Source organism: Halorubrum sp. 48-1-W, assembly GCF_003287355.1.
Lineage (GTDB): Archaea > Halobacteriota > Halobacteria > Halobacteriales > Haloferacaceae > Halorubrum.
Map to the genome: position 1 here is coordinate 1 of NZ_QMIM01000039.1, position 40,606 is coordinate 40,606.

Genomic DNA, 40,606 nt, shown 5'->3' on the forward strand with positions numbered 1-40,606 from the left:
GCGCGCCCGCGGTCGCGGCCCCCGCGTCAGCCGTAGCCGTGTGGACCCTCGCCCGGCGCGTCGGCGACGTCGCGGGCTCGCTCGTCGCGCTCGCCTGCCTGCTCGGCGTCGTGGTGGCGCTCGTCGTCGGGGCGGTGGGGCTCCGGGAGGCCGCGCCGGCGAACGTGGCCGCGCTCGGGTTCGTCTCCGGCGTGCTCGCGTTCCTCGTCGGCCCGGTCGGGGACGCGGTCTCCGGGTCGCTGGCGCTCGTCGCCGCCGGGGCGGTCCTGCTCGCCGCGGGACTCGGCGCGGAGCGCGGTCGGCGGGCGGTGCTCGCGCGGATCGGGTGAGCGGCCGACGGCGGAGACGGGAGCGACCTCACACTACGCCGGCGACCGCGTCGACGCCCGTCTCCCACAGCGAGACGCCGAGGAGGACGCTCATGGCGAAGTCGAACGCGAAGAACAGGAACACCACTGCCCCGGCGAAGTGCGCCTTCCGGAGGTCGAACGCGTGCGAGAAGCGGTGGAAGAAGTACGCGTTCGCGACGCTCACGGGGATGATGGCGAGCATCTCGCCGGTCCAGATGGCGGTCGGATACGCGGGGTACTGGGTCGCCAGCGAGATGGTGATAAGCTGCGTCTTGTCGCCGAACTCGCCGAAGGCCATCATCGCGAAGATGGGGAGGAAGCCGCCGAACCGGTTCGGCACCCGCCAGCCGACGAGGGGGACCCGCACGTCGAGTTCGCCGCCGTCGGTCATCGGGTCGGTGCTCGCCTCCGGGTCCGCGGCGTCGGGAGCGGGAGCGCTCCGGAACAGTAGGTACGCGAAGACCACGAACAACACCGCCGTCAGGGCGTCGAGGTAGATCCCCGGCAGGGTCGTGGTGATCGCCCGACCGAACCGGATCTCGAGGACGGTCCAGCCGGCGAAGGCCGCCGCGGCCGCGCTCACGACGACGGCGGGGCGGTACCGCGTCGAGAGCCCGGCGATGAGCAGTTGGACCTTCTCGCCGGGGAGGACCGCGAGCTGTGCGCCGGCGGCGATGAGGACGACGGTCAGCCACGTTGTCTCGGTCATACGTTGCTCGGGGGAGCCGGACCGACCCGTTCCGCCCGGCGAACGCGATCGGCGAACCGACGCCGGGACGGGATGGACGCTCGGTCGACGGTCGAGATTAGATACAGCTAAACAAAAGATTTGGTTCCGCGGATCCCCTCACAACCAGAGCAGTTGGGCGTGTCGGGTTCCGTCGAACTCGAGGACGGCGTCCTCGTCGACGAGGCCGGCCTCGACCGCGACGCCGACCGCCTCCCGGCCGACCAGGTTGCCCACCTGCGCGCGGTGGAGCGCGGCGACGACCGCCTCGGCGTCGGCCTCGACGGCGTCGTCGCCGCCGTAGAACTCCTCGCTCACCGTGAGGCTGGCGTGACCGTTGTCGTAGCTCTCGCCGAGGCAATCGGCGTCACAGACCGAGACGAGCGTTCCCTCGGGCGTCTCTCGCTCGCGGAGCAACATCTAAAAGCCCTCTGGACCCTCCCCCTGAAGCTCGCGTTCCGGTTCGGGGTCACTGCGACCGCCGGGACCGTCCCCGTTGCCGCCACGGCCGCCGGGACCGTCCCGTCCGCCGGGACCGCCCCGTCCTCCCGGGCCGGGTGCGCGGCCGGTCCGTTCCTCGAGCAACTCCTCTTCGGCCTCGCGACGGATCTCCTCGGCGCGGTCGGCGACCTCCTCGGCCTGCTCGTGTTCGCCCGCTTCCTCCAGCGCGCGAGCCTTCTCCTCCAACACGCCGGCGTCGCGGTAGCCGAGGCGGATCGCGTTGTCGAAGCAGTTGACCGCGTCCTCGTGGAGGCCGCGCTCGACGAGCATGAACCCGCGGTTGTACCACGCCTGGGCGAACCGCGGGTCGATCTCGACGGCGCGTTCGGCGTGTTCGAGCGCCTCCTCGCTGCGGCCGAACTCCCAGAGCGCGTACGCGAGGTTCGTCTCGGCGGTCGCGGCGTGCTCGGAGTCGTCGTCGATGCGCAACGCCTCCTCGTAGGCGCCGATCGCCTCGTCGAACTCCTCGAGCTCCGCGTGGGCCGCGCCCTTGTTCACCCACGCCTCCTGTGCCTCCAGCGAGTCCTCCTCGGCGAACCGGGCGGCGCGCTCGAACGTCTCGGTCGCCTCCTCGAACCGGTTGATCGCCATGTAGGAGAGCCCGACGTCTATCAGCCGATCGACGTCGACGGCGTCGCTCTCGACGTTCCGGCGGTCGAGCACGTCGGTGAGCACCCGGGAGTCGACCGGGTCGACCGTGGTCGGGTCGGCGTCGAGCTCCTCGGGGTCGAGGGTGAACTCCTCGTAGTCGGCGTCGACGCCCTGGCCCGCGGAGAACTCGTGGCGGTCCGCGTCGCGCTCGTCGGTCATATACCGGGATCTGTCGGTCACGGCGGGTAAGCGTTACGTCGGCGGGACGGACGAAGCACGTGGAAAGGTACCACGAGGCAGACTAAAACGGCCGTTTTGCCCATCCGGAGCGTTATGTTATCCACCCGAATCGATCCACCCGCTAATGTCAACCGACAAGCTCTCCACGGCCATCACGCCGCGACGACAGGTCGCGGCCGTCGTGTTGGCCGCCGCGGTGCTCGGGGTGGTGGTCGCGCCGAGCGTGTACGCGGCGACCAACGAGACGACCGACACGGTGGCGGTGGTCGAGATCGACGGGCCCGTGAACACGGCCCTCGCCGACGACGTCGAAAGCGAACTCGCATCGATACGCGGCAACGACTCCGTCGGGGCCGTCGTCCTGAAGATCGACACGCCCGGCGGCGCGCCCGTCGCGTCCGAACGCATGTACAAGGCGGTCCAGCGCACGAGCCAGCAGATGCCGGTGATCGCGAGCGTCCAGTCGATGAGCGCCTCCGGCGGCTACTACGCGATGGCCCCCGCCGACGACATCTACGTGCTACCGACCTCGCAGGTCGGGAGTATCGGGCTGAACGCCCCCAGCCCAGGGACGAGTCCACCCGTCTCGGGACCGAGCGGCCCGGACAAGGCCGGTGGGAACGAGATACAGGGGTGGGCCGAACAGCAGACGCTCGCCGACACGTTCGTCGACGCGATGATGGCCGAACGCGGCGACGAGTTCGAGATGCCCCGCGAGGAGGTCGCACAGGCGGACGTCTACCTCGGCACCGAGGCCGTTCGGAACGGCTTCGCCGACGAGATCGGCTCGCTCAACGAGGCGGTCCACGAGGCCGCGACCCGTGCCGATCTCGGTGACTATCGGGTCGACACCCGCGAGACCGGCCCGGAGCGTGGGTTCCCGATCCTGCTCCGGACCGACGCGCAGGTCGTCGCGGTGTACGCCAACGACCCGGGCTACGGCGACGTCGAGCCGATGCCCTCCACGTACGTCCACGTCGATGCGGTCCCGCACGTCGACACGGTAGAGCGGTTCTCCGGGAGCGATCTCGAGGCCGGTGAATCGACCGCCGACGGGAGCGGAACCGGTCCCGCAGGCAACGACACGGCAACGGGGGACACCGCGGGCTCCCTGAACGGGGGTGTCTCGGCGTGAACCGGATCGCCGTCCTCGCAGCCGCGTTCCTCGTGACGTTCGCGACGATCGCCGGCAGCGCGGCGATCGCCGGCTACGCGACCGCCGACAGCACAGCCCCCGCACCGGAGATCGAGAACGAGCACTACCAGTCGGCGGATCTAATACACGAGGACGACCCGGGCGAGGCGAACGTGACGATGGAAAGCGACGCGGACCAGCAGACGGTCGTCATCGACCCCGGCGTGGAGCCGACCGGCGGCCTCCCGGCCGGCCCGCTGGGACTCATCGGGTTCGGCGGCCCCGACGTCACGGACCGCGACGTTCGGCCGCTGGCGAACGCCCTCATCGAGAACGGTCACGACGTCAGGGTCTACACGCCCGACCCGAACGGGCAGCAACGTCCGACCCGAACGGGCGAGGACGGCCCCACCCAGCTCGGCGAGGACCTCGCCGAGGCCGACGCGTTCGTCACGTTCCGGACCGACTACGACGAGGACCAGCTCTCGGAGATAGAGACGTTCGCGGAGGAGGACGGCCGGGTCCTGCTGGCGACCGAGCCCGACGCCACGTTCGAGGAGCCCGGGGCGGCGGCGCTCGATGCCACCCTCGGGACCACCACCGAGCCGGGGTACGTGTACAACATGGACGAGAACGACCTGAACTACCAGCGGGTGTACGCGGAGCCGACCGGCGACTCCGCGCTGACCGAAGGGGTCGACCGCGCGATGTTCTCGACGGCGACCCCCGTCGGGACGGTCGCCGAGGACGGCGACGAGTTCCGCCCGATCGACGGCAGCGAGCTGTCGACGACGCGGTCGGCGACCGACGCGCCCCTCCTGGTCCGTGACGGTGGCGTCGTCGCGGTGGGCGACGGCGACTTCCTCTCGCCGGAGAACGCCCAGCGCGCCGACAACGACGTCCTGATCGGCAACCTGGCGGACTTCCTCGTGGAGAACGACCGCGACCCGGAGACGCAGCCGCCCGAGACGCCACCCGAGGAGCCCACCGAGCCGACCCAGCCGCCGACGGAGCCGAACGAACCGCCGACGGAGCCGACGGAGCCGGACGAACCGACAAACGAGACGGCCTGACGAACGGGACGACCTGACGGACGGGACGGCCCTCGGGAGTCGCGGCCGTGTCGCTCTCCTGATCGGCGGCGACTCGGAGACCCTGACCCGAGGGTGACCCGACGACGACGGCCGGCGAAACGTATGACTGCTCGGCGACCGAACCGTACGGGTATCCATGTCGTCGTCTCCGTCCTCGGTTCGAGCGTTCTTCGCCGTCGAGTTACCCGACGACCTCGCGGAGCCGATCGCCGACGTCCAGTCGTCCCTCGAGGGGGCGGCGGGGATCCGGCCCACCGACCCGACGCAAGCGCACCTCACCCTGAAGTTCCTCGGCGACGTCGCCGCCCCGGACCTCGACGACGTACGCACTGCGGGCGAGCGCGCGGTCGACCGCGCCGGCGTCGCCCCCTTCGACTGCGCGCTCGAGGGGCTCGGCGTCTTCCCGTCGCTCGAGTACGTCTCGGTCGTCTGGGTCGGGGTCGACGACGGGACGGCCGAGCTGACGCGGCTCCACGAGGCGCTGGAGGCGGAGACGACCGCGCTCGGGTTCGACCCCGAGGACCACGCGTTCACCCCGCACGTCACCGTCGCGCGGATGGACGACGGGCGGGGGAAAGAGCTGGTTCGGCGGGTCGTGAGCGAGGAACGCCCCGAACTCGGGAGGTTCACCGTCGAGGAGGTCGCCCTGATCGAGTCGACGCTGACCGACGAGGGGCCGATCTACGAGCCGATCGGGCGGTTCGCGCTGGACGACGGCTGATCCGCTGGCGGCGGGTCAGGCGTGATCGTCACGGTCGTCCGTCGCCGGGGGCCCGGCCTCGGCCGTCGCGTCGCCGCCGGGTGCGCTGTCGGGCCCGACGGGCGGATACTCGATCCGGACCCGCGTGACCCGCGTCGGGGTCGCGCCGGTGACGACGAGCGTGACGTCGCCGACCACGACGCGGTCGCCCTCCTCGGGAAGCCGGCCGACGCGTTCCGTGATCAGCCCGGCGACGGTCTGGAACCCGGCGTCGGTCGGGAGGTCGAGCCGGAGCACCTCGTTGAGGTACGCGACGGTGGTCCAGCCGCGCGCGACCGTGACGCCCGGCTCGATGACGTCGACGTGGTCGGTCTCGCGGCGTCCGACGAGTTCGCCGACCACCTCCTCGACGACGTCCTCCAGGGTCGCGAGCCCGACGACTGCGCCGAACTCGTCGACGACGATGACCATGCGCGCCCCCGTCTCGCGCATCTCGGCGAACAGCTCGTCGACCGGCTTCGTCTCGGGGACGAACGTCGGCTGTACGAGGACGCTCGCGAGGTCCTCGCCCGTCTCGTCGGCGCGGATCGCGTCGCGAACGTCCACTATCCCCACCACGTCGTCGCGGTTCTCGCCGTAGACGGGCAGCCGCGTGAGGTGTTCCACTGCGGCCGTCGAGACGACCTCGCGCGGCGTCGTCGTGTCAGGGACCGCGACCATGTCCGTGCGGGGGATCATCACCGCGGTGACGCGGGTGGCTCCGAGGTCGAGGACGCCGCGGATCATCGCGCCCTCGTCGGCGTCGAGCGCGCCCGTCTCCTCGCCGGAGAGCACGAGCGTCTGGATCTCCTCGCGGCTCAGGTACGACTCGATGGCGGTGTCGCCGCCGACGACCCGGGTGACGACCCCGCTCGCAGTCTCGAAGACGTAGAGGACCGGCCTGAGGAGCCGCTGGACCGCGACGACCGGCCGGGCGACCCGGAGCGCGTGTCGCTCCGCGTTCGCGACCGCGTACGACTTCGGCGCGATCTCGCCGAAGACGATGACGAAAAAGGAGGTGAAGACGGTCGACCCCGTCGCAGCCTGGCCCGCCGGGAGGTACTGGACGAGCACCGCGGTCGCGACGGAGGCGGCCGCGATGTTCGCGACGTTGTTGCTCACGAGCGCGGTGACGAGGAACCGGTGCGGGTTCTCCCGGAGCGACGAGAGCGCCGCGCTCCCGGGGACCGCGTCGGCGACGAGCGCGTCGACGCGGTGTTTCGCGACCGAGAACACGGCGAGTTCCGAACTCGAGAAGAAGGCGCTGATCCCGGTCAGTGCGAGGATCGCTCCAATCCCGAGAAACGAGAGCGTGAGGTCCATACGCCCACATGCGCGTCGACCCGAAAGGGTGTATCGGCGAAAGAGTGTATCGGCGAAAGGGTGTATCGGCGTCGCCCCGATCGTCGGCACGGGTCGGTACTCCACCGACCGAACGAGGCCACGACCGCCGGTTCGCGACGATACGCATGAACGAGCAGTTTCCACCCGAAACGGAGGGGGTTGGTGACCACGATCTCGGATCGGAAACAGCAGCTAGGCGGTGTTTTTGGACCGGAAAAACGGAGCGATGAAGAAAGCGTTAACACCGCGCCGGGGGTCGATACGGACATGAAGGTACTCGTCACGGACCCGATCGCCGACTCGGGCCTCCGACGGCTCCGGGAGGCCGGCCACGAGGTGGAGACGGACTACGACGTCGAGGGCGAGGCGCTTTTGGACGCCGTCCGCGACGCCAACGCCCTGATCGTGCGGTCCGGGACCGCGGTCACGGAGGCCGTCTTCGAGGCTGCGAGCGAGCTCGTCATCGTCGGTCGCGCCGGCATCGGCGTCGACAACATCGACATCGACGCCGCGACCGACCACGGCGTCATCGTCGCCAACGCGCCCGAGGGGAACGTCCGGGCGGCCGCCGAACACACGGTCGCGATGACGTTCGCGGTCGCGCGTTCGATCCCGCAGGCACACGGGCGGCTGAAGGGCGGCGAGTGGGCGAAAGGCGAGTTCCTCGGCACGGAGCTCAACAACAAGACCCTCGGGATCGTCGGGCTCGGGCGCGTCGGCCAGGAGGTCGCGAAGCGGCTCGACTCGCTCGGGATGGACATCGTCGTCTACGACCCGTACATCTCCGAGGAGCGCGCGGCGCAGTTCGGCGCCGACCTCGTCGACGACCTCCACGAAACGCTCTCCCGCGCGGACGTGGCGACGGTCCACACCCCCCTCCTCCCCGAGACCGAGGGCATGATCGGCGAGGACGAGCTCGCCCAGCTGGAGGGCGGCTACCTGATCAACTGCGCCCGTGGCGGCATCGTCGACGAGGACGCGCTCGCGGCCGCCGTCGACGACGGCGTTATCGCGGGGGCCGCGCTCGACTCGTTCGCCGAGGAGCCGCTGCCCGACGACTCGCCGCTCCTCGACGTCGAGGACGTCGTCGTCACCCCGCATCTGGGCGCGTCGACGGAGGCCGCCCAGGAGAACGTCGCCGTCGACACCGCCGAGGCCGTGATCGCGGCGTTCGACGGCGAGCCGGTGCTCACCGCGCTCAACGCGCCGTCGGTCGACGAGACCGCGTTCCCGCGGATCGAGCCGTACATCGCCGTCGCCGAGACCGCCGGCAAGGTCGCTGCCCAGCTGCTCGACGGCCGGATCACGGGCGTCGAGGTGACCTACGAGGGCGACATCGCCGCCGAGGACGTCGAACTCGTCACGGCGTCGGCGCTGAAGGGCGTCTTCGAGCCGCTCGAGTGGCAGGTGAACGCGGTCAACGCCCCGCGGCTCGCCGAGGAGCGCGGCATCGAAGTCACGGAGTCGAAGACCCGCCAGACCGAGGACTTCCAGAGCGTCGTGCGGGTCGCCGTTCACAACGGCGACGACTCCATCGCCGTCGAGGGGACCCTGTTCGCGGGCGAGGACCCGCGGATCGTCCGTATCGACGGCTTCCGGGTCGACGCCGTCCCCTACGGCCACATGCTCGTCGCACGCAACACCGACGAGCCGGGCGTCATCGGGCTCATCGGCACCGCCCTCGGCGACCACGACGTCAACATCGCGGGGATGTTCAACGCGCGTGAGACCCAGGGCGGCCAGGCACTGACCGTGTACAACCTCGATCAGCCGCTCCCCGAGGGGGCGATCGAGACCCTCCTCGCCGACGACCGGATCGTCGAGGTGACCGAGATCACCCTCGACGGCGCCGACGAACGGCACGCGGAGTAGCGACGAACGGCACGCGGAGTAGCGACGAACGGCCACGTCGACTCGCGTGCGGACAGTTCTCACGGCACGTCGCGAAAACTTTAGACGGGGGAACGGCCTACCTCGGGGCAATGAGTCGCGGCCCCGAACTGATAATCACGGAGAAGGACAACGCCGCCCGGCGGATCGCCGAGATCCTGAGCGGCGGCTCCGCGACGGCGGAGCGGAAGAACGACGTCAACGTGTACAAGTGGGGCGGCAAGCGGTGTATCGGGCTGTCGGGCCACGTCGTCGGCGTGGACTTCCCGCCGGAGTACAGCGACTGGCGCGACGTCGAGCCCGTCGAGTTGATCGACGCGCCGGTCCGGAAGACCCCGACCCAGGAGGGGATCGTGAGCGCGCTCCGGACGCTCGCGCGGAACGCCTCGCGGGTCACCGTCGCCACCGACTACGACCGCGAGGGGGAGCTGATCGGCAAGGAGGCCTACGAGCTGGTTCGCGAGGTGAACGAGGACGCGCCGATCGACCGCGTCAGGTTCTCCTCGATCACTGAAAACGAGGTGAAGGCGGCGTTCGCGGACCCCGACGACCTCGACTTCGATCTGGCGGCCGCCGGCGAGGCCCGCCAGGTGATCGACCTGACGTGGGGGGCGGCGCTCACGCGCTTCCTCTCGCTTTCGGCCCGCCAGCTCGGCAACGACTTCATCTCGGTCGGCCGGGTCCAGGGGCCGACGCTCAAGCTGATCGTCGACCGCGAGCGCGAGATCCGCGCGTTCGACCCGGAGGCGTACTGGGAGCTGTTCGGCGACCTCTCGAAGGCCGGCGGCGACCCCTTCGAGGCGCAGTACTTCTTCGAGAACGACGCCGGCAACGAGGCCGAACGCGTCTGGGACGGGGGCGTCGCCGACACGCTCACCGAGGCGCTCGCGGCCGCGGACGACGTGGTCGTCGACGACGTCCGCCGGCGGACGCGGACGGACGAGCCGCCGACCCCGTTCAACACGACCGCGTACATCCGGGCGGCGGGGTCGCTCGGCTACTCCGCCCAGCGGGCGATGTCGATCGCCGAGGAGCTGTACACCGCCGGCTACGTCACCTACCCGCGGACCGACAACACGGTGTATCCCGACGACCTCGACCCCCGCGAACTGCTCGAGGAGCTGTCGGGCGACGCGGCGTTCGGCGACGACGCAGCGAGCCTCCTCGAACGCGAGGACGGCGACATCGAGCCGACCGAGGGCGACGAGGAGACCACCGACCACCCGCCGATCCACCCGACCGGGGACCTCCCCGGCGCGTCCGACCTCTCCGACGACGAGCGGGAGGTATACGAGCTGATCGTCCGGCGCTTCCTCGCGACCTGCGCGCCGGCCGCCGAGTGGGAGCGGCTGCGCGTCGTCGCGCTCGCGAACGGCGAGGCGACGGCGATCGCGGACGAGGCCGACCCGTTCGCTGCGCTCCGGACCCCCGAGGACGCGGAGGGAACCCCGGAGCTGGCCGCCGACGGCGGGCTCCGGCTGAAGGCGAACGGCAAGCGGCTGCTCGAGGCCGGCTACCACGAGGTGTACCCCTACCGCTCCAGCGACGAGCGGATCGTCCCGGACGTCGAGGTCGGCGAGACCCTGGCGCTCTCTGGTCGGCGGACGGATGCCAAGGAGACCCAGCCGCCCCGCCGGTACGGGCAGTCGCGGCTGATAGAGGAGATGGAGAAACGCGGCGTGGGGACGAAGGCGACCAGACACCGGACCCTCGAGAAGCTGTACGACCGCGGCTACGTCGAGGGCGACCCGCCGCGGCCGACCCGGCTGGCCGAGTCGGTCGTCGAGGCTGCGGAGGGGTTCGCGGAACACGTCGTGAGCGAGGAGATGACCGCCCAGCTCGAACGCGACATGCAGGCGATCTCCGCGGGCGAGAAGGGGTACGACGAGGTGACTGCCGCCTCCCGAGAGCTGCTCGACCGCGTCTTCGAGGACCTCACCGAGTCGCGCGAGGCGATCGGCGACCAGCTCCAGGAGTCGCTGAAGGCGGACAAGACGCTCGGCCCGTGTCCGGAGTGCGGCTCGGACCTCCTCGTCAGGCAGTCGCGGGCGGGCTCGTACTTCGTCGGCTGTGACGGCTACCCCGACTGCGAGTACACCCTCCCGCTACCCTCGACCGGGAAGCCGCTCATCCTCGAGGAGCGCTGTGAGGACCACGACCTCCACCACGTGAAGATGCTCGCGGGACGGAAGACGTTCGTCCACGGCTGCCCCCGCTGCAAGGCGGACGAGGCCGACGAGGCCGAAGACGAGGTGATCGGCGCGTGTCCCGACTGCGGGACGGAACACGGCGGGGAGCTCGCGATAAAGCGGCTCCGCTCCGGCTCCCGACTGGTCGGCTGTACGCGATACCCCGACTGCGACTACTCGCTGCCGTTACCCCGCCGCGGCGAGATCGAGGTGACGGCGGAGACCTGCGAGGAACACGACCTCCCGCACCTCCGGGTCCACTCCGGCGACGAGCCGTGGGAACTCGGCTGTCCGATCTGTAACTACCGGGAGTTCCGCGCGCGCGAGGAGGGGTCGGAGCTCCAGACCGTCGAAGGGATCGGCGAGAAGACCGCCGAGAAGCTCGAGGGGGCCGGGATAACCGGCGTCGACGAACTCAAATCGGCCGACCCCGACGACCTCGCCGGAAGCGTCGACGGCGTTGGGCCCGACACCGTCCGCGACTGGCAGGCGAAGGCGGACTGATCGGGGCGGTCGAAGCCGACGGCGGCGGATCCGGCGAGAACGACCGGAAACCGGCGTGTCGAACCGGCTGTCCCGGCGAACACGTATATGCGTCCGAGGACGTACACGTTGACGAACCGATGTCCCACGAGAACGACGGCGGCCGGTCGAACGTCGAGGGGACGACGGACGGCGACCCCGTCGCGATCGTCCGGTCGTTCGTCGAAGCGATCCCGGCTGCGGCGTTCGCCTGCGACACGGACACGCTCGCGATACGCGCCGCCAACGACGCCGCCGCCAGCCTCCTCGGTCGGGAGCGTTCGGCGCTCACCCTCGTCGGGCTTCCGGACCTCGTCGAATCCGGGACGACCACGGCGGGCGACCGCCTTCGCGAGACGTTCGCGGGGTTCGATACGGGACGGGCCGACGGGGAGCCCGTCGTCGCGGAGGTCGACGTCGTCGCGACCGAGGGGACACGGCGACTCGAACTCCGGGCGCACACGACGGCGCTCGCCGGACGGGAGTGGCTTATCACGGTCGCGACCGACGTCACGGCTCGGGTACGCGCCGAACGGGAAGGGACGGCGCGGTCCCGGACCCTCGATGCCGTCGCGTCGGCGGTCCCGATGGCGCTGTTCCGGTGTGACGCCGGGGGAACGATCCGCCGATGGAACGGGCAGGCGATCGAGGACGGCGGATACGACGCTGCGGGCCTCTCCGGGCTCGACCTCGTCGACCTGTTCGACGGTACCGATCGGTCGGTCGTCGCCGAAAGCCTGACACGCGTGTACGAGTCGGGAACCGTCGCCGAGTGCGAGCCGACGCTCGTGACGCGCTCCGGCGAGGAGGTTCCCTACCGGTTGACGATCGGGCCGGTGACGGACGGCGAGACGGTCGTCGGCGCGGTCGTGCTCGGGGAGGACCTGACGAACGAGGCCGTCCGCGAGGAACGGCTCGCGGTGTTGACCCGCGTGCTCAGACACAACTTCCGGAACGAACTCAACGTCGTGAGCGGGTTCTCGGAGGTAGCCCGGAGCGCGGTCGATGACCCCGAGGTGGCGGCACAGCTCGACCGCGTGGTCGAGACGGCGGACCGGCTGCTCCGCCTCGGCGAGACCGCCCGGGCGGTCGAGCGGTTCCTCGCCGAGCGACCGGAGCCCGAGCCGCTCCCGCTGGCGTGGGTAGTGTCGTCCGCACTCGAATCGCTTCCCGTACGGCTCCGCGAGTCCGCCGACGTCGACGTCGACGTCCCGCCCGGGGTCACCGTCTCCGGGGTCGACCGGCTGCCGGACGCGGTCGCCGAGCTCCTCGACAACGCGATCCGCCACGACGACGCCGACCGGCCGAGCGTTCGCGTCTCGGCAGTGGAGCTCCCGAGCGAGTCGTGGGTCTCGCTCGTCGTCGTCGACGACGGCCCGGGGATACCCCCCGCCGAACGCGCCGTGCTCACCGGCGAGGAGACGCCGTTGAAACACACGAGCGGTCTCGGGCTGTGGTACGTCCACTGGGTCGTCACGGCCGGCGGCGGCCACCTGGACATCACGGAGAACACTGACGGCGGGAGCCGGATCGAGCTCAACCTCCGGATTCCGGAGGAGAGGTGACGCCGGCGTGGCTCCGGCGACACCGGCGACGCGCCACGGCCGACAGCGGACTCACTCCCCGAGGACGACCTCGTCGCCGACCGCGATCCCGTCGGCCGCCCCCGCGGGCAGCTCGAGGACGGTATCCGCCTCCCCGCGGGCGAGCCCGACGAACGGCGCGAGCCGCTCCACCCTCGTCACCTCCCGGTCGACGAGCCAGACCGCGTCTATCGCGAACGGGACGAAGAGCATGTGGAGCCACCGCGTCCCCACGTCCTCGAAGGGGAAGACGAGCGCGTAGTCGTCGGGGATCGACCGGCGGAACATCAGCCCACGCGCCTGCGTGAACCACGAGCGCGCGACGTCGACGTCGCTCGCGAGGGTCCGTTCGTCGGTCGAGGCCGGATCTCGCTCGGGCCGGTGGACGAGTCGCACGTGGACCCCGTCGGCGTCGGTCGACAAATAGCCCGGTGGGTCGGGGCGTGGCCTACTACGACGACTCGATCAAGAGCGGGTCGTCGTCCGGGACCGCCATGTCGAAGAGCGCGTCGTTCTCGTAGACCGCGGCGCGCTCGTGGCGGCTGAGGACGTAGCCGTCGCGCTCGGCGGCGACCTCTGTCTTCACCTCGCCGTGGGCGTCGACGACCTCGGCGACGACCTCGCCCGCCTCGACGAACTCGCCCTCCGTCGCCCGGTAGCGGACGATCCCCGCGACGTCCGTGTGCGGGCCGTCGAACCGGCGGAGCTGGCCGTCGGTGTCGAACTCGAACTCCGGGTGCCGGTCGGCGGGTTCCTCGACCATCTCGAGCGCGTGGAGGACGTTCCACACGCCGTCGACGGCCGCCTCGGCGACGTCGCGTTCGACGACGAGCCGGCCGCCGAGCTCCGGGGTGAACGCGGGAATGCCGTCGGCGACGGCTGACCCGGTGAGCGAGTGCTGGAGGTCGCGTGTCTCGGTCTCGCCCGGCGGATACTGGTTGACGACCGGCATGCCGAACGCCTCGGTCAGCTCGACGAGCCGGTCGCGGAGGACCGCCGCGTCGGACACGCTCCGGTCCTCGCCGTAGGGCACCCGCGGCTGGATCGTGTACGGGTGCGTCGCCACCCACGCGGTGTGTAACGCGAGGATCGCGTCGGCGGTCTCGCGTATGTCCTCGTAGATCCGCTCGCAGACCACCTGCTGGACGCGCGGCGGTGACTCCGAGCCGTCGTCGTCGCGGCCGAAGTAGCGGTTCGGGTCGTCCCCGTGGTAGTAGGCAGCCCGCGAGTTGGTCCGGAACCCCGCGGGGTTCATCACCGGGAGACAGACGACCGCGCCCGCGAGCTCGGCGACGTCGACCCGATCGGCGACGTCGTGGGTCACGGCCATCCCGGTCGGTTCGTCGCCGTGGATCGTCCCCGTCACCCACACGACCGGACCGGGTTCCGCGCCGTTGAGGACCGTCACCGGGAGGTCCTCGGACCCGCCGACGGGGAGCTCCGTGACCGTCCGGTAGCCGGTCGCCGCCTCGCCCGGGTCGGCGTCGGCCGTGCCAACCTTCATCGGTTCCTCCCGCCGGTTCGTACGCGTCCGTCGTCTCGCGAACGTCGGTCGCCTCGCGGACATCCGTCGTCTCGGCGTGTCATCACGCGAGATCCGAGTGGCCCCGACGACATCAGTCTACGTGCTCCGGCGACCGGGAAGGAACGTGACGCGTCGGGTGTCGGGACCCCGTCATCGGGTCCACTCGCCCTCGTACAGGGTCGCTCCCTCGTGTGAGACCACCGTCCGGACGCGATCGCCGGACCGCGAGATCCGGCTCGTCGCCACGATCACGAACGACCCGAGGTCGTTTTCGACCGTCAGCCGTAGTTCGTTTCGCGCCGATATCGACGCCGGATCCGACTCGTCGACGGTCGCCTCGTGTCTCGACTCGGAGACGAACGTTCCGTGCGGGAGGTCGACGCGCTTCTCGCCCGACTTGACCGCCCGGACCCGCCCCGCGACGTGCGCCCGCGAGGTCTCCCACTCGGCCGAGCCGACCGCGCGCTCCGCGTGGGCAGGGATCCGGTCCTCGTCCGGTTTCGCCATCGGGACGGCGTCCACGAAGGAGGGGTCGGCCTCCTCGTGACGACGGCCGGGAACGGCGAGAATCGACGGACTCGTCGGACCCGAACGGATGATGAGGGTGTCCTGACCCCCCGCACCGTCCGGGCGGGGGAGGGCGGCAACCTCGGGGAAGAGCGCGCTCCCGACCGCGAGTCGGATCCGGTGGCCCGCCTCGAAGAGGTGGGAGGCGGGCTCAAACGGGACCGAGAGCGTCGTCACCTCGTCCGTTGGCAGGGGTTCCCGAGCGCCGAGTCCGGCCCGGAAGCGTCCGCGGAGGGCCCCCGAAGCGACCGTTCGACCCCGACCGCGGGGGTCGACGTCGACCAGTCGGGCGACGATCGTAGGGTCCGGGACGGGCGAGTCGACGCGGAGCGTGACCTCGCCGGTTCCCGTGACCTCCACCGGCCGGTCGAGCGGACCGGTGTCGAACGTCAGAGTGCGAGCGTCGTCGTCGTTCGTGATCGGCGGAGCGATCGCGGCACCGTACGGGTCGACCGACGCGAGCCCGACCGTCGGGTCGGGCTCGCAGGTGAACGCGACCGGCTCGGTGAACGCGTCTAGGTCGCCGACCGCGGGACCGACGAGCCCCGCCGGGGAGAGCGCGAGTTCGACCCGATTCGCGTCCGGATCGTCGAGCGTCGGCCACGTGTCCAGCCCGCGCCAGCATCCCGCACCCGTCCCGCCGCCGTCGCGCTCGGTCCAGATCCGGTATTCGGGCCGATCGAGCACGCCGGTCTTCCCGTCGCACAGGAACCGGTCGAACCAATCGGCGACCCGTCGGCGGAAGTCGATCGCCGACTCGCGACCGCGGTGCGGCATTCGGTGTCGCCACGGACCGAGGAGGACTCGCGTTGGCGCGTCTATCCGGTCGACGTACCGGAGCGTGTCCTCGGTGTAGGGGTCACGCCAGCCGTCGACGGCGAGGACGGGGACGTCGATCCGCTCGACGGGGATCGTCTTGTCCGCCCAGTACTCGCCGTCGGGACCGGCCTCCAGGAACTGGAACAGCCACGGCTCCCGGTCGTCCAGCCGGTCGAGTCGCTCCAGCCACGCGTCGAGGGACGCGGGATCGCCGAACGGGTCGGAGGGGGGTTTCGCGTCGAGCGCCTGCATCAGGGTGAGCCAGTCCATCCCGATCGTGAGGAACTCGAAGAGCCCCCCGTAGGTGTACGCGTTCCTGACTCCCTCGAAGGGGGTGTGGATCGGGACGATGGCGTCGAGCGCGTCCGGGCGCTGTGCGGCGGCGTCGAGCGCGGTTATCCCGCCGTAGGACTTCCCGAACATCCCGACCCGACCCGTCGTCCACGGGCGGTCGGCCAGCCATTCGACGATGGCGGCCGGCTCCCGGCCCTCGCGGCGCGTGAACGGCTCGTCGATGAGTCCCGTCGACCCGCCCGTCCCGACCATGTCGGCGACGACCACCTCGTAGCCGCGGGCGGCGAGATACCGGTTGAGCGGGTCGTACGCGCCGTAGGTGATGCTGTCCTGTTGTGGATACGGGACGTACGTGAGGAGCGCCGGCGAGGGTCCCGACTCGTCGACGGGTTCGTAGCGGGTTGCCGCGACGGTCTCGTCGCCGACCGGGATCCGCAGGCCCTCGTGGCGGGCGGTCCGCCCGGTCACGCCAACTCGTCCGCCCAGGGCCACGGGCGCTCCTCGCCCCACGGCCACGAGTCCGTCGCCTTCATGCCGACGTCGTGGCCCTCCTCTATCGTCTCCGCTTTCACCGCCTCCGGATCGCGCCCCTCGATCTCGCGGTCCGCCTCGGCCAGCTTCGCGACGCCGGCCGCACACAACACCGTCAGCTCGCGGAGGTCCCGGATGTCGAGCTTGTCGAGGGTGTCGCCGTGGGTGTGTCCCCACCCCCGGCCGCTCCCGTCGGCGGTCGACCGGCCCTGCCCGCCAGCGACGCCGCGCTGGACGAACGGCCAGTGGTCGCTGTGCGGCCGGAGCCCGTCCTCCACGACGATCGGCACGTCGAACTCGTCTTCGACCTCCTCGAACGCCTCGCCGAGCCCCGACGCCCCGTGCGGGTAGATCTCGAGGTTCCGCGAGTAACCCGCGCCGTCCACGTTGAGCACGCACTTCACGTCGTCGAGGTCGTGGGTGTGCGACCAGTAGTAGGAGCCGTACAGCCCGGTCTCCTCGGCCCCGAAGACGACGAGCCGCACGCGCGTCTCGAGCTCGTCCTCGATCGACGCGAGCACGCGGCCGACGCCGACGGCCAGCGCCGAGCCGAACCCGTTGTCGTTCGCGCCGACGCCGACGTCGTGGGCGTCGACGTGGGCGGTGTACAGCACCTCCTCGTCGGTGTCGGGGCCGACGACCGCCTCGACGTTCGCGGAGGTCGCCGGCTCGTTTCGCGCCTCCACCGAGAGCGTCGCCTCGATGCCGCCGTCGCCCGCCACCTCGTCGCAGTGTCGCGTCAGCCGGCTCCCGAGCTCCTTGCTCAGTCCGACCGCCGGGATCGGCCCCGGCCCGTTCGTGTGGTTGATGGAGCCAGTCGGCGGGAGCGCTCCCTCGATGTGGTTGTAAAACAGGAAGCCCTCCGCACCCGACTCGGACGCGTAGTCGTACTTCTCGCTGCGGTGAACCCACCGGCCGTAGTCGTCGGGCGTGATACTCGACGCCATCGCGATACACCCCGAGAGGTCGACGTCCTCGAAGTCCTCGGGGAGGCCGTACCCCATGTCGACGATCTCGCCTGTCACCTCGCCCGAGGGCGTCCCCGGGAGCTCGACGAGCTCGTGGCTGCCGTCGAAGACGTGGCTCCGTCCCCGATGGTCGAGGCGCAGGGACGCCTCCCCGCGCCACCAGCCGGGGATCGGGAACTCCGTGACTGCGACCTCGGAGAGCCCGGCGTCCTCGAAGGCGTCGGCCACGAGCGACGCGCCCACGGCCTCGCCCTCGTGGCCGGGCATCCGGTCGCCGAGGTCCGAGAGATCGGCGAGAAGCTCCCAGGCGGTCGAATCAGTGTACGCGTCACCGACGGTCTCGGACGGTAGGGTCGTCATACGCTCGGATACAGGCGCTTCCAGTATATGATTACCCGGGGACGACGGGGGGATTGCCGGGAGATCGCGGTCGGCGTCCGACCCGCACGCCGGATCGACCCCGGGAAGCACCCGGATCGACCCCGGGAAGCACCCGGATCGACCCGGGAAGTTATATCGATCGCGCCGAAGCGGGCGTATGGAACCCTTCCTCGCTGCGATCCTGATCGGACTCCCGATCGCGTGGCTCGCCGCGTTCGCGGTGTACGCCTACCTCGACGCGCCGAAACACGGGATGAACCCGCGCAAGTGGGCAGCACTCTCGTTTTTCCTCCCGCTTTTCGGGTTCTTCGCGTACCTCTTCGAGCGCGAGGAGCGCGACTACGACCCCGAGGAGGACCCCTACGCACAGGGGGCGACCTTCGCGATCCACGAGTCCAGACGCGGCGAGGAACTGCTCGACCCCGGCGGAACGGGAGTCCACGGCGATGACGGGAGCGGGACGAAAGACGGGAGTACGACTGCGAAAGAAGGCGAGAGAGCTGACGGAAGCGACTCGGACGACGAGTGGAACGACCCGCCGGGCGTCGACCTCTGAGGTCGGGGAGGGGGTGACCGACCGACGCGAGGGCGTACCGACCTGACCACACGGCGAGGGCGTGCCGACCTGACCACACGGCGAGGGCGTGCCGGCCGGCGTCTCAAAGCAGGTCCAGAAGTGCCGTCCGGCGGCGGTCGAGGTCGAACGCTGCGTCTGGGGCGTCGAGCCGGTCGAGAAAGGCGAAGACGTCGGCCCCCTCGCGTTCGGCGTGCGCGACGAGCGCCTCTATCGACGCGCGAGAGAGCGCGAACGACTCCAGATGCCCACAGAGAAGCGCCAACGCGATCCCGGCGTCGCCGCCGGGAAACGCCGGATCGACCGCGGAGAGGTCGGGCGGGTCCGCCGGGACCGCCTCGATCCCGGCGTCGACGGCGGGGACGACCCGCAGACACCGCGTACAGATCGCCGCCCCGTCGGCGGGGGCGTGCTCGCGGAGGTCCGAGGGGACGGCGAAGGCGACGACGGACGAGGAACAGTGTGGACAGGCCATCTGTGTCGAAACGAGAGAGAAACTGGATACGTGAACCGGCGCGGCGCGTGCCTCAGTCGGCCGCTTCGGGCTCCTCTACCGCGACAGCCTCGGCCGCCGCCTCGGCTTCAGCCTCCGCTTTCGCCTCCTCCTCTTCCTTCTTCGCTTTGATCTTCTTCAGCCGGAAGATCTCCTCGCGCTCCTGTTCCTCGAGCTTCTGTTCGATGTACTCCTGGTTCTCGTAGAGCTGGGGGAGGAGGGTGAACTCGAGTGCGTTGACGCGACGCTTCGTCGTCTCGATCTCCTCCAGCATCTTCTTCATCGCGGTCTCGACCTCGGCCGCGAGGATGACCGACTCGAGGAGCTCCTCGTAGGCGTCGGCCGCCTCGTCGATCCGCGCGGAGGAGCCGAGCAGGCCGTACCCGCGCTCGTCGAGGCTCTTTCTCACCTTCGAGGACTCGATCTGTGGGACGACGACGCCCATGATGTTCTTCGACTGGGTGGTGATCTCGGGGTGCTCTTTCAGCGCCGCGGCCGCGCCGCGGACCGCGACGTCGCCCTCCATCGCGCGGGCCATGTCGATCTTGCGCTGGGCGGTCTCGTAGTCCTCGGCCACCTCCGACCGGACGTCCTGGGCCTGATCGAGGATGTCCATGAACTCCATGATGAGGCCGTCACGCTTCTGTTCGAGCGTGTCGTGGCCCCGCTCGGAGAGCTCGATCCGGTCTTCGATCGCCATCAGGTTCTTCCGGGTCGGTTTGACGTCCTTTGCCATCTTGTGGGAAGGTAGTGAATCGAGCCTGTTAACCTTTTACTGATCGCTCAGGAACGCCGGGTCGGGAGCTGGCGACACGCGATGTACGACGCGATCCACGGCGGGCGACACGCGATGTACGACGCGATCCACGGCGGGCGACACGCGATCCACGGCGGGCGACACGCTCACCCGTCGACGGGTTCGGGTATCCCGGTCGCCGCCGTCACTCGACCGGGGTATCCACCGTCAGTCCGCCGGGCTCGCCATCGCCGATCCGGCGGCGTCGAGCACGTCGCGGCTCGACAGCAGGATGATGCCGAACCCGACCTTCGCGACCAGGTCGAGCACCATGAACCCGGCCGTCTCGATGTTCAACGAGACGATCGTGAGGCCCTCGGTCCCGAGTATCCACCAGACCGGGTAAACCAGCCAGACGACGACGATCAGCGTCCGCAGGGTGCTGAACGTCGAGGCCGCCTGACCGGACAGCTGGCTCGCCTTCTCGTCGAGCGAGCCGTACAGCATGTACAACAGGACGAGCAGGAAGCCGGTCGAGACGCCCCACCAGACCAGGCGCTGGCCGCCGGCCGAGAGCACGGCGGCGCTGGTCGACAGCGTCGCGACCGCGCCGGTGCCGATCATGAGCACGTCGAGCCCGACCAGCGAGGCGATCTGGTTACGGTTCGCCCCGACGAGAAGGCCCAGGTCGACGAGCAGAAGCGGCGTCGTGAAGAGCCAGTCCGTGTAGCGTGCCCAGTAGATCGGCACCTCCTCGCCGCCGAGCGTTATCGTCGTCAGTCCGAAGCCGAGCGCCATCGCGAGGTAGTTGACGAACGCGATGGCGGTGATGAATATCGTGACGATATAGAACTCCTGACGGCGCCTGTTCGTCTCGCCCCATCCCCTGGCGATGAAGTACAGCATCCCCAGGAACATTCCGAGGGTGCCGATCCAGAGCCACACACCTTCGGTACCAGGTTGTGCTGTCATACGACGACCGATCGTACGGGTTACAGCTGTCTAAACGACATACGTAACTGGTTAGGGAGTCCCAAAAGCCCGTCCGACGCTACCGTTCGAACAGCGCCGTCGTGAGCTTTCGCTCCGCCGCCCTGAGGTGTTGGTGAAACGTCGACCGGGAGACGCCCATCGACTCAGCGAGGTCGTCGCCGCTCGTCCCGTGTGGCCACTCGAAGTAGCCGGCGGTGTGGGCACGGAGCAACGCAGCGTGCTGGCGGTCCGTCAGTCGAGACTTGAGGTCGGAAACGAACGCGTGATGGGTCTCGCGTCGTCGCTCGCAGCGTTGATAGCCGACCAGGTCCACGTGCTCGAAGCGCTCCATCGCGGCGTCCGCGAGCGACCGGGCGAGCGCCTCCCGCCCGACCGCGAGCGTCACCCGGGTGACGCTCCCGTCGACCGCCCAGTCGCACAGCTCGCCGCTGTACTCCCGCAACAGGTCGTGGAGTGGGTCCTCGTCGATCGACAGCTCGATCACGGGAACGTCCTGCTCGACGCCGACGAGCCCGTGAACGGTCACCGGGGTCCCCTCGACCGCCGTCCGTACCGTCTCTGCGTCCACCTCCGTGGCGTCGTCGAGTTCGAACAGCATCGACGGCACCGTACGGTCCCCGACCGTTCCAACGTACCGGAGCCGACACGAGAGGACGTCGGCGAGATCCACCAACGGGTGGTCGGCCATGGCCAGCCGGAACTCGACGACCTCGTCGTCGTGGAGGGTCCGGTGGCTCTCGATTGCGTTGATGCCGGTCGCGACGGTCCGCCCCAGCGCCGTCAGGACGTCCCGCTCGTGGCTATGGAACTCCGTCGTGCGGACGTACACCGCGATGGCCCCGTAGGTCGCGTCCCCGAAGTGAAGGGGGACGCCCGCGACGGCGGCCGTACCCTCCGGCGCGCTCGATCCGACCGGCTCGATGTGGACGTACCGGCCCTCGATCGCGTCGGCGATCACCGTTTCGACGCCCTCGACAGCGGTTCCGTCGAGGGGAAACCGACGCCCCACGACGTCGGGATCGGTCGTCCCCTCGGCGACCTGGGGGACGATCGCGTCCGCCACGGGGTCGTGCCTGCCGACCCACGCGCCGGCGTACGTGTCCGCGAGGCGGGCGGCGACATCGCGTTCGAGCTCCGTCAGCGAGGACGCGCGGGTGACGGCCTCGGAGACGTCGGTGACGACGCCGTCGATCCGCTCGAGCAAGTGTTCCTGGGCGACGCGTTCCCGATCGATCCGCGTAGCGCGGGTCGCGGCCGCCCGCTCCGCGCGCTTACGGCGTGTGATGTCCTGCTGGAAGCCGACGTAGTGGACGACCTCGCCGTCGTCGTCCCGGAGGGGGGCGATCGTCACCTCGTTCCAGAACAGCTCGCCGCTCCGCCGGTAGTTGCGCAGCTCGACGGTCGTGGCCTCCCCGTTCTCGATGGCGGTACGCATTCGGTGGACCGGCTCGTCGCAGGTCGCCTCGCCCTGGAGGAACCGACAGTTCCGCCCGACCGCGTACGAGGGCGAATACTCGGTGATACGCTCGAAGGCAGCGTTCGCGTAGATCAGCGGCATGTCCGATCGGGTCGCGTCCGCGATGGTGATCCCCACCGGTGCCTCGTCCATCGTACGGGTCTTCAACGCCTCGTCGACGACGGCGGTACTCGCCGACGGCGCCGGGTTCCCCTCCCGTGAGCTCCGTTCGATCGCGGGCTCCGGATCGACGCTCGACGCCGGATCGACGTCCGACGCTCCCGATCGTGTCATGAGAGTATACCGTTCCGGAGCTACAAAACGTGTGGGGCGGAACTACCGGGGTGACGGCGTCGCTCTCGGGCGTTCGACGTCGTGAAAAGCGGGGCCGAAAGCGTCAGTCCGCGGCTTCGACGACTTCGCGCTCGGAGTCGTCCTCTCGGTAGTACTCCTCGATGAACTCCTCGTCGACGCGGTTGAGCTCCTCCTTCGGTAGCATCGAGAGGAGGTCCCAGCCGATATCGAGCGTCTCCTCGAGGCCGCGGTCCGTCTCGAAGCCCTGGTCGATGAACTCCGTCTCGAAGGCGTCCGCGAAGTCGAGGTACTTGTTGTCGCGCTCGGAGAGCGCCTCGCGGCCGACGATGTTCACGAGGTCGCGAAGGTCCTCGCCCTCCGCGTACGCCGCGTACATCTGGTCGGAGACGCCGCCGTGATCCCCGCGGGTCAGTCCCTCGCCGATCCCGTCGTCCATCAGCCGCGAGAGGCTGGGGAGGACGTTTACCGGCGGCTCGAGCCCCTGACTGTTCAGGTCGGGGTCGACGTAGATCTGTCCCTCGGTGATGTACCCGGTCAGGTCCGGGATCGGGTGGGTGTCGTCGTCGCCGGGCATCGTGAGGATCGGGATCTGCGTGACGGAGCCCTCACGGCCCTGTATCCGACCCGCGCGCTCGTACAGTTGCGCCAGGTCGGTGTACATGTACCCGGGGTAGCCACGCCGGCCCGGAACCTCCTCGCGGGCCGCGCCGATCTCGCGGAGCGCCTCGCAGTAGTTCGTCATGTCCGTGAGGATGACGAGCACGTGGTAGTCCTTCTCGAAGGCGAGGTACTCGGCCGTCGTCAGGACCATCCGCGGGGTGACCGTCCGCTCGACGGCTGGGTCGTCCGCGAGGTTCATGAAGACGACGGAGCGCTCCAACGCGCCGGTGCGCTCGAAGTCCTCCATGAACTCGTTGGCCTCCTCCTGGGTGATCCCCATCGCGCCGAAGATGACGGCGAACTCCGAGCCCTCCTCGTCGTCGCCCTCCTCCTCCTCCTCGGGCACGCTCGCCTGCCGGGCGATCTGCATCGCCAGTTCGCTGTGCGGCTGGCCCGAACTCGAGAAGATCGGGAGCTTCTGGCCTCGAACGAGGGTGTTCATGCCGTCGATTGCGGAGACACCCGTCTCGATGAACTCCTCGGGGTACTCCCGGGAGTACGGGTTGATCGCCGCGCCGACGATGTCCTGTCGCTCCTCCGGGACGATCTCCGGACCGTCGTCGATCGGGCGGCCGGAGCCGTCGAGCACCCGCCCGAGGAGGTCCTCGGTGACGGGCATCTTCATCGTCTCGCCCAGGAAGCGGACGGACGCGTTCTGGTCGATACCGGAGGTGCCCTCGAAGACCTGGATGGCGACGACGCCCTCCGAGGACTCGAGCACCTGACCGCGCAGCGTCTCCCCCTGTGCCGTCTCGATCTCGACGATCTCGTCGTAGCCGATCGCCTCGTCGACCTCGGCGTACACGAGGGGGCCGCTGATCTCGGTGATGGTTTGATACTCTTTCATGGTTCAGTAGAGGCTCCGAAGCTCCTCGGTGATGTCCGCTTTCAGCTCCTCGACGTACTCTTCGTAGTCCTCCTGGACGCCGATCCGGTTGATCCGCGGGACGGACTCGACGTCGATGATCTCCTCGACCGGGACGCCCGCCTCCAGCGCGTCGAACGCCTCGTCGTTGAACGTCTCGATCGTCGTCAACATGAGGTACGTCTTCTCCGGCGGACAGTAGGTGTCCACCGGGTGGAAGGCGTTCTGCTGGAGGTACGCCTCGCGCAGGTAGCGCGCGACCTCGAGGGTGAGCTGCTGGTCGTCCGGCAACGCGTCCTTGCCGACCAGCTGGACGATCTCCTGGAGCTCCGTCTCCTCGTCGAGCACGTCGACGGCCCACTGGCGCTTCTCGGGCCAGTCCTCCTCGACGTTCTCCTGGAACCAGGGGTCGAGCTGGTTCTTGTACAGCGAGTACGATTCGTTCCAGTTGATCGACGGGAAGTGCCGCCGTTCGGCCAAGTCCGCGTCGAGCGCCCAGAACGTCTTCACGATGCGCAGCGTGTTCTGGGTGACCGGCTCCGAGAAGTCGCCGCCCGGCGGGCTCACCGCGCCGATCGCCGAGACGGACCCCTCCGTCCCGTTGACGTTCTCGAAGTAGCCGGCGCGCTCGTAGAACTGCGCCAGGCGGGCAGCGAGGTACGCGGGGTACCCCTCCTCGCCGGGCATCTCCTCCAGCCGGGAGGAGATCTCGCGCATCGCCTCCGCCCACCGCGAGGTGGAGTCGGCCATGAGCGCCACGTCGTACCCCATGTCGCGGTAGAACTCGGCGATCGTGATCCCCGTGTAGATACAGGACTCACGCGCCGCGACCGGCATGTTCGACGTGTTCGCGATGAGCGAGGTCCGGGCCATGAGCGGGTTGCCGTTGGCCGGGTCCTCAAGCTCGGGGAAGTCCTCGATGACCTCGGTCATCTCGTTGCCGCGCTCGCCGCAACCGACGTAGACGATGATGTCGGCGTCGGCGTACTTCGCGAGCTGGTGCTGGGTGACCGTCTTCCCCGAGCCGAACGGCCCCGGGATGGCGGCCGTCCCGCCCTTCGCGATGGGGAACAGCCCGTCGAGGATGCGCTGGCCGGACACCAGCGGCGTCCGGGGCGTCTTCTTGTTCGCGGAGGGACGGGGCTCGCGAACCGGCCACTCCTGGTGCATCGACACCGCCGTCCCGTTCGAGAGTTCGGCCACCGTCTCGGTGACGTCGAAGGAGCCGGCCTCGATGGCCGTGACCGCCGCGGTCTCGTCCTCCTCGAGGGCGTCCGGCGGCACCATGACCTTGTGGTCGATGGTGACCGTCTCCTCGACGACCCCGACCACGTCACCGCGGCCGACCTCGTCGCCGACCTCGACGGTGGGATCGAACTCCCACTCCTTCTCGAGGTCGATGCCGGGCGCGTCGACCCCGCGGTCGAGGTAGGGACTCCCCATCTTGCCCTCCAGTACGTCCAGGGGCCGCTGGACGCCGTCGTAGATGGCGTCCAGCATTCCCGGACCCAGGTCGACCGACAGCGGCTCACCCGTGGTCTCGACGGGTTCACCTGGGGCGACCCCGGAGGTCTCCTCGTACACCTGAACCGTCGTGATGTTGCCCTCGATCTCGATCACTTCCCCCATGAGGCCTTCGTCGCCGACGTAGACGACGTCGTTCATGCGGGCGTCGAGATCGCGAGCGCTCACGACCGGACCGCTCACGTTCTGGATGACACCGTCGCCGGTGGTCTCCGTGGATTCTGCTTTGCTCATGTTAGTCGTCCTCCTCCATCAGGTCGATACCGATGGCTCGTTTGATCTGGTCGCGGAGCCCGCCGCTGCCGGCGCCGCCTGCGCCGAGCGTCACGAGCACTGGCTCGATGCTCCCCTCGACCCGCTCGCGGGTCCCCCGCGAGAGGTGATCGAGGTCCGCGTCGTACATCACGATGATTCCCGTCCGGTCGTCGTCGAGCGTTCGTTCGACGGCGTCGTCGAGCCGCTCGTCCTTCTCGTCGTCCGGTACGTTCTCGAACTTGCGGACGCCGGCGAGCCGGAACCCTGTCGTGAACTCCGGACTGCCGACGACGGCGATCTCCTGGCTCATGTTATCACCAGCTCCGATTCGATCTCGTCGGCCGACAGGCCGGCCTCCTTCCCGCGGGCGATAGCGCGGATGTTCTCCACCTCGCGCTCCTTCGCGAGGATGTAGGAGATCACCGGCGTCACGGACACCGGGTGGACCGTGCCGAGCCGGTCGCCGTACGCCAACAGCGCGGCGTCGGTCGCGTGCTCGAACGCGATCAGGCTGTCCGCCTCCTCGAGTTCGCGCAACGCCGGGCCGAGCTGGTCGGCGTACGCGCTCTCCCCGATGTACTCGACGAGCTCGTCGACGTTCCGTGCGAGCCGGGCGAGCGTGTCACGGGTGAACAGCTCGCCGCCCTCGATGAAGTACTCCGCGGGGTCGATCTCCGCGCCCGAACGGGCGAGCCGGAGCGCGTTCGTCGCGTTCCGGAAGTCGACCTCCGCTTTGAGGAACGCCTCGTACTGCCGGACCGGCTCGCTGCCGGGCAGGTTCTCGAGGAGACGCTCGTAGAAGACGCGATCGATCGCGTTCTCGAGGGGGACGAGGGTGTCCGACTCCTCGTACGCCGTGTACGCCTCGCGGAGCGGGTCGCCGTAGATCGTGTCCTCGAGGACCTCGACGACGGCGTCGATCGAGTCGGCCTCGAGCAGTCGCCGGATACGACGGTCGTCGAACTCGCCGGCCCGGATGAGGTCGACCTCGATCTCGTCCTGGCTCGCGTCGGTGTAGACGCCGCGGATCATGGTTTTCACGTTCCACGCGTCGAACTTCCGGAGGTACCGGGCGATCAGGTCGTACAGCGCGCCCTCGCTCCAGTCCAAGATCCCCTCGAACTGCTTCGCGAGGTTCGCGTTCAGCGCGTACTCGATGAGGTCGACGCCGCCGTGACGGCTCCCTAAGGCGTTGATCTCGGCCTCGTAGCTCGACTCCTCCATGAAGCGGGCGATCTCGGCGGGCGTCATCCGGACCAGCTTGCGATACTCCTCGTCCCCGTAGAGCTGGCCGCGGCGGGCGCGAACCCGCGCGACGACGAACTCCGGGTTCGAGCTGCCGGCGGCACTCATTGGTCGAACAGTAGCTCCGAGACGTGTTTCAACTCGTCGTCCCAGACCGTCTCCAGGACCGAGTCGAACGTGTTGTTCACGCGAACGCGGGAGGTGTCGCTCTCGGCGACGACGCCGCCGAGACACTCGACCTCGCCGTCGACCTCTGCGTTTCGCCCCTCGACGAGCTCCTCGAGGAGGTCGACGTCCTCCGCGCGGGTGTAGACGGCGACGTCCGCGTCGTCGTCGAACTCCGCGAGGCTGGCGTCGAGGGCGGCCTCGGTCAGCTCTCGTCGGCGGTCGCCCTCGAGGCCGGCTATCGTCTCCTCGACGCCGTCGTACACGTCCTGGAGGACGTCACGACGCGCGCCGAGTCGCTCCTGTTTGGCCTCGAGCTTGGCCGACGAGAGCGTCTGCTCGCGCTCCTGGTCGATCTGTCGGTCGACCTCGGCGAGCCGTTCCTCGCGGATGCGCTCGGCGTCGGCCTCCGCCTCGGCGAGTATCTCCTCGGCCTCCGCCTCGGCTTCCTCGCGGATCTCCTCCGCACGCGCGCGGGCTTCGTCTCGAACGTCCTCAACGACGGTTTCCAAACTCATTGTGTGAAAGGGGGGTACAGCTTAGACGATGAAGACGACGACGAGCGCGAGGATGACGATCGTCTCGGGAAGGACCGTCAGGATGAGCCCGTTAACGAAGAGGTCGTCGTCCTCGGCCATCGCGCCGACGGCAGCCGAACCGATACCTCGCTCCGCGTATCCCGCACCGAGAGCAGCGAGCCCGACGGCGAGCGCGGCCGCGGCGCTGGGGTCAGTGAGCGTTCCTCCGGTGGACAGTACGGCGTTCCCGAGTGCGTTGGTAGCTTCAAGCATTGGTAGTAGTTGCGGTTGCTCGTCTCCGAACAGTAGCTAGTTGCCGCCACAGTGGACATAAAGCTTCCCAAAACGACCGACGAGAACCACCGCGAGGGGACTCAGCAATGCGGTAGAGCACGCTCTCGGGGACGGGGCAGCCGGGACGGAAGGATCCTCCGAAGGGGCCGGGGTGGCGGTTACTCCTCGGTGTACTTTCGGTCGTATCCGAACGGCGAGTACGCGTTACCGCCGCCCTCGTAGAACTTCCCGAAGAACTCGACGTACTCGAGACGCACCGCCTGGATTCCGGCGGACGTGACCCCGAGCAGGAGGACGACGACGTGCCCGACGAACGCCACGACGACGCCGGCGAGCAGGGCGACGATCCCGACGAGACTCGGCTCGAACGCCGTCGTCAGCCCCGCGAAGACGAGTTCGTACTCGCCGCCGTTCGCGACGGAGTTCTCCTGAATGTACGCGAGGTACTCGGGCGTGAAGATGAAGTGGAAGCTCCCCGCCCCTTCGTCGCCGATGTACGCGCCGAACGCGAGCAGGTTCACGGCGAGCGCCATCCCACCCTTCGCGAGCAGGACCGCCATGATCCGGGCGTACGAAATGACGTTGACGATCGGCGAGAGCACCTCGGCGAGCTCGGCGGGTTCCCCGATCGCGAGCAGGACGGCCCCGAGCCCGGCGGCCACGAGGCCGGCGATCCCGACGGCGACCGGGAACCCGGCGAACGAGACGGCACCGAGCGTCAGTATCGAGACCGACTCGAACAGGAAGTCCGGCTTCGGGCCGGGAACGTGCTGGCTGAAGATCCAGATCCACGCGCCGTTGAGCAGCAACAGCCACGAGCCGCCCTCGTACATCGCGTGCTTCAGGTCGTGCTGCTCGTAGTTGCTCACGAACGAGAGCACGTACCCGATGTTCAGGTGAAGCAACCCGAACAGCACGCTGACGACGAGGAACGCCAGCGCCCAGTTGAGGTCGGCCGGGGAGAGTCCCTTCCCGGCGACCGGCCAGTGGATGCCGAGTAGCTGGTAGGCGTGGTAGCCGAACACGTCGATCCCGAAGTAGATCCCGAACAGGATCGTGAAGCCGCCGGCCCACAGTGCGACCGCACCCAGCTCCCGGAAGGCGCCCTCGTAGTTCGAATACATGAAGTAGCCGATAGCGGCGTACAGCACGCCGTACCCGACGTCCCCGATCATGAACCCGAACATCGCCGGGAACGTGAGGAAGACGAGAAGCGTCGGGTCGAACTCGGAGTACTTCGGCCGGCCGAAGCCCTGGACGAGTAGCTCGAACGGTCCGGCCGCCCCCCCGTTGTCCTGGACGACCGGTGGCTCGTCGCTCCCGTGGGTCGCGTGGCCGCCGTCGGTGGCCGCCTCGCGATCGGCGTCGTCCCCGACGTCCGGGGCGGTCGTCCCCCCGCCAGCCGTGTTGTCCGAGGAGCCGCCGTCCGCGACCGCCTCGGTGTGGTGGTCGCCGTCCGGCGTGAAGGAGGCGCGTTCGAGCTCCTCGACCTCGGCGTGGTCGCCGACGGCGTCGGCGACGACCGCCTCGAAGTCCGCGACCGTCGCGGTCGGGATCCACCCCTCCGCGATGAACGCGTTCTCGGTGGTCGCAAAGGAGATCGGCGCCTGCTTCTTCTGTGCCTCGATGGTGAGCTGCTCTTCGGCGCGCAGGAGGAACCCCGCAGCCTCGGCTTTCACCTCCTCGAGCTCGGCGTCGACCGCGTCGAGGTCCTCCTCGAGGTCCACCCGCTCACCCTCGAGCTCGGCGACGTAGTCGGCCGGGCTCGCGTCCGCGTCGGGCACCTCGAGGAACGCGACGTCGACGCCGACGAGCGCGTCCTGGAGAACCCCCGACTCCGCACCCTCGGCGGGCACGGCGAACGCGGCCACGACGTTCCCGCCCGAGAAGACCTCGAAGGCGCCGATCCCGTCGGCCGACGCGAGCGCCGCCTCGACGGCGTCGGGTTTCGCCTCGCCGACGACGACCTCGAGCGAGTCGTACCCGCCGAGGAGGTCGAGCTCGATACCGAGCTCGGCGAACGGCTCCATCCGGTCGATCTCCTCCTGGCGGTCGCGTATCTCCGCTCTGAGCTCGTCGCGCCGGTCGTTGAGTTCGTTGACGCGCTCGCGGGTCCGATCGAGCTCGGCTGTGAGGGCGTCGTCGGGGAGTTTTCCCGGTCCGTCGGCGTCGTCCTCGTCGACGTCGAGGATGCTCTCGAGCGAGCGGACCGTGACGAGCTGTTCGTTGACGTCCTCGGCACCCTCAAGCGACGTGCCGGGTTCGAACCCCTCGTAGCGGTCGTCGTAGTCGGTGACGTGAAGCGAGTGGTGGTCGTAGGCCGCCTCGATCACCTCGTCGATGACGCGCTTCGAGCCCGTCACCGACACCCTGCTCATTCGCTCCGGTCTAAGCGCCATTCATTCCCCCGTCGTCTGCCCGTTCACCGCCTCCTCGAACCGTTCGACCGCGTAGTCGACGGCGTCATCGATCCGCTCGCGGGCGGTCGATTCGAGCGCTTCGCGGTCCTCGCGTCCCTCGGCGAGGATCTCCTCGCGGCGTTCCTCGAGCTCCTCGCGGGCGGACTCCAGCCGGGCGTCGGCCTCGGCCGCCGCCTCCTCCTCGGCCTCGGCGCGGATCTCGTCCGCGCGCGATCTGGCCTCGGCGAGGCGCTCGTCGGCGTCCGATTCCGCCTCCGCGATGATCTCGTCCGCCTCCGTTTCAGCCTCCTTGATCCGGTCGAGCACCTCTGGTCTCGCCATTCTACTGATCGCGTAGACGTCCACGAGCGACGTATAAGGTGTTTGCGGAACCGCTCGACGAACCGGCGGAGAACGGCGAACGCGGTGGAACGGGTGATCCCCCGTCTCGCGGCCTACATTTAAGTACCAGTCGCCGGACCCTGACGGTATGGCAACGGTGTATGCGGTCGCGTCGGCGAAGGGTGGCGTCGGGAAGACCACCACGACCGCGGCGATAGCGACGGTCCTCGCGGAAACGGGTGCCGACGTCGTCGCCATCGACGCCGACGTGGGCATGGCGAACCTCGCCGACGCGCTGGGGATGGTCCCCGGCGAGACGACGATCCACGACGTGCTCGCCGGGCGCGCGGACCCGGACGAGGCCGTCCACGACGGTCCCGCCGGGCTGCGGGTCGTCCCGGGGGACCCGGACCTCGACGCGTACGCTGCCGCCGATCCCACCGAACTCGCCGGGGTCGTCGAGGCGTTCGCGGACGCCGAGTACGTGTTCCTCGATTCGGGCGCGGGGCTCTCACACGACTCGACGCTTCCCGTCGGGCTGGCCGACGAGACGCTCCTCGTCTCCACGCCCGACCGGAGCGCGCTCGGCGACACGGAGAAGACCCGACAGCTCGCGGAGCGGATCGGCGGCACCGTCGCGGGCGCGGCGATCACCCGCGTCGGCGGCGCCGAGGACGAATCCGACGGTCCGGGCGAGGTCGACGGGACGGCGGAGCCGGACGACCCGGCCGTCGACATCGTCGACGAGATACTCGCGACGACGGTGCTCGCGCGGATCCCCGAGGACCCGACGGTGGCTCGGGCGACCACAGCCGGAGAGCCCCTGACGACCTTCGATCCGGAGGCTCCGGCGAGCCGGGCGTACCGCGAACTGGCCCGGACCCTGACGGGGTTCGACGTCCCGGAACCGAACGCGACGGGGACGCGATCGGACCCGGACGCGGAGACGGAAGGCGATGCGGAACCCGACGCGGAGACGGAAGGCGATGCGGAACCCGACGCGGAAGTCGATGCGGAACCGGACGCGGAGACCGAAGGAGACGCCGGAGATTCCGAGGCCACTGAAGGTGCGGAAGATATCGAAGACGCCGAAGACGTCGAGGACGCCGAAGATGCCGAATGCGCCGGCGACGAGGGGGCCGAACTGATCGAGGAGGCGGAGCCGGGCCCCGACGCCGACGGGAACGTCGAGCCGGACGTGGACGACGCGGGGGATGCTGGCGGCGACGACGTGGAGACTGCCGACGACGGGACGGGTACCGACGGCCCGAAGGACGCCGACGGCGACGAGGACCTCGCGGGGAGCATTCCGTTCCGCGACGACGACACCGGAACGACGGATGCCGACGACACCGGAACGACGGATGCCGACGACACCGGAACGATGGACACCGCGCTCACTGGCGCGAGCGACGATGACCGGGAGGGAAGCGACGGAGAGGACGACGAGGACGAGGGAGACGGAGGGGACGGCGAGGACGACGACGGCAAAAAGGGCGGGTTCTTCAGCCGGCTGTTCGGCCGCTGACGGCCGGTCGACCGCGCCGCGGTCGCCTACGCTTCCGAGGGGGCTTCCGCGCGGTCGCGGATCAGCTCGCGGAGCGCCTCGGGGTCGCTGACGTCCTCGATCTCCTCACAGGAGACGAGCGCGGTACCGTCGACGGACTCCCGGTCCTCGGACTCCTCGGTGAAGTACACCGACCGGGTGTGGGCGACCTCGCCGATGGAGGACATGATCCGCGCGCGCTTCTTCGCAGCCGGGGTGAACGCCGAGTGGCCGGTGAGCAACCGCATCACGGGGTCGTCGTCGTCCTCGGAGACGGCCTTGAACGGCGCGCGGGCGGTGGGATGGACGGTGAATCCCGCGGTCGTGAGCACGTGAACGACGTGCTCGTCGTCCGGGTCCGCGTCGGGCGCGGACGGGGTCGGGTCCGCGTCGCGGACGCCGTCGGCCCCCTCCAGGACGTCCACGGGGCTGGAGAACGGCTCGTCGAACAGCTCTTCGAGCTGGATCGCGACCTCGATGGAGGCGTTCATCCCGTCCTCGTACTTCGAGACGGTCCGCCGGGAGACGCCGAGTTCCGTCGCGAGCCGGCCGAGCGACCAGCCGCGTTCCTCGCGTTCGTCCGCCAGGAGGTCGCCGTCGAGACTGACGTAGAGCCCGCCGGGGGCCGCGTAGATGAGCGGGGGCATCCCCTCGATGAACAGCTCGTAGGCGGTGTCCGGGTTGATCACCGGCACGCCGTGTCTGAAGTAGACGACGCCCGGCTTCAGCTCCTCGTCGCGGGTCCGGATCCCGATCACCATCGGCGTGGCGTCGAGGTACTCGCCGAGCCGCCGCATCTCCGCGCCGGTCGCCGCATCGAGCGCGTCGACGTTGCCGAGGATCTTCAAAAGCAGGAGGTCCTCGCCGCGCCGGATGGCCACGTCGAAGCTCTTGGGCCGGACCGCACACCGGTCGCTGACGAGGAACCCCGCGTCCTCCAGCATCGCGGTGACGTTCTCGATCAGCGCAGTCCGGGACATACTCGAGATAAGCGGCTCGGAACATATATACGTTGTGTCGACCGGGTTCGTCGATACCCGCGCCACCTTGCGTTTTTCCGACATCCGGCGGACGGTACGATTATATAGGAGTTCTCGCCGGTTTGACCGGGGGACGATCGACGGTCGAAACCGGCTTGTTCGCCGACGCGAAACTCCGGCCATGCCGATCGTCGCCGTCGACGACACCGACTCACGGGACCGCGGCATGTGTACGACCTACGTCGGCGTCCGGCTCGGCGAGCGGCTCGAGGCAGCGGGCGGGCGGGTGTCGCGTCGGCTACTCGTGCGGCTCAATCCCGCGGTGAAACACAAGACGCGGGGGAACGCCGCGGTCGCGCTCCACGTCGCGGGCGTCGACGCCGACGCGACGTTCCGGCTCGCGGCCGAGACCGTCCGGGAGTTCGCCGCCGCCGACGACCCGCGGACCTCCCCGGGCGTCGTGGTGGCCGACATCGACGTTGGCGGTCGAGACATCGACGAAGGAGACGGCGACCCGTTCGTCGACGCCTCGGAACGGCTCCCCGACGACGTGGGGGCGTTCGCCCGCCGAGCGCTCCGCGAACGGCTGGGGCTCGCGGAGGCCGAAGCGATCGCGGACCGCCACGGCTTCCGCCACGCCAGCTTCGGCGTCGGCGGCGCGGACGGCGAGGGGACGCCGGGTCGCGGGCGGATCGGCGCGCTCGCCGCGATCGGCGCCCCCGCCGTCCACGACGAGTGGACGTTCGAGCGGATCTCCTACCGCGAGCTGGACCGGTGTGGAACCCCCCGCGAGGTCGACGCCGAGAGCGTCTTCGCGGCCGCGAACGCGGGATATCCGACCGTCTGGGACACGGTCGACCGCGGGACCGGCGAGGTCGTCTGCGTCCCGAACGCGCCGGGGCCGATCCTCCACGGGATCCGCGGCGACGACGCTGCCGCCTGTCGGCGGGTCGCGGAGGCGATCGGGAGCGAACCCGTCGAGCGCGCTGCGACGTTCCTGACGAACCAGGGGACCGACGCCCACCTCGCGGACGGGACCCTCGGCGACCTCCGCGACGGCGCTGGCTATCGCGTGACGGGCGTCGTCGCGGACGAGCCGGAGACGAAGCGGGGCGGACACGTCCACGTCCCGGTAGCCGACACAGCAGACCACGACGTGACGGACGCCGACCCGGACGTGACGGACGCCGACCCGGACGTGACGGACGCCGACCCGGCCCTCAGGGCCGTCGCGTTCGCGCCGACCGGCCGGTTCCGTGATCGCGTGCGCGCGCTCCGCCCGGGCGACCGCGTGACGCTGTGTGGCGAACACGAGGTCCGCGAGGGGGAACCGGCGCCGAAAGGGACCCTGAAACTCGAGAAGTTCGCGGTCCGCGACCTCGTGCGAACCGAGCCGACGACGCCGACCTGTCCCGAGTGCGGGCGAACGATGTCGTCGGCGGGACAGGGCCAGGGGTATCGCTGTCGCGACTGCGGGACGTCTGCGCCCGGAAAGGTCGAGGTGACGGTCGACCGGGACCTCGAACTCGGGTGGTACGAGGTCCCGCCGAGCGCGCGCAGACACGTCGCGAAGCCACTCGTCCGCGGCGGGTTCGACGCGCCGACCCACCCGGAGCGGTAGGGACCGGCGAGTGGGTGGTCGTCCTCGCGTTCTCGGGACGCCAACGGCCGCGATCGGCGCGTTCCGGACGTGGCTCGGGCGCCGGGGGTTCCCGAAACGGTCAGGTCGGGTCGATCCGGCGCGCACCTCGCGATCCGGCACCCCCCGATCCGCGCCGATCGGTCGCGGCCACGCGGGGGGTCGCGTACCCCACGCGGGGGTGCGCTTAAGTCGTCTCGGCACGCGCGCTCGGACGATGGCAGGGATCGTCTTCTACGCGACGGAGAACCACGACGCAGTCGTCGAGTTCTATCGCGAACGGCTGGGGATGGACGTGTGGCTCGAACAGCCCGACTGTACGATACTCCGTCACGGCAACCTCCTCGTCGGGTTCTGTGACCGGGACCGAACCGACGACTGCGGGATCGTGACGGTCGTCCACCCCGACCGCGAGGGCGTCGACGACGCCCACGACCGCCTCGACGACGCGGTCCGCGAGGAGCCACACGAGAGCGAAAAGTACGGCATCTACCAGTTCTTCGCCACGGACCCCGACGGCCGGACCGTCGAGTGCCAGGCGTTCCTCGACGACGACGTTGAGATGCCGTAAACGACCCCACCCTACTTCGCTCACCGCATACGCGGTTCACTCGTTGAGGGTGTGACCAGAACGTGTCACGTTCTGGTTGCCTGCCGGACGTAGTCCGGCAATGTCGTCAGAAGCGGCGCTTCTGACTGCTAACCAGAAATCGGAGATTTCTGGTGATGGGGTTTTAATGTGGACTCCCGGCGATCAACTGAAAACAGCGATCAATCACGAGGCGACTGCGACGGTCAGTCGTCGAGGTCGTGTTCCTCGCGCCAGACTCCAGCCCGCTCTTCTGCCGCATCGCGCTCGTCGAAGAGGACCCGATCGTACGCGCGGGCGTCGACGGCCTGTTCCATCACGTCGAGGCGCACGACGAACCGGCCGTCGCCGCGCTCGCGGAGCCGGACCGTGGCGTACCCGTCCGACCGTTCCCACTCCGTGATCGTCGCGTCCTCCCGCCTCAGGGACCAGGTCATACGGAAACGGGGAACGCCGCGGGCTAAAACGACGCGATCCGACCCGGGCCGGACGGCTCAGGCGTCGACGACGCCTTCGGGGCCGTCCGAGTACGAACAGGCGGGACAGACCGCGTAGCCGAGGGCGTCGTACGGTACCGACGTCGACCGAACCGTTTCGCCACAGTCGGGACAGCGGAACGTCGAGGGAGCGGGATCGGTCTCGCCGTCGAAGTCGAACGGCGTGGAGTGATCGGTCGCCATGTCTCGTGTGAGGGGAGATATCCCTATAGTTACGACCCGCTTGATGGGACGGTAGTCACACCCTGATTTATAAGCTCGCGCCGGACGGAGGGTGTGTATGACCGACGACGCCTACAGGGCCCGCCGCGGCCGGGCGCGAGAGCAACTCCGGGCGATCGGGGCCGACGCGCTGGTCTGTTTCCCGAGCCGGAACCTCCGGTATCTCACCGGGTTCCAGGCCGAACCGAGCGAGCGTCACTTCCTGCTCGTCGTCCCCGCCGAGGGGGAGCCGAGCCTGCTCGTTCCGGCGCTGTACGGGACCCAGCTTCGCGAGGAGACGAGCGTTGCCGACGTGCGGACCTGGGCGGACGGCGACGACCCACGAGCCGCGACCCGGGACCTCCTCGAGGCACACGGCCTCCGCGACGGACGCCTCCTCGTCGACGACGCGATGTGGGCGCGGTTCACCCAGGACCTCCGGGCGGTCGCGCCGGGCGCGGAGTGGGGACTCGCCAGCGAGGCGCTCGCGGACCTCCGGGTCCGCAAGGACGGGACGGAGCTGGCCGCGTTGCGGGCGGCGGCCGCGGCCGCGGACGCGACCGTGGACGACCTCCGAGAGCTCGGCTCCGACGCGGTCGGCATGACCGAACGCGAGCTGGCAGGGTGGATCGCCGACCGGCTGACAGCGCACGGCGGCGAGGGGACGGCCTTCGAGACGATCGTGGGCGCGGGCCCGAACGGCGCGAAACCGCACCACGGCCACGGTGACCGGGAGGTCCGCGCCGGCGACCCGGTCGTCCTCGACTTCGGGACGCGCGTCGACGGCTATCCCTCCGACCAGACGCGGACGCTCGTGTTCGCGGGCGATCCGCCCGAGGAGTACGAGAAGGTCCACGCGGTCGTCCGGGAGGCGGGGGCGGCCGCGGTCGACGCGGTCGAGCCGGGCGTCACCGCTGCCGCCGTCGACCGGGCCGCCCGCTCGGTCATCGAGGCGGCGGGATACGGCGACGCGTTCGTCCATCGGACCGGCCACGGGGTCGGGCTCGACGTCCACGAGGAGCCGTACGTCGTGGCGGGCAACGACCGCGAACTGGAGTCCGGGATGGTCTTCTCCGTGGAGCCCGGCGTCTACCTCGACGGGCGGTTCGGCTGTCGGATCGAGGACCTGGTGATCGTCACGACCGAGGGTGTAGAGCGGTTGAACACGACGGATCGGGGCTGGCGGTGATGCGGTGACGGGAACGGAACGTGGAACCCGGGCGACGAAAACGGAACCCGGGCGACGAAAACGGAACCCGGGCGACGAAAACGGAAGGTGGAACCCGGCACGCCGTGGTCACCGAAACCGCGACGCGTCGAGCGGGAATCGTGTGCGTGACCCCACAGGTCGGTAGAGAGGCTAAGAGATAACGACACCACCAAATAATTCCGGTATCGCTGTCACCATTCCGGACGACGGCCCGGACCGAAACCGTTACCACCGGCCGACCGGAATCGCGAGCCATGAGCGAAAGCGACGAGGAGACCGACGAAACGGAAGGGGACGCCGAACCCGCCGTCGAACTCGGCGACGGCCCCGACGTCGCGGGCGAGCCGATCGCTCGCGTCGCCTCCCGGCTCACGTGGCCCGCGACGCGAAGCGACGTGCGCGCCCAGGAGGGCGACGCGACCGTCCGAACCCCCGACGGCCCGACGAGCCTGGACGCCGTCCTCGAGGAGTCCGGAGTCCCGCTCTTCGAGAGCCGTGCCGAGTTCCAGCAGGCGGTCGAGGACGTGGTCGGGAGCGGCCCGGTCGCCACAGAGTAGGCGGGTTCGAGTAGCCACCCGACCGAGCCGGCCGGACGACTCGACACACACCCTTTTGTTCGCTCCGGTCCGACGGTGACCCATGACGCTCCCGTTCGATCCGGACGACCTGGACGGCGACGACTTCGGCGAGGAACGCACGACCCTCGAGATGGACCACGAGACGGCGATCGAGCACGTCCGCGAGGTCTGTACCGACGCCGGCTTCGGCTTCCCCGTCGAGTTCTCCCCCTCGGAGATGCTGAACGAGAAGGTCGACGCCGACCGCGACCCCTACTACGTCCTCGGCGCGTGTAACCCCGCGGTGGCCGACCGCGCGCTCGACGCCACCGACGGCCGGATCGGCTCGCTGTTCCCGTGTAACATGGTGATAGAGCAGGTCGAACCGGGGAAACAGGCCGTTCACCACGTCTCGATCATGCGGATCGCGCGACTGCTCGGCCTCCCGAGCGACGACGCGGAGATGGACGCGATAATCGAGGACACCGGCGAGATGGTCGGCGAGGTCTTCGAGCGGCTCGAGGACTGAGGACCTGCGGCGGCGATACCGACAGCTCAGTGTCCGCTCGGTTCCGGGGTACCTCCGTTCGTCCTCGAGTCACCCCATATCCGGGCGTTAGCGTCCGTTTTCGACGCGCTCTCGGAGTCGATCCACGTCGGATTCCAGCGCTGCGATCCGCTCTTCGAGCGCCGACCGACGACGGAGGAGGAGAACCAGGGCCACGACGCCGAGCGCGACGGGAGCAGTGAGCAACAACAGCACCAACGCGACGATCACGAGTTCCGGACCGCCCGGGACGCCGAACTGCGCGGGGAGGGCAGCGAGCATGTCGGACGCTCATCACGATAGGACAAAAACCCTCGGGGCGGACCGTCGGATCGGCGGGGTCGCGCGCCCCCACAGCGAACGTCCTCGCCGCGTCCGCTCGGTCTCCCGTCCCGCTCGAGCGCTCAGTCGTCCCGACCGGCGAAGTCCGCGAGGTTCGCCTGGAGCCCGGCTGTCATCGTCGACTTCCGCCGGAGGCGACCGAGCGAGATGGGCAGGTGCGCCGTGACGCCCCGGACCGCCTCGCCGAACGTCTCCGCCGTCCCGTGTTCGCCCTCGAAGGCGTTCCGGACGGCCTCGCGCACCTGCCAGACGCCGACGGGCCCCCAGTAGTCGTCGGAGACGTGCCGGCAGACGAGGACCTTCGCCTGCCGGCCGCGGTCGTGGAGGTGTTCGAGGACGCCGAGGCGGGCAGCGTAGTACGCGCCCGCGGTCTCCTCGACGTACCCCGTCCGTCCCTCGCGTCCCTCGCTCGCGGCTGCGAGGTAGACGCCGGCGTCGGGGTCGGGGTTCCAGATCGAGCCGGGCGCCTTCAGCTCGACCAGCTCGTACTCCCAGTGTCCGGGGACGAGAACGACCCAGAACGCGTTCCCGAGGTACTCGTTTCGGTGGACCTCGATGGAGTCGATCGTCGGATCGTCCCGGATCGACCCGCGGAGGTACGCGCCGATCGTGTCGTCGACGGCGGTGATCGACCAGCGGGTCGGCACGAGCCGACGGTCCTCTCCACGCCCGAGCGCGCCCGCGGAGAGGATCGTGTTGACCTCGTACACGTCGAAGCCCCGGCGGTAGAGGTACGTCATCGCCCCCTCCGCGCGCCAGTCGTCGTCCTCCAGGGTCTTCTTCACCGGGCGCGGGACGTGCGGGTTCTCGCCGAGCGACGCGTCCCGTGCCGCCGCCCGCGGTCCGGTCGGCGTCTTCACGTCCTCGAGGCCGACCTCGAAGTCGAGGTCCGGCGTGCCGTCGAGGCCGATCTCGACGTCGACGGGGCGGTCCGCGATCGCCACCTCGCGTTGGACGCCGAGCCAGCCGTCCCACGCGTCGTGGACGCTCGCTGTGTCGGTCCCGGAGCTGACGGTCCCGGGTCCGCCGCGTCCGCCCCCGCTTCCGACGTCGGTTACGTCAACGCCGCGGTTGGCGTTGAGCAGGCTGGTCCGGCGTTCGAAGACGTCCGCGATCGAGACGCCCTCGTCGTACCACGCGCCGGAGGTCCGGAAGCGGCCTGCGCGCTCCTCGCGGCCGACCGGCGAGAGCAACCCAGTCGAGACGGTCGGGTAGTCCGAGCGCCCGACGAAGATGGAGGGAGAGACGCTGCCGACGACCGCGTCGTCGGATACCTCCGCGTCGAACCGTCGCTCGAAGGAGTCGAGGTGGTCGAGTATCCCGTAGTCCTTCTCGCGGGCGAGCCGACGGCGCTCGGCGCGCTCGTTCGTCTCGAACTCGAGGTACTCGTCGAGCCGCATTCGTCGGACGTTGGCGGCGGGCGGGCTTGAACGTTGCTTCGGTCACGGACGCTGGTCCGAGGTGAGAGACGTCTCGACGTCGCCGTGCGGTGGCGCGCCGGTGAGCGGGTGCGATAGCACCCGCGAACCGCCCGCGAGGTCGTCGGCGCTTCGCGCCGACTGCTCGGAAATCTCCGATTTCCGGTGGAGTCGACCGGCCTCCGCTTCGCTCCGGCCGGTCGACGAGGCTGGGGAGGCGTGAGGTGCGGGGCGGTTGCGGTTCGGGTGGGACTCA

40 protein-coding genes are annotated in these 40,606 nt (G+C 69.6%); 14 read left to right on the forward strand and 26 right to left on the reverse strand.

The window, feature by feature from the left end; translation table 11 throughout:
- Positions 1 to 329, forward strand: a 329-nt coding sequence (locus tag DQW50_RS17935) for a hypothetical protein (protein ID WP_157964882.1), incomplete at its 5' end; no start/stop codon positions are given.
- Positions 330 to 357: 28 nt separating this feature from the next.
- On the opposite strand, the gene DQW50_RS15580 is transcribed toward DQW50_RS17935, so the two are convergent.
- The 3 genes from DQW50_RS15580 to DQW50_RS15590 form a co-directional block, all read right to left on the reverse strand.
- Positions 358 to 1,059, reverse strand: coding sequence for a TMEM165/GDT1 family protein (locus DQW50_RS15580; protein WP_112080184.1), 702 nt, complete (start codon positions 1,057 to 1,059; stop codon positions 358 to 360).
- Between the two features lie 138 nt (positions 1,060 to 1,197).
- Positions 1,198 to 1,497, reverse strand: coding sequence for a DUF424 domain-containing protein (locus DQW50_RS15585; protein ID WP_112080185.1), 300 nt, complete (start codon positions 1,495 to 1,497; stop codon positions 1,198 to 1,200).
- A complete protein-coding gene (locus DQW50_RS15590) occupies positions 1,498 to 2,388 on the reverse strand; it encodes a tetratricopeptide repeat protein (RefSeq protein ID WP_112080186.1) in 891 nt (296 codons plus the stop codon). It lies immediately after the preceding gene.
- 145 nt (positions 2,389 to 2,533) lie between these two features.
- Between DQW50_RS15590 and DQW50_RS15595 the strand changes: the two genes are divergently transcribed.
- The 3 genes from DQW50_RS15595 to thpR all read left to right on the forward strand — a co-directional run bounded on the left by DQW50_RS15595 (position 2,534) and on the right by thpR (position 5,359).
- Positions 2,534 to 3,544 (forward strand): S49 family peptidase, encoded by a 1,011-nt coding sequence (locus tag DQW50_RS15595; RefSeq protein WP_112080187.1) that lies wholly within the window; start codon positions 2,534 to 2,536, stop codon positions 3,542 to 3,544.
- The gene (locus DQW50_RS15600; protein WP_112080188.1) at positions 3,541 to 4,617 is read left to right on the forward strand and encodes a hypothetical protein; all 1,077 of its coding nucleotides are present in this window, start codon (positions 3,541 to 3,543) and stop codon (positions 4,615 to 4,617) included. The genes DQW50_RS15595 and DQW50_RS15600 overlap by 4 nt, the downstream gene beginning before the upstream one ends.
- 157 nt (positions 4,618 to 4,774) lie before the next feature.
- On the forward strand, positions 4,775 to 5,359 hold the full coding sequence (gene thpR, locus DQW50_RS15605) for an RNA 2',3'-cyclic phosphodiesterase (RefSeq protein WP_112080189.1): 585 nt from the start codon (positions 4,775 to 4,777) through the stop codon (positions 5,357 to 5,359).
- A gap of 15 nt (positions 5,360 to 5,374) precedes the next feature.
- On the opposite strand, the gene DQW50_RS15610 is transcribed toward thpR, so the two are convergent.
- Complete coding sequence (locus DQW50_RS15610) at positions 5,375 to 6,700, reverse strand: hemolysin family protein (protein ID WP_112080190.1); 1,326 nt, start codon at positions 6,698 to 6,700, stop codon at positions 5,375 to 5,377.
- Between the two features lie 288 nt (positions 6,701 to 6,988).
- Here DQW50_RS15610 and serA point away from each other — a divergent pair, with 288 nt between their 5' ends.
- The 3 genes from serA to DQW50_RS15625 all read left to right on the forward strand — a co-directional run bounded on the left by serA (position 6,989) and on the right by DQW50_RS15625 (position 12,887).
- Positions 6,989 to 8,593 carry a phosphoglycerate dehydrogenase gene (gene serA, locus DQW50_RS15615; RefSeq protein WP_112080191.1) on the forward strand — a complete coding sequence of 535 codons (1,605 nt, stop codon included), beginning with the start codon at positions 6,989 to 6,991 and terminating at the stop codon, positions 8,591 to 8,593.
- 110 nt (positions 8,594 to 8,703) lie between these two features.
- Entirely contained in the window at positions 8,704 to 11,304 is a 2,601-nt protein-coding gene (locus tag DQW50_RS15620) for a DNA topoisomerase (RefSeq protein ID WP_112080192.1), read from the forward strand.
- Positions 11,305 to 11,423: 119 nt separating this feature from the next.
- Entirely contained in the window at positions 11,424 to 12,887 is a 1,464-nt protein-coding gene (locus DQW50_RS15625) for a PAS domain-containing sensor histidine kinase (RefSeq protein WP_112080193.1), read from the forward strand.
- Between the two features lie 51 nt (positions 12,888 to 12,938).
- On the opposite strand, the gene DQW50_RS15630 is transcribed toward DQW50_RS15625, so the two are convergent.
- From DQW50_RS15630 to DQW50_RS15645, 4 genes are all read right to left on the reverse strand, one after another.
- Positions 12,939 to 13,301 carry a DUF192 domain-containing protein gene (locus tag DQW50_RS15630; protein ID WP_112080194.1) on the reverse strand — a complete coding sequence of 121 codons (363 nt, stop codon included), beginning with the start codon at positions 13,299 to 13,301 and terminating at the stop codon, positions 12,939 to 12,941.
- A gap of 55 nt (positions 13,302 to 13,356) precedes the next feature.
- Positions 13,357 to 14,409: a succinylglutamate desuccinylase/aspartoacylase family protein gene (locus DQW50_RS15635; protein ID WP_157964883.1), complete on the reverse strand. Its 1,053-nt coding sequence runs from the start codon at positions 14,407 to 14,409 to the stop codon at positions 13,357 to 13,359.
- A gap of 171 nt (positions 14,410 to 14,580) precedes the next feature.
- Positions 14,581 to 16,578, reverse strand: a complete 1,998-nt coding sequence (locus DQW50_RS15640) for a CocE/NonD family hydrolase (protein WP_157964884.1) — start codon at positions 16,576 to 16,578, stop codon at positions 14,581 to 14,583.
- Complete coding sequence (locus DQW50_RS15645; protein WP_112080197.1) at positions 16,575 to 17,969, reverse strand: M28 family peptidase; 1,395 nt, start codon at positions 17,967 to 17,969, stop codon at positions 16,575 to 16,577. Before DQW50_RS15645 ends, DQW50_RS15640 begins: the two co-directional genes overlap by 4 nt.
- A gap of 178 nt (positions 17,970 to 18,147) precedes the next feature.
- Between DQW50_RS15645 and DQW50_RS15650 the strand changes: the two genes are divergently transcribed.
- Positions 18,148 to 18,546 (forward strand): PLD nuclease N-terminal domain-containing protein, encoded by a 399-nt coding sequence (locus DQW50_RS15650; protein ID WP_112080198.1) that lies wholly within the window; start codon positions 18,148 to 18,150, stop codon positions 18,544 to 18,546.
- Between the two features lie 103 nt (positions 18,547 to 18,649).
- Here DQW50_RS15650 and DQW50_RS15655 read toward each other — a convergent pair whose 3' ends face one another.
- The 12 genes from DQW50_RS15655 to ahaH all read right to left on the reverse strand — a co-directional run bounded on the left by DQW50_RS15655 (position 18,650) and on the right by ahaH (position 30,824).
- Positions 18,650 to 19,039: a DUF6276 family protein gene (locus DQW50_RS15655; RefSeq protein WP_112080199.1), complete on the reverse strand. Its 390-nt coding sequence runs from the start codon at positions 19,037 to 19,039 to the stop codon at positions 18,650 to 18,652.
- Between the two features lie 52 nt (positions 19,040 to 19,091).
- Positions 19,092 to 19,793, reverse strand: coding sequence for a V-type ATP synthase subunit D (locus DQW50_RS15660; RefSeq protein WP_112080200.1), 702 nt, complete (start codon positions 19,791 to 19,793; stop codon positions 19,092 to 19,094).
- 228 nt (positions 19,794 to 20,021) lie between these two features.
- Positions 20,022 to 20,765, reverse strand: coding sequence for a bacteriorhodopsin (locus DQW50_RS15665; RefSeq protein WP_112080201.1), 744 nt, complete (start codon positions 20,763 to 20,765; stop codon positions 20,022 to 20,024).
- 79 nt (positions 20,766 to 20,844) lie between these two features.
- A complete protein-coding gene (locus tag DQW50_RS15670) occupies positions 20,845 to 22,536 on the reverse strand; it encodes a PAS domain-containing protein (protein WP_112080202.1) in 1,692 nt (563 codons plus the stop codon).
- A gap of 103 nt (positions 22,537 to 22,639) precedes the next feature.
- A complete protein-coding gene (locus DQW50_RS15675; protein WP_112080203.1) occupies positions 22,640 to 24,064 on the reverse strand; it encodes a V-type ATP synthase subunit B in 1,425 nt (474 codons plus the stop codon).
- Between the two features lie 3 nt (positions 24,065 to 24,067).
- Positions 24,068 to 25,840, reverse strand: coding sequence for a V-type ATP synthase subunit A (locus DQW50_RS15680; protein ID WP_112080204.1), 1,773 nt, complete (start codon positions 25,838 to 25,840; stop codon positions 24,068 to 24,070).
- Position 25,841: 1 nt separating this feature from the next.
- Entirely contained in the window at positions 25,842 to 26,171 is a 330-nt protein-coding gene (locus tag DQW50_RS15685; protein WP_112080205.1) for a V-type ATP synthase subunit F, read from the reverse strand.
- Complete coding sequence (locus DQW50_RS15690; protein WP_112080206.1) at positions 26,168 to 27,214, reverse strand: V-type ATP synthase subunit C; 1,047 nt, start codon at positions 27,212 to 27,214, stop codon at positions 26,168 to 26,170. Before DQW50_RS15690 ends, DQW50_RS15685 begins: the two co-directional genes overlap by 4 nt.
- On the reverse strand, positions 27,211 to 27,789 hold the full coding sequence (locus tag DQW50_RS15695; protein WP_112080207.1) for a V-type ATP synthase subunit E: 579 nt from the start codon (positions 27,787 to 27,789) through the stop codon (positions 27,211 to 27,213). Before DQW50_RS15695 ends, DQW50_RS15690 begins: the two co-directional genes overlap by 4 nt.
- 21 nt (positions 27,790 to 27,810) lie before the next feature.
- Positions 27,811 to 28,062 carry an ATP synthase subunit K gene (locus tag DQW50_RS15700; protein ID WP_066412079.1) on the reverse strand — a complete coding sequence of 84 codons (252 nt, stop codon included), beginning with the start codon at positions 28,060 to 28,062 and terminating at the stop codon, positions 27,811 to 27,813.
- Between the two features lie 179 nt (positions 28,063 to 28,241).
- Entirely contained in the window at positions 28,242 to 30,461 is a 2,220-nt protein-coding gene (locus DQW50_RS15705) for a V-type ATP synthase subunit I (protein WP_112080208.1), read from the reverse strand.
- Positions 30,462 to 30,482: 21 nt separating this feature from the next.
- Positions 30,483 to 30,824, reverse strand: coding sequence for an ATP synthase archaeal subunit H (ahaH, locus tag DQW50_RS15710; protein ID WP_112080209.1), 342 nt, complete (start codon positions 30,822 to 30,824; stop codon positions 30,483 to 30,485).
- 148 nt (positions 30,825 to 30,972) lie between these two features.
- On the opposite strand from ahaH, the gene DQW50_RS15715 reads away from it, so the two are divergent.
- Positions 30,973 to 32,352: a P-loop NTPase gene (locus DQW50_RS15715; RefSeq protein ID WP_112080210.1), complete on the forward strand. Its 1,380-nt coding sequence runs from the start codon at positions 30,973 to 30,975 to the stop codon at positions 32,350 to 32,352.
- A 26-nt stretch (positions 32,353 to 32,378) separates the two neighbouring features.
- On the opposite strand, the gene DQW50_RS15720 is transcribed toward DQW50_RS15715, so the two are convergent.
- Positions 32,379 to 33,350 (reverse strand): transcriptional regulator, encoded by a 972-nt coding sequence (locus tag DQW50_RS15720; RefSeq protein WP_112080211.1) that lies wholly within the window; start codon positions 33,348 to 33,350, stop codon positions 32,379 to 32,381.
- A 181-nt stretch (positions 33,351 to 33,531) separates the two neighbouring features.
- On the opposite strand from DQW50_RS15720, the gene DQW50_RS15725 reads away from it, so the two are divergent.
- Together DQW50_RS15725 and DQW50_RS15730 are read left to right on the forward strand one after the other, a co-directional pair.
- Entirely contained in the window at positions 33,532 to 34,971 is a 1,440-nt protein-coding gene (locus tag DQW50_RS15725) for a tRNA(Ile)(2)-agmatinylcytidine synthase (RefSeq protein WP_112080212.1), read from the forward strand.
- Positions 34,972 to 35,206: 235 nt separating this feature from the next.
- Positions 35,207 to 35,560 carry a VOC family protein gene (locus tag DQW50_RS15730; protein WP_112080213.1) on the forward strand — a complete coding sequence of 118 codons (354 nt, stop codon included), beginning with the start codon at positions 35,207 to 35,209 and terminating at the stop codon, positions 35,558 to 35,560.
- Between the two features lie 224 nt (positions 35,561 to 35,784).
- Here DQW50_RS15730 and DQW50_RS15735 read toward each other — a convergent pair whose 3' ends face one another.
- Both DQW50_RS15735 and DQW50_RS15740 read right to left on the reverse strand, forming a co-directional pair.
- The gene (locus DQW50_RS15735) at positions 35,785 to 36,015 is read right to left on the reverse strand and encodes a hypothetical protein (RefSeq protein ID WP_112080214.1); all 231 of its coding nucleotides are present in this window, start codon (positions 36,013 to 36,015) and stop codon (positions 35,785 to 35,787) included.
- 57 nt (positions 36,016 to 36,072) lie between these two features.
- Positions 36,073 to 36,258, reverse strand: coding sequence for a hypothetical protein (locus DQW50_RS15740; protein WP_112080215.1), 186 nt, complete (start codon positions 36,256 to 36,258; stop codon positions 36,073 to 36,075).
- 97 nt (positions 36,259 to 36,355) lie between these two features.
- Here DQW50_RS15740 and DQW50_RS15745 point away from each other — a divergent pair, with 97 nt between their 5' ends.
- From DQW50_RS15745 to DQW50_RS15755, 3 genes are all read left to right on the forward strand, one after another.
- Positions 36,356 to 37,465, forward strand: coding sequence for an aminopeptidase P family protein (locus DQW50_RS15745; protein WP_112080216.1), 1,110 nt, complete (start codon positions 36,356 to 36,358; stop codon positions 37,463 to 37,465).
- A 275-nt stretch (positions 37,466 to 37,740) separates the two neighbouring features.
- Positions 37,741 to 38,043, forward strand: a complete 303-nt coding sequence (locus DQW50_RS15750) for a DUF5789 family protein (protein WP_112080217.1) — start codon at positions 37,741 to 37,743, stop codon at positions 38,041 to 38,043.
- Between the two features lie 82 nt (positions 38,044 to 38,125).
- A complete protein-coding gene (locus tag DQW50_RS15755) occupies positions 38,126 to 38,572 on the forward strand; it encodes a DUF302 domain-containing protein (RefSeq protein ID WP_112080218.1) in 447 nt (148 codons plus the stop codon).
- 87 nt (positions 38,573 to 38,659) lie between these two features.
- Here DQW50_RS15755 and DQW50_RS15760 read toward each other — a convergent pair whose 3' ends face one another.
- From DQW50_RS15760 to DQW50_RS18300, 3 genes are all read right to left on the reverse strand, one after another.
- Complete coding sequence (locus tag DQW50_RS15760) at positions 38,660 to 38,872, reverse strand: preprotein translocase subunit TatA (RefSeq protein ID WP_112080219.1); 213 nt, start codon at positions 38,870 to 38,872, stop codon at positions 38,660 to 38,662.
- A 122-nt stretch (positions 38,873 to 38,994) separates the two neighbouring features.
- The gene (locus DQW50_RS15765; RefSeq protein ID WP_112080220.1) at positions 38,995 to 40,332 is read right to left on the reverse strand and encodes an Nre family DNA repair protein; all 1,338 of its coding nucleotides are present in this window, start codon (positions 40,330 to 40,332) and stop codon (positions 38,995 to 38,997) included.
- Positions 40,333 to 40,374: 42 nt separating this feature from the next.
- On the reverse strand, positions 40,375 to 40,606 hold a 232-nt coding region (locus DQW50_RS18300), incomplete at its 5' end, for a hypothetical protein (RefSeq protein ID WP_206749764.1).

Coding starts and splice junctions, on each gene's coding strand:
- DQW50_RS15665 (WP_112080201.1), bottom strand. CDS start 20,765: ATGACAGCACAACCTGGTACCGAAGGTGTGTGGCTCTGGATCGGCACC.
- DQW50_RS15745 (WP_112080216.1), top strand. CDS start 36,356: ATGACCGACGACGCCTACAGGGCCCGCCGCGGCCGGGCGCGAGAGCAA.
- DQW50_RS15580 (WP_112080184.1), bottom strand. CDS start 1,059: ATGACCGAGACAACGTGGCTGACCGTCGTCCTCATCGCCGCCGGCGCA.
- DQW50_RS15715 (WP_112080210.1), top strand. CDS start 30,973: ATGGCAACGGTGTATGCGGTCGCGTCGGCGAAGGGTGGCGTCGGGAAG.
- DQW50_RS15705 (WP_112080208.1), bottom strand. CDS start 30,461: ATGAGCAGGGTGTCGGTGACGGGCTCGAAGCGCGTCATCGACGAGGTG.
- DQW50_RS15690 (WP_112080206.1), bottom strand. CDS start 27,214: ATGAGTGCCGCCGGCAGCTCGAACCCGGAGTTCGTCGTCGCGCGGGTT.
- DQW50_RS15650 (WP_112080198.1), top strand. CDS start 18,148: ATGGAACCCTTCCTCGCTGCGATCCTGATCGGACTCCCGATCGCGTGG.
- DQW50_RS15625 (WP_112080193.1), top strand. CDS start 11,424: ATGTCCCACGAGAACGACGGCGGCCGGTCGAACGTCGAGGGGACGACG.
- DQW50_RS15590 (WP_112080186.1), bottom strand. CDS start 2,388: ATGACCGACGAGCGCGACGCGGACCGCCACGAGTTCTCCGCGGGCCAG.
- DQW50_RS15645 (WP_112080197.1), bottom strand. CDS start 17,969: ATGACGACCCTACCGTCCGAGACCGTCGGTGACGCGTACACTGATTCG.
- DQW50_RS15740 (WP_112080215.1), bottom strand. CDS start 36,258: ATGGCGACCGATCACTCCACGCCGTTCGACTTCGACGGCGAGACCGAT.
- DQW50_RS15585 (WP_112080185.1), bottom strand. CDS start 1,497: ATGTTGCTCCGCGAGCGAGAGACGCCCGAGGGAACGCTCGTCTCGGTC.
- DQW50_RS15685 (WP_112080205.1), bottom strand. CDS start 26,171: ATGAGCCAGGAGATCGCCGTCGTCGGCAGTCCGGAGTTCACGACAGGG.
- DQW50_RS15750 (WP_112080217.1), top strand. CDS start 37,741: ATGAGCGAAAGCGACGAGGAGACCGACGAAACGGAAGGGGACGCCGAA.
- DQW50_RS15675 (WP_112080203.1), bottom strand. CDS start 24,064: ATGAAAGAGTATCAAACCATCACCGAGATCAGCGGCCCCCTCGTGTAC.
- DQW50_RS15655 (WP_112080199.1), bottom strand. CDS start 19,039: ATGGCCTGTCCACACTGTTCCTCGTCCGTCGTCGCCTTCGCCGTCCCC.
- DQW50_RS15670 (WP_112080202.1), bottom strand. CDS start 22,536: ATGACACGATCGGGAGCGTCGGACGTCGATCCGGCGTCGAGCGTCGAT.
- DQW50_RS15700 (WP_066412079.1), bottom strand. CDS start 28,062: ATGCTTGAAGCTACCAACGCACTCGGGAACGCCGTACTGTCCACCGGA.
- DQW50_RS15755 (WP_112080218.1), top strand. CDS start 38,126: ATGACGCTCCCGTTCGATCCGGACGACCTGGACGGCGACGACTTCGGC.
- DQW50_RS15595 (WP_112080187.1), top strand. CDS start 2,534: ATGTCAACCGACAAGCTCTCCACGGCCATCACGCCGCGACGACAGGTC.
- DQW50_RS15730 (WP_112080213.1), top strand. CDS start 35,207: ATGGCAGGGATCGTCTTCTACGCGACGGAGAACCACGACGCAGTCGTC.
- DQW50_RS15610 (WP_112080190.1), bottom strand. CDS start 6,700: ATGGACCTCACGCTCTCGTTTCTCGGGATTGGAGCGATCCTCGCACTG.
- DQW50_RS15695 (WP_112080207.1), bottom strand. CDS start 27,789: ATGAGTTTGGAAACCGTCGTTGAGGACGTTCGAGACGAAGCCCGCGCG.
- DQW50_RS15660 (WP_112080200.1), bottom strand. CDS start 19,793: ATGGCAAAGGACGTCAAACCGACCCGGAAGAACCTGATGGCGATCGAA.
- DQW50_RS15720 (WP_112080211.1), bottom strand. CDS start 33,350: ATGTCCCGGACTGCGCTGATCGAGAACGTCACCGCGATGCTGGAGGAC.
- ahaH (WP_112080209.1), bottom strand. CDS start 30,824: ATGGCGAGACCAGAGGTGCTCGACCGGATCAAGGAGGCTGAAACGGAG.
- thpR (WP_112080189.1), top strand. CDS start 4,775: ATGTCGTCGTCTCCGTCCTCGGTTCGAGCGTTCTTCGCCGTCGAGTTA.
- serA (WP_112080191.1), top strand. CDS start 6,989: ATGAAGGTACTCGTCACGGACCCGATCGCCGACTCGGGCCTCCGACGG.
- DQW50_RS15760 (WP_112080219.1), bottom strand. CDS start 38,872: ATGCTCGCTGCCCTCCCCGCGCAGTTCGGCGTCCCGGGCGGTCCGGAA.
- DQW50_RS15680 (WP_112080204.1), bottom strand. CDS start 25,840: ATGAGCAAAGCAGAATCCACGGAGACCACCGGCGACGGTGTCATCCAG.
- DQW50_RS15735 (WP_112080214.1), bottom strand. CDS start 36,015: ATGACCTGGTCCCTGAGGCGGGAGGACGCGACGATCACGGAGTGGGAA.
- DQW50_RS15725 (WP_112080212.1), top strand. CDS start 33,532: ATGCCGATCGTCGCCGTCGACGACACCGACTCACGGGACCGCGGCATG.
- DQW50_RS15765 (WP_112080220.1), bottom strand. CDS start 40,332: ATGCGGCTCGACGAGTACCTCGAGTTCGAGACGAACGAGCGCGCCGAG.
- DQW50_RS15635 (WP_157964883.1), bottom strand. CDS start 14,409: ATGAAGGTTGGCACGGCCGACGCCGACCCGGGCGAGGCGGCGACCGGC.
- DQW50_RS15620 (WP_112080192.1), top strand. CDS start 8,704: ATGAGTCGCGGCCCCGAACTGATAATCACGGAGAAGGACAACGCCGCC.